Raw genomic sequence first — 55,279 nt, 5'->3', positions numbered from 1 at the left:
GCCACGCTGTTCGAGTTCGCGGGCGAGCCGCACGGGGCCGATGGTCTCGTCGGTCAGGAAGATCGTGGTCGAGATCCGCATGGGGGCACGGTAGGGGGTGCGGCGTGGATTTCCGAGGGGTGCGACCGAGATGCGGCGGTCGTCGTCCCGTCGTTCACGGCTCGCGTGGATAGTCGTGGACATGACCGACGCCATGAACCACGCCACCCGGCGCGCGCTGCTCGCGACCGGCGCCGCGACCGCGCTTACCTTAGGAACCGTGAGCTTCGCAGAGGCCGCCGAAGGACCCGGAGGCCCGGCCGCCGGACCCGGCGGACCGGAGGGCCGCGGCGGAGCCGCCGGGACCGGTGACCTCGTCCGCTCCGTGAGCGGCACCCTGCCGCCCGGCTCCCCCGACTTCGTCTACCTGCCCGTCGAGCTGCCGAAGGGTGTGCGCGAACTCCACGTCGCGTACGCCTACGACCGGCCCGCCGTGCCCGCCGGCACCCAGGGCAACGCGCTCGACATCGGCCTCTTCGACCAGCGCGGCACCGCACTCGGCGGCCGCGGCTTCCGCGGCTGGTCGGGCGGTGCCCGCAAGGAGTTCTTCGTCCGCGCCGACGAGGCCACCCCCGGCTACGTCGCCGGGCCGCTGCGGGCCGGCACCTGGTACGTCGCCCTCAGCCCCTACACGATCGCGCCGCAGGGCCTCGCCTACACGGTGACCGTCACCCTCCGGCTCGGCGCCCCCGCCCCCGCCGTACCGCCCGTGTACCCGCCCGAGCGGGCGCGCGGCCGCGGCCGCGCCTGGTACCGGGGCGACTGCCACCTCCACACCGTGCACTCCGACGGGCGCCGCACCCCCGCCGAGGTCGCGGCGCTCGCCCGCGCCGCCGGGCTCGACTTCCTGGCCGGCACCGAGCACAACACGCACGCCGGGCACGGCGCGTGGGCCGACTCCGCCGGCGACGACCTGCTGGTCCTGCTCGGCGAGGAGGTCACCACGCGCACCGGACACGTCCTCGCCCTCGGCACCGACCCGGGCACCTTCGTCGACTGGCGCTACCGGGCCCGCGAGAACCGGTTCGGGCGCTTCGCCCGCGAGATCCGCCGGGCCGGCGGGCTCGTCGTACCCGCGCACCCGCAGGCCACCTGCATCGGCTGCGCCTGGAAGTTCGGCTTCGGCGACGCGGACGCGGTCGAGGTGTGGAACGGCCCCTACACCCCCGACGACGAGGTCTCCCTGGCCGGCTGGGACGGGGCGCTCGCCCGGGGCCGCTGGACGCCGGCCATGGGCAACAGCGACGCGCACCGGGACCCCGACCTGGTCGGCACCCCGCAGACCGTCGTGCTCGCCGACGAGCTGAGCCGCGGGGCGATCCTGGACGGGCTGCGCGCCGGACGCTCGTACGTCGCCGAATCCTCTTCCGTGTCCGTGGAGTTCACGCTCACCGACGCACACGGCCGGACCACCGGGCTCGGCGAGCGCCTCACCGTCCCGCCGGACGAGCCGGTCACCGCCCGCCTCCGCGTCACCGGCGCCCCGCAGGGCGGCACGGTCCGCCTCGTGACGGACCAGGGCGTCCTGTTCACGGCACCGGCCACGGGTACGGCGGAGTGGACGACCTCGGCCGCCCGGTCCGCCTACGTACGGGCGGAGGTCCGCCACCCGGTCACGGCGCCGCCGCTCCCGGGTGCGCTGTCCGCGTTCACCAACCCCGTCTTCCTGCAGGCGCGTTAGCCGGTGGCCCGCTGCCGGGCGGCCAGGTCCCCGTAGCCGCCGCGCTCCCACACGCGCTCCCGGAACTCCTGGAGCGAGAGCGGCCGGGCGTCCTCGTGCGGAACGTCCCGCAGGTGCACGGTGCCGCACCGGTGGCAGTACCACCCGCGGGCCCACAGCTCCTCGGCCCGCAGCCGCCCCCGGGTCAGCCGGGCGAACTCGCCCCTGCGGCGGATCAGCACGACGACCACGAGGAGCGTGGCGCACAGGGCGAGGCCCGAGACCCAGCCCAGGAAGGCGAGGTCGGGGTCGGGGCCGGACGGCGGCTCCCCGAAGTACACGCCGTCCGGCACCTCCTCGAAGGCCTTCCCCGCGAGGACCCAGACCAGGAAGGAGACGACGGCCACGAACCCGGTGAAGACGCCCAGGCACCCGAGCCCGTCGGTGGGCTCCTTGGGCACCGGCGCGAGCGCCTCCGACAGCGCGGTGCTCACCCGCCGGGTCACCGTCCGCATGTCCCCGTCGCTGTTCCGCTCGCGGCTGGTGACGGAGTCCCGGCCCGCGAGGTACGCGGCGGGCACGGCCTGCACCAGGTCGTCCCGCCCGCAGCCCGGACAGGTGTGGCCCGTCGAATTCATGTTTCCCCCCGTCGTCGGTCTGCGTACGGTAACCCGCATGCTGACGCGTCTTGAGACCTACTACGACTCCGTACCCCGATCCGGTGCCCGCGCCGAGGACTTCGGGCCGCTGACCCTCTTCGTACGGGAAGGCGCGGGCTGGCCGTACTACGCACGGCCGACGCTCGGGCACACCGGCGCGGCGGACGTCGAGGCGGTCGAGAAGGTGCGGGCGCGGCAGCGGGAGCTCGGCCTCCCCGAGGCCTTCGAGTGGGTCGCGGAGACGACGCCGGGCCTGCGGGCGCCGGTCGAGGCGAGCGGCCTCGTGGTGCACGAGCACCCCCTGATGGTCCTGACCGCGGAGGCGGACGCGCTGCCGTCCCCGCCGGAGGACGTCACCGTCCGCCTGGTGGGCTCGGCCGACCCCGACCTGGAGAGCGCCGTCGCCGCCCCCTACGCCGCTTTCGGCGCCACGCCCACCCCGGGTGTCGCCGCCCAGCTCGCGGCCCGGATCGAGGCCGGCCTCACCCGCCTCGCGGCGGCCTTCGACTCCTCCGGCACCGCGCTCGCGGCGGGTCAGCACCAGCCGGTCGGTCCGGTCACCGAGGTCGTCGGCGTCGGCACCCGCCCGGAGTCCCGCCGCCGCGGCCTGGGCCTCGCGATCACGGCGGCCCTGGTCGAGGACGCCCGCGCGCTCGGCGTCGGGACGGTCTTTTTGACCGCCACGGACGCGACCGTGGCCCGCCTCTACGCCCGCCTGGGCTTCCGCACGGCCGGCACGGCGTTGATCGCCGAACCGGCGGAGGCGACCGCGTAGTCCACCCGGCGACGAGCCGGAGCCGCCCGCCGCACGGCTTCGGAGGAGCGGGGTCAGCCGGCTCGACGTGCCGGTCCGGCCGCCGGCCGGCGCGGGCCGGTGGGCGCCGGCTCCCGGACCATCAGCACGTCGACCAGGTCCTCGGCCTCGACCGTGAAGCCCTCCCGCTCGTAGAGGCGGCGGGCCGCGCTGCCCTGGACGACGACCAGGCGCACCGGGACCGACTCCGCGTCGGTCCGGGCGAGCAGCTCGCGCAGCACCGCCGTTCCGAGGCCCCGCCCCTGGACCTCGGGGGCGAGGTAGAAGTGCGCCAGGTGGAGCCCTTCGCCGCTCCCGTACGGGGCGAGGGCCACGCAGCCCGCGAAGCCGCCCGCCACCTCGACCACCGAGGTGTGCTCGGGGCGGAACTCGTCCCGCAGGCGCTGCCGGACCCGGTGGGCGTCGTAGCGGCCGAGTCGCACCAGGTCGTCCTTCATGACGACCGCCTTCAGCTCGGCGACGGCCTCGACGTCCCCGGCCGTCGCCGGCCGCAGGGTCCACGTGGTTTCCGCGTCCATGCCCGCATCCTAGGGAGGGCCCGTACCACGGCCGCTCCCGGGCGTAACCGGACCGCCCCGGTCCGCGTTGGTGCGGCATGAAGAAGATCCTCACCACCGCCGCGCTGACCGGCATCGCCCTGGCCGGCGGGCTCGGCGCCGCCGGGACCGCCGCCGCGGACACCGCGGGCGCGAACCTGCCCTCCGTCGTGCCGCTGAGCGGCGTGCTCACCCCGAAGGCGAAGCCGGCCTCCGCCTCCCAGATGCCCGCCGCCAACCAGCTGGTGGAGGGCCTGCTGCCCGGCCGGCACTGAGCCGGCGCACGGCACGGAAAAGACGAGGTGGCGGGACCCCCCACGGGCCCGCCACCTCGCCGCTGTCCATCACCGGTCGATCGATCAGTCCTCGACGACCAGCGACGGGGTCTCCTTGGTGAGCACCTCGCCCCGGAAGAACGCGGGGCTTCTGCGCTGCATCACCAGCATGATCACCACGCCGAGCAGCAGCAGCCCGACGCCGATGACGAAGACGGAGCCGACGCCGAGGACCGCGGAACCGGAGCCGTAGGCCGGGTCCCACATGTCGTACAGCGTCTTGCCGAAGACGGCGGTCAGCATCAGGCCGCCGAGGGCCGGGACCACGCCCTTGAAGGCGAGGTCGCGGGCGGAGCGGAGGAGTTCGCGGCGGAAGTACCAGACGCAGGCGAAGGCCGTCAAGGCGTAGTAGAAGCAGATCATCAGGCCGAGCGCGTAGATCGTGTCGACCAGGACGTTCTCACTGACCAGGGTCATCACCGTGTAGAAGACGCCGGTGGCGACGCCGGCCACGATCGTGGCCTTGCCGGGGACCTTGAAGACCGGGTGGACCTTGGAGAAGGACGGCGGCAGCGCCTCGTAGCTGGACATGGCGAGGACCGTGCGGGCGACCGGGATGAAGGTGGTCTGCAGGCTCGCGGCGGCGGAGGCGAGGACGGCGACGAAGAGCGCGATGCCGAGCACGGGGCCCATGACGGGGCCCGCGAGGGCGGCGAAGACGTTGTCGGAGGTCTCCGGGTTGGCGAGGCCGAGGCCCTTGTCGCCCGAGCCCACGACCATCTGGGCGGCGACACCGGTGGCCAGGTAGGAGCCGACCAGGACGACCATCGAGATGAGCGCGGCGCGTCCCGGGGTCCGGTCGCTGTCGGTGGTCTCCTCGTTGGCGGTGAGGCAGGTGTCCCAGCCCCAGTACATGAAGATCGACAGCGAGAGGCCGGCGGTGAAGGCCGCGAAGGAGTCGACGGCGAAGGGGTTCAGCCACGACCAGGAGAAGTCCGCGCCGGTCGGGAAGTCGATCGGGCCGGCCTTCTGGAAGGCCATGACGACGAAGACCGCGAGGACGGCGAGCTGGAGCCCGACGAGGGTGTACTGGACGCCCTTGGTGGCGGTCATGCCGCGGTAGCTGATCGCGGTGGCCGCGGCGATCAGGCTGAGGCAGGTGACGATGTGGACGGCCTTGTCGTCGTCCAGGGCGGCGATCGACGGGTTGCTGGTGATCTCCCCGGCGAGCAGCCAGAAGTAGGAGGTCGCGACGCCTGCCAGGTTGGAGAGCACGATGATCGTGGCGATCACCAGGCCCCAGCCGCACATCCAGCCGACCTTTGGCCCGAAGGCCTTCACGGTCCAGGTGAAGGAGGTGCCGCAGTCCGGCATGGCCTTGTTGAGCTCGCGGTACGCGAACGCGACGAGGAGCATCGGCAGGAAGCCCGCGAGGAAGACGGCGGGCATCTGGAGGCCGACCTCGCCGGCGGTGGAGCCGAGCGTGGAGGTCAGGCAGTAGACGGGGGCGACGGTGGAGATGCCGATGACGGCACTGCCGAGGAGGCCCACGGAATTGCCGCCGAGGCCCTTGCCACGCACGCCGTTGCCGTCACCCGGGGTGGGGGCGCCCCTTACCGTGTCTCCGGCCTGGGGCCGTTCGTCCACCTGAGTCATGAACAGGACGTTAAATGCTGCGGTTTCCACATCCGGAGGATCGAACTCCGCTCACTTGATCGATCATCGCCTTGCAATGCGAGGCGAAATCCGGACACTCGCCAATGATTGAAAGATCGACCATCGCTCACGATCGAGCGATGGTATGCCACACCGACGAGCGTCCGATATGCGGGAACCGCAGCCGCGCCCTGAATGTCCGTTTTCAAATTTTCCCGAAGAATTTTCGAGAGGCATCTCACCCCGGCCAGACGACCGCCTGCAGCTCGCTGTAGGCGTGCAGCGCGTACGAGCCGACGTCCCGCCCCACACCGCTCTTCTTGAAGCCGCCGAACGGCGCTTCCATGTTCCGGCCGATCGTGTTGATCCCGACCCCACCGGCCCGCAGCCGCCCGGCGATACGGAACGCGCGCGCCACGTCCCCGGACCACACGTAGTCGATCAGCCCGTAGTCGCTGTCGTTCGCGAGCGCGACGCCCTCCTCCTCGTCGTCGAAGGGCACGACCACCACCACCGGGCCGAAGATCTCCTCCCGGACCACCCGCATCTCGTTGGTGCAGTCCGCGAGCAGCGTGGGCGCCACGTAGAAGCCGCGGTCGAGGCCCGGACCGGCCGGCCGCTCACCGCCCACGACGACCCGCGCGCCCTCCTTCCGCCCCAGCTCGACGTACGACTCCACCCGGTCGCGGTGGGCCGCCGAGATCACCGGGCCGACCACCGTGCCCCGCGCCGCCGGGTCGCCGACCTTCAGGAAACCGACGTAGGCGGTCAGCTTCTCGACCAGCTGCTCGTAGATCCCGCGCTGGGCCAGGACCCGGGTGGGGGCCGTGCAGATCTGCCCGCTGTAGAAGGAGAAGGTCGTCCCGATCCCCATCATGGCCGCGTCCAGGTCGGCGTCGTCGAAGACGAGCGCCGCGCCCTTGCCGCCCAGCTCCATGAGCTGCCGCTTCAGCTGCCGCCCGCACACCGCGCCGATGGCCTGCCCCACGGCCGTGGAGCCGGTGAAGGAGACCATGTCGACCGCGGGGGCGTCCACGGCCGCCTCGCCCACCGCGGGCGCGGAGCCGGTGACCACATTGACCACCCCGGCCGGGACGCCCGCCTCCTCCAGGGCGCGGGTCATCGCGAACACGGAGAGCGGATCCTGCGGGGCGGGCTTCACCACGACCGTGTTGCCCATGGCGAGCGCCGGGGCGATCTTGCCGGCCGGGTTGGCCCAGGGGTTGTTGTACGAGGTGATGCAGGTGACCACGCCCACCGGGCGCCGTACCGCCACCGCGCCGAAGACCCCGGCCTTCCCCATCGGGCCGGCCTCGTTGATCTGCGGGGGCAGTGCCTGCTCGACCGGCTCCAGGGCGCCGCGCGCGTAGCGCCGGAAGCGGGAGGAGCCGACGGCGACCTGCATCCCGCGGGCGGTTGCGGTGGTGGCGCCCGTCTCGGCGCGGGCGAGCAGGGTGTTCCGGTCGGCGTCCCGGGCCATGAGGTCGGCGGCCCGGTCCAGGATCGCGGCCCGCTCCTCCGGCTTCGTGCGCGACCAGGTCGCGAAGGCCTCGCGGGCGGCCTCGGCCGCCTCGTACACCTGGGCACGGGAGGCCTCGGGGGCGTGCCCGACGACCTCCTCCGTGGCGGGGTCGACGACCGGGTAGTGCCCCCCGTCGGGCTCGACCCACTCCCCTCCTATGTAGAGCCGCTCCGTGATCTCGCCGGTCCCCGTGTGCGTCATCGCGTGCTCACCGTCCTCGTGTCGCGGCCCGAGCGCAGCACCCGGCCCGGGATCGCGCCCGTCACCTCGTCGTCCCGCACCGTCTCCACGCCGTTGACCCGCACCGACACGATCCCGACCGCGCGCGAGTCGAGCCGCGGACTGTCGCCCGGCAGGTCGTGGACCAGGGTCGCCGGGCCCGCGTCGATCCGCTCGGGGTCGAAGAGGACCAGGTCGGCGTGGAAGCCCTCGGCGATCCGGCCTCGCTCGCGCAGCCCGAAGAGCCGGGCCGGGTCGTCGCTGAGCATCTTCACCGCCTGCTCCAGCGGCACCAGCTTCCGGCCGCGCAGGCAGTCGCCGAGGAAGCGGGTGGTGTACGGCGCCCCGCACATCCGGTCCAGGTGGGCGCCCGCGTCGGAGCCGCCGAGCAGGACGTCCTCGTGCTGCCAGGTCTCGCGGCGCAGCGCCCAGGAGGCGGGGTCGTTGTCGGTGGGCATCGGCCACAGCACGGTGCGCAGGTCGTCGTTGGCGCAGATCTCGACGAGGCACTGGAAGGCGTCCTGGCCGCGTTCGGCGGCGATGTCCCGCACGACCCGGCCGGTCAGGCCCTCGTTCTCCCGGGAGTACGTGTCCCCGATGACGTAGCGGCCGAAGTGGGCGAGCCGCCGGAAGACCCCGGCCTCCTTGGAGTCGGCGCGGCGCAGCATCTCGGCGCGCACGTCCGGGTCGCGGAGCTTCGCGATCCGCTCGGGCACGGGCAGGCCCAGGACCTCGCCCCAGCCCGGGATGAGGTTGAGGGCGCAGAAGGTGCCGAGCGACATGTTCATGGGAGTGAGGATCGGCATGGTGAGCGCGACGATCCGGCCGCCGGACTTGCGGGCCCGCTCGGAGGCGAGGAGCTGGCGCGGGACGCGCTCGGGGACGGTGGCGTCGATGGTGAGGACGTTCCAGTTGAGGGGGCGGCCGGCGGCGGCGCTCATCTCGACGAAGAGGTCGATCTCGGCGTCGGAGAACTGGTCGAGGCAGCCGGCGAGGATGGCCTCGATCTGGGTGCCCTCGTGTTCGCCGACGGCCCGGGACAGGGCGATCAGCTCGGCGGGGGCGGCGTGCCGGGAGGCGACGGGGGCGCCGTCGCCGTCGGAGTGGGTGGACGACTGGGTGGTGGACAGTCCCCAGGCCCCGGCGCTCATGGCGTCCTTGAGGAGCGCGACCATCCGGCCCAGCTGCTCGGGGGTCGGCTGTCCGCCGACGGCGTCGGCCCCCATCACGTACCGCCGCAGGGCGCAGTGCCCCACCATGAAGCCGGCGTTGACGGCGATCCGTCCTTCGAGGGCGTCGAGGTACTCGGCGAAGGACGACCAGCTCCAGTCGACGCCCTCCTCCAGGGCGGCCAGCGCCATGCCCTCGACCTTGGACATCATGCGGCGCGTGTAGTCGGCGTCCTCCGGCCGGTCCGGGTGCAGCGGGGCCAGGGTGAAGCCGCAGTTGCCGCCGGCGACGGTGGTCACGCCGTGGTTCATCGACGGCGTCGCGTACGGGTCCCAGAACAGCTGGGCGTCGTAGTGGGTGTGCGGGTCGACGAAGCCGGGGGCGAGCACGAGCCCGGTGGCGTCCTCGCTGCCGCGGGCCCCCTCGGTGACGGTGCCGGGTGCGGCGATCACCGCGATCCGCCCGCCGCGCAGGCCGACGTCGGCGGTGAAGGCGGGGGTGCCGGAGCCGTCCACGACGGTCGCGCCCTTGATGAGGTGGTCGAGCATGACGTCCCTTTCTGCGGAGTGCGCGCGAACGGGCCCCGGCACGAAGGCCGCCGCGGAAACGGTCTCCGGCCGGGGCCGGTACGGGGCGGCGGTCCGGGAAGACACCGCCCCGTGCTCCAGGTGCGGGGCCGGTCGGGCCCCCGGGCTCAGCTCCCCGCGGACTGGCGGAAGCGGGTGGTGCGGTGGACCGGGTCCGTGTCGATCTCCGGGATCACGTGCTCGCCGATCAGCTTGATCGTGTTCATCGTGTCCTCGTAGGAGATGCCGATCGGCAGGCCGAAGGACAGCTGGTCGGCGCCCGCCTGCTCCCAGCGCTTGCACTGGGCCAGGACCTCCGAGGGGTCGCCGCAGATCATCAGCTCCTCGGCGATGAGGAGTTCGATGATCTCGGCGGAGTACTCCGGCAGGAGCTCGGGCCACTCGGGGATGCCCTCGGGGCGCGGGAAGGTGTCGTGGTAGCGGAAGAGCAGCGACTGGAGGTAGTTGAGGCCGCCGCCGACGGCGATCTCGACCGCCTTGTCGTGGGTCTCGGCGCAGATCGCGGTCGAGGTCACCATGACGTTGTCGTTGACGAAGTCGCCGACCGCCTTGGCCTCCTTGATCGCCGTCTTGTACGACTCGACGACCCACTCCATGTCGGAGACCTTCTGGACGCTGAAGCCGAGGACGCCGAGGCCCTTCTTGCCCGCCATCGCGTACGAGGACGGGGAGCCGGCCGCGTACCACATGGCCGGGTGCGACTTCCCGTACGGCTTGGGCAGGACCTTGCGGGGCGGCAGGGACCAGTGCTTGCCCTGGAAGCCCTCGTACTCCTCCTGGAGCCACATCTTGGGGAACTCGGCGATCGTCTCCTCCCAGATCTCCTTGGTGTGGTTCATGTCGGTGATGCCCGGCATGAACCCGAGGATCTCGTGGGATCCGGCGCCCCGGCCGGAGCCGAACTCGAAGCGTCCCCCGGAGAGGTGGTCGAGCATGGCGACCTTCTCGGCGACCTTCACGGGGTGGTTGACGGGCGCCAGCGGGTTGAAGATGCCGGAGCCGAGGTGGATGCGCTCGGTGGCGTGGGCGAGGTAGCCGAGGTAGACGTCGTTGGCGGAGAGGTGGGAGTACTCCTCCAGGAAGTGGTGCTCGGAGGCCCAGGCGTACTTGAAGTTCGACCGGTCCGCCTGGATGACGTACTCGGTCTCCTCCATGAGCGCCTTGTGCTCGGCTTCGGGATCGGTCTCGGCGCGCTTGCCGACGTATCCCTGCACGAAGATCCCGAATTCCAAGGAAGTTCACCGCCCCTTGTTCATTTCTGACGTACCGTCAGATTCGTTGATGTGCCCGACTGTCGCACCGCCCGGCGGTGCGGTCAATACCTGACGAGTCGTCAGAAGAGCTTGACGCCGGCCAGCCAGCCGCCGTCGATCACGAACGGCTGCCCGGTGATGTACGAGGAGTCCGCCGCCGTCAGGAAGAGCGCGAGCGCCGCCACCTCCTCGGGGCGGCCGATCCTCCCGAGCGGCACGAGACCGCGGTAGAGCTCCGCCGTGGCCGCCGGGTCCACGCCCTCCGGATTGCTCATCGCCGTGTCGATGGCGCCCGGGCAGACCGCGTTGACCCGGATCCCCTTCCCGGCCAGCTCCACGGCCGCGACCCGGGTGAGGCCCAGGACGGCGTGCTTGCTCGCCGCGTAGGCGCCGACCCCGGCCATGCCCGTGACCCCCGTGTACGAGGCGGTGTTGACGATCGTGCCGCCGCCGGCCGCCTCGATCTCCGGCGCCACGGCCTTGATGCCCAGGAAGCAGCCCACCTGGTTGACCTGGACGATCGCCTGGAACTCGTCCAGCGGCGTCGACACCAGCTCGTTGAAGCGCAGGATGCCCGCGTTGTTGACCAGGCCGTCGATCCGCCCGAAGCGCTCCTTGGCGACACCCACGCCGGCCGCCCAGTCCGCCTCGCTGGTCACGTCGAGGCGGACGTAGACCGCCCGCTCCTCCCCCAACTCCTTCGCGAGCGCCTCGCCCGGATCGTCCAGGACGTCCGCGAGGACGACCTTCGCACCCTCGGCGGCGAAGAGCCGCGCCTCCTGCTCGCCCTGTCCGCGCGCCGCGCCCGTGATGACGACGACGCGTCCGTCCAGCTTGCCCATGTCCGTACTCCTCGTGTCCGGAGGTGCGGTGCCTAGAGATGCGGGGCGACCTCGGCGGCGAAGGCACCCATCTGGTCGGTGAGTTCGGTGCGGCTGCGGGAGCGGAAGCGCACCTGGATCTGGTGCACGCCCATGTCGCCGTAGGCACGCAGGGACTCGGCGAGGGCCTGCGGCTTGCCGCTCAGGGTGCGCCGGCCGGTGTCCCAGCCGGGCTCGCCGACGTACAGCGCCTCGGTGATCGCGCCGATCGTGATCGGCGCCTCGATGCCGGCCTCCTCGCGCAGCCGCCGCAGCTTCGCGATCTGCTCCGCGAGCCGGGCGCGCGGGTCGCCCTGCGGCAGCCAGCCGTCACCCTTGAGCGCGGCCCGGCGCACGGCGGCGGGCGAGGAGCCGCCGACCCAGACGGGCACCCGCTGCTGCGCGGGCCGCGGTCGCTGACCGAGGTCCCGGAAGGAGAAGCGCTCGCCGCTGTGCTCCGGGAACTCCTCCGGCCCGAGCGCCGCCCGCAGCGCATCGATCGTCTCGTCGAGCACCCCGCCGCGCCCCGCGAAGTCCGCGCCGACCGCCTCGAACTCCTCCTGCACGTGGCCGGCGCCCACGCCGAGGACCAGCCGCCCCCCGGAGAGGTGGTCGAGGGTCGCGTACGCCTTGGCGGTGACGAGCGGGTGCCGCAGCCCCACGACGGCGACGTGCGACAGCAGCCGGACCCGCTCGGTGGCCGCGGCGAGATAGGACAGCGTGGCCACCGGGTCGTACCAGACGGTGCTCATCGCCCCCGCCAGGCGGCGCGGGATGGCCACGTGGTCGCAGCTCGCGACGTAGTCGAAGCCGTGCACGTCGGCGGCGCGGGCGACGGCGAGCAGGTCGTCGGGCCCGGCGGCGGCCTCCCAGCTCTCGGCGTAGAGGGCGCTCTGGGACTGGACGGGCAACTGCATCCCGTAGACCACCATGGGGACCTCCCTGTATCTGACGTATCGTCACATAGGCGAGCGGGCCCATGCTCACGCCTGATGGTTCATCAGACAAGGGGCGGGGCCGGATCCGCCGGGCGAGCGGCCCGGGGACGCGTCGGCACACCCGGGGGCCGGGGCGGTCGCCAGAGGTCGCCGCGGATGTGGAAGAGGTACGACTTCAGCGCCCGGAGCAGTCGCGCGTACGACGAGATCACCGAAATGTTCGTCGACCTCTGCCCCGATGTCGCGATACCCAAGAACGCGGGGCGCTGGATCGGCTCCGTCCAGCGCCGGATGGCGAAGGCGGGCGAGCACCGGAGCGCCTCGGCCGTGAAGCTGATCATCGCCGCCACCGCGGCCCATCACGGCCTGACCGTCCTCCACGACGACGTCGACCACCGCACCGTCGCCCGGCACGCGGTCGACCCGAGCGAGCACAGCGTCCGCGACGGCGGGCCGGGCGTGGGCCGGGCGAGGCCGCGACGGCGGGCCGGCCGGAGCCTCGCCGGGATCCGGTCAGGGGCGCCAGAGGCCGTCCGCCGTCAGCCCGAGCAGCTCGATCGCGTTGCCGCGCACGATCCGCTCGACGACGTCCGGCGCGAGGTGGCCCATCTGCGCCTCGCCGACCTCGCGGGACTTGGGCCAGGTGGAGTCCGAGTGCGGGTAGTCGGTCTCGTAGAGCACGTTCCCGACCCCGATGGCGTCCAGGTTCCGCAGGCCGAAGGCGTCGTCGAAGAAACAGCCGTAGACGTGCTCGGCGAACAGCTCCGACGGCGGGCGCAGCACCTTTTCGGCCACGCCGCCCCAGCCCCGGTTCTCCTCCCAGACCACGTCGGCGCGCTCCAGGATGTACGGGATCCAGCCGATCTGCCCCTCGGCGTACATGATCCGCAGGTTCGGGAACCGCTCGAACTTCCCGCTCATCAGCCAGTCGACCATCGAGAAGCAGCAGTTGGCGAAGGTGATGGTGGAGCCGACGGCCGGCGGGGCGTCGGCGGAGGTGGACGGCATCCGGCTGGACGAGCCGATGTGCATGGCGATCACGGTGCCGGTCTCGTCGCAGGCACGCAGGAACGGGTCCCAGTGGTCGGTGTGGACCGAGGGGAGCCCGAGGTGCGGCGGGATCTCGGAGAACGCGACGGCCCGGACCCCCCGGGCCGCGTTGCGCCGCACCTCGGCGGCGGCGAGCTCGGGGTCCCACAGCGGGATCAGGGTCAGGGGGATCAGCCGGCCGCCCGCCTCGGGGCCGCACCACTCCTCGACCATCCAGTCGTTGTAGGCGCGCACGCCGAGGAGACCGAGTTCACGATCGGCGGCTTCTGTGAAGGTCTGACCACAGAACCGGGGGAAGGTGGGGAAGCAGAGGGCCGACTGGACGTGGTTGACGTCCATGTCGGCGAGCCGCTCGGGCACGGAGTACGAGCCGGGCCGCATCTGCTCGTAGGTGATGACCTCCAGGCGGATCTCGTCGCGGTCGTAGCCGACGGCGGTGTCGAGCCGCGTGAGGGGGCGGTGCAGGTCCTCGTAGACCCACCAGTCGCCTATGGGGCCTTCGTCCCCCTTGGCGCCCATCACGGGGGCGAACTTTCCGCCCAGAAAGGTCATTTCCTTCAGCGGCGCGCGGACGATCCGGGGGCCAGTGTCGCGATAGCGGGACGGGAGCCGGTCCTGCCAGACGTGCGGGGGCTCCACGGTGTGGTCGTCCACCGAGATGATCTTGGGGAAGCTCTCCATGCGTTTCACGGTAGCGCCGATCTGACGATCCGTCAGCTATTGTGCTCCCCGACCGCCCCGGAACCGCCCCGGAACCGCGCGGGAACAGCCCGGGAACGGCCGACCCGATGCTGACGCACCCCCTCCGGACAAGGCAGACTGTCTTGGGCGAAACCAGCGGTACGGGCAGGGGGAGCTAATGGACCGTGAGAACGGGCCGCGCGTTCCGGAGCAGCGGAATCCGGCGACGGGCCCCGGCGGAACCGGCACCGAGCCGGCCGCCGAGCCGCGCTCGAGCACGCCCGCGACGGGCGCCGGGCAGGGCTCCGGTATGCCCGGAACGGGCACCGGGCCGCACTCCGGCGCACCCGGAGGGGCGGGCTCGACGGCACGCCCGGCGCAGGCGGGCGGGCCGTCCGGCCGCCTGCGGTTCGGCGTGCTCGGGCCCGTGCGCGCAGCGCGGGGCGGGCAGGCCCTGCCCACCGGTTCGCCGCAGCAGCGCGCCCTCCTCGCCGCACTGCTGCTCCGCGACGGCCGCACCGCCACCGCCTCCGAGCTCATCGACGCCATCTGGGGCGAGGAACCGCCCTCGCAGGCCCTGGCCGCCGTCCGCACCTACGCCTCCCGGCTGCGCAAGATCCTCGACCCCGGTGTCCTCGTCAGCGAGTCCGGCGGCTACGCCATCCGCGCCGGGGCCGGCGGCACCGACCTCGCCGAGGCCCACGAGTTCGCCGCCGAGGCCGAGAAGCTGCGCGTCGCCGGGCAGCGCGGGGCCGCCCGCGACCGCCTGAACGAGGCGCTCGCCCTCTGGGACGGCGAGGCGCTCGCCTCCGTGCCCGGGCCGTACGCCGACACCCAGCGCACCCGCCTGGAGGAGTGGCGGCTCCAGCTCCTGGAGACCCGGCTCGACCTCGACCTGGAGGTCGGCGCGCACGCCGAGGCCGTCTCCGAGCTGACCGCGCTCACCGCCGCGCACCCGCTGCGCGAGCGCCTCCGCGAGCTGCTGATGCTCGCCCTCTACCGCTCCGGCCGACAGGCGGAGGCGCTCGCCGTCTACGCGGACACCCGCCGCCTCCTCGCCGACGAGCTGGGCGTCGACCCCACGCCCGAGCTGTCCCGGCTCCAGCAGCGCATCCTCCAGGCCGACGCCGAACTCGCCCGCCCGGTCGAGGAGCAGGCCCCGGCCGCCGCACCGGTCGCCCGGCCCGCCCAACTCCCCGCGACCGTGCCCGACTTCACCGGACGCTCCGCCTTCGTGCGCGAACTCGGCGACCGGCTCGCCACGGCCGAGGGCTCCGTCATGGCGGTCTCGGCGCTCGCCGGCATCGGCGGCGTCGGCAAGACCACCCTCGCGGTGCACGTCGCCCACGAGGCCCGCCCGCACTTCCCCGACGGGCAGCTGTACGTCGACCTCCAGGGCGCCGGCTCGCGCGCGGCGGCCCCGGAGACGGTCCTCGGCGCCTTCCTGCGGGCCCTCGGCACCCCCGACTCCGCGATCCCCGACTCCCTCGACGAGCGGGCCGCGCTCTACCGGTCCACGCTCGACGGCCGCCGGGTCCTGGTGCTGCTCGACAACGCCCGGGACGCCGCCCAGATCCGCCCGCTGCTGCCCGGTACGGCCGGCTGCGCGGCCCTGGTGACCAGCCGGATCCGCATGCTGGACCTGGCGGGGGCGCACCTGGTGGACCTGGACGTGATGTCGCCGGAGGAGGCCCTGCAGCTCTTCACCCGGATCGTGGGCGAGGAGCGGGTGCGGGCGGAGCGCGAGTCGGCGCTGGACGTGGTCGCCGCGTGCGGCTTCCTGCCGCTGGCGATCCGCATCGCCGCGTCGCGCCTGGCCGCGCGCCGGACGTGGACGGTCTCCGTCCTGGCCGCCAAGCTGGCCGACGAGCGGCGCCGCCTCGACGAGCTCCAGGCCGGCGACCTCGCGGTCAAAGCCACCTTCGAACTCGGCTACGGCCAGCTGGAACCGGCCCAGGCCCGCGCCTTCCGCCTGCTCGGCCTCGCCGACGGGCCGGACATCTCGCTGGCGGCGGCCGCCGCGGTCCTCGACCTGCCGGAGTGGGAGACCGAGGACCTCCTGGAGGCGCTCGTCGACACGTCGCTCCTGGAGTCCGCGGCCCCCGGCCGCTACCGCTACCACGACCTGGTGCGCCTCTACGCGCGTGCGTGCGCGGAACGCGACGAGCACCCCCCGGCGGAACGCGACCTGGCCCTCTCCCGCCTCCTCGACTTCTACCTGTCGACGGCTTCCCGGGTCTACGCCATCGAGCGTCCCGGCGACCGCCTCGTCGACCACCTGGAGCCCACCCACTACGAAGGCCTCACCTTCACCGACCGCCACGCCGCCCAGGACTGGCTCTACGCCGAGGCCAACTGCCTCCTCGCCTGCGTGCGCCAGTCGGCCACGACGCCGGGGACGCTGCGGCGCGCGGTGGACCTGTTGTGGGCGGCGCTGGACCTCGCGGAGTCGGGGGCGAACTCGAAGGAGTACGAGGCGGTCTCCGCCGCGCTCCGGGACGCCGCCGGAGCGCTCGGCGACAGCCGCGCCGAGTGCCGCGCCTCGATCACCCTCGCCTACGGCCACCACGTGTCGGGCCGCTTCGACCAGGCGGCCGACGAGGCCCTGCTCGCCATGGGTCTCGCCGAGTCGGTGGGCGACCCGCTGCCGCTGTGCTGGGCGCGGAACATCCTCGGCGTCATGGCCTTCTACCAGAACCGGCACGACGAGGCCGAGCAGCACTTCACGCGCGCCATCGAGTACTTCCGGAGCTGCGAGGACCTGGCCGGCGAGGCCAGCGCCCTGTGCAACCTGTCCAGGATCCACCTGATCACCGACCGCACGGACAGCGCGGTGCGCCTCGCCCAGCAGGGCACCGAGATGTACGACGCCCTCGGGCACGCCCTCAAGGGCGCCAACGGACGCTACGCGCTCGGTGTCGCGCTCACCCAGAGCGGCCAGTTCCGGGCCGCCGCCGAGCGCCTGACGGAGGCGCTGGAGGTGTTCCGCGACAGCCGCCAGCGCCTCTGGGAGGGCATGACCCTGTTCCGCCTCGCGGAGGCCGAGGTCACCGAACGGCGCTACGCGCAGGCGGCGCTGGACGCCGAGATGGCACTCACGGTGCTGCGCGGCATCGGCGGCGAGTGGCGCCGGGGCAATGTCCTGACCGTGCTCGGCCGGGCGCTCAACGGGATAGGCCAGACCGGCCGCGCCGAGGTCTGCTGGCGCGAGGCGCTGGAGGTCTTCGAGGCGCTGGGGTCGCCGGAGGCCGTGGTCGTCCGCGGCCTGCTCAATCCCTCGGCGGTCGCCTGAGCTGCGTGGACTGGGCGTTCATCGTTCGTTTATCGCCACCCGGCATGCTCATGAGCAGTCGATCCGTCGCGTCGGGGGGCACGCGGGTCGCCGATGAGGCCGTCGCTCCGACGCATTAGGGTGAGCGGCCCTGAACAGAGACCCGTCCGGCCGTCCACGGGGGAACTGCCGGACGGGTCCTTCAGCCCAACCCACTCTGCAGCGACGAGAGGTTCACGAACGTGAGCGACGAGCAGCCCACCGTCCCGGGCAACATCCACATCACCGGTGGCGACGCCGGCGACATCACCACCAAGAACATCCACATCACCGACGGCGAGAACACCGCCGCGGAGATCGCCGAGAAGATCGGCATCCACGTCACCGAGGGCGACCCGCTGGCCGCATCCGCCGACTCCGGCGCCGTGACGACGGAGAACATCCACATCACGTCCGAGCCGGCCAAGCCGGCCATCTGAGCCGCACGCCACGGGGACGGTTCCGGCGACGCCATCGGGGGAGTCGCCGGGACCGAGCGGGGCGGACGGAGCGCGGGGCCCGGGGGCGCCCGAGAGGACCGGGGGGAATCCTCGGGCAAGGGCCCACGCGCACCGGACGACCCGACGAGGAGGGGCCGGGCTTCAGCCCGGCCCCTCCGTCATGCCGAGGACCACGCCATGAAGGAGGAAGCCGGGGAGCTCGTCGAAGGGTGGGGCTCCTGCGCTGACGTTCCTGTTCCCGTCCGACGACCGGCACGGCCGGAGCGTCGGGGACGTCGTGCCGCTGATCGGCTTCGGCTGCCACCTCGCCTTCGCCCTCCACCCGACCATCGGCTTCGTGATCCGGCCGGCGGATACGGCGATGCATCGACCTGACGAAGTACCCGACAGCCCCTCGCACTCGCGTTCGACCTAGGTCAGGATCGATCACGTCCGGTACGGCAGGTGGTGGGGACCGCCCGCCGACCAGGGCGAGGCACGCCAATGCGCGCGCAGGGGGGAGGGCCCGGGCCGGAGGAATCCGGTCCGGGCCCTTTGGTCCGCGGGACCGGGCGCGACGTCGCGGGCGTCCCGCGCGGCCAGGAGCCGTCGCCGGGTCAGCCGCGGGAGCGCAGGGCGCCCTTCACCACTTTCCCGCTCGCGTTGCGCGGAAGCTCCGCCACGAACTCGACCTCCCTCGGGACCTTGTAGTTGGCCATCTCGCGGCGCGACCAGGCGATCAGGTCGTCCGCCGTCACGCGCGCACCCGGTCGGCGGACGGCGAAGGCCTTGCCGACCTCGCCGAGGCGCGGGTCCGGGACGCCGATGACGGCGACGTCGGCGATGTCCGGGTGGAGGCCCAGGAGCTGTTCGATCTCCGCCGGGTACGCGTTGAAGCCGCCGACGATGAACATGTCCTTGATGCGGTCGGTGATGCGGAGGTTCCCGGAGCCGTCCAGGACTCCCACGTCGCCCGTGTGCAGCCAGCCGTCCCCGTCGATCGCCGCCGCCGTGGCCTCCGGGTCCTCGAAGTAGCCGCTCATCACGTTGAAGCCCCTGACCAGGACCTCGCCCTCGTCCGACAGGCGGACCTCCGTGTCGGGGATCGCGCGGCCCGACGTCCGCGCGACCACCTCCGGCGCGTCCCCCCGGCGGCACATCGTCACGATCCCGCTCGCCTCCGACAGGCCGTACGCCGTCAGGACGGTGGCCACCCCGAGCTCGCCCCGCAGCCGTTCGACCAACTGCAACGGCACCACGGCCGCGCCCGTGACGACCAGGCGGAGGGTGGACAGGTCGTGCGCGGCGCGGGACGGGTGGTCCAGCAGCGACTGGTGGAGGGTCGGCGGGCCGGGCAGGACCGAGACGCGTTCGGCGGCGATGTTCGCGAGGACCGTGTCCACATTGAACACGGGCTGCGGGATCATGACCGCGCCGCGCAGCAGGCAGGCGATGACGCCGGCCTTGTACCCGAAGGTGTGGAAGAACGGGTTCACGATCAGGTAGCGGTCGCCCTCGCGCAGGCCCGCCAGCTCGCTCCACACCTCGTAGCAGCGCAGGGTCTGCTCGTGGGTGATCACGGCGCCCTTCGGGCGGCCCGTCGTCCCCGAGGTGTAGATGATGTCCGAGGGGTCCCCGGGAGAGATGCCCTCGGAGCGCGCGCGGACCTCCTCCGCCCGCACCCCGTCGCCCTCCGCCAGGAAGGACTTCCACGTCACGTATCCCGGCTCGTCCGGCGCCGTGTCACCGAACACCACCACCCGTTCCAGGTCGGGCAGTTCCACGCCGGCCCGACGCAGCGAGGCCACGTACGAGGTGCCGAGGAAGGTGCCCGTCACGAAGAGCAGGCGCGACCGGGACCGCGCCAGGACGTCCGCCGCCTCCGTGCCCTTGAAGCGCGTGTTCAGCGGGACCAGCACCGCGCCCGCCGTGACCGCGCCGAGCGCCGAGACGATCCAGTCCAGGGTGTTGGGCGCCCAGACCGCGACCCGGTCCCCGGCCCGCACGCCGGTGGCGAGGCACGCGGCCGCCGCCCGTTCGACGCGGGCGCCGAGTTCGGCGTACGAGACACGGGTGCGGCCCTCCACGACCGCTTCCCCCGGCCCGTACCGCTCGGCCGCCCAGCGCACCAACTCCGGTATCGAGCCGTACTCCATCGTCCGCCCTCCCGCCGGAAACCCGTAGCTGACTATCCGTCAGATTAGCTGTAGCCTGACGCGCTGTCAGCAATGCGGACGATCGAGGGGATTGCCGTGCTCAAGGACCGCACAGCCATCGTCGGGATAGGCCAGACACCCTTCGCCAAACACCTCCCGGAGTCCGAGAAGGCACTCGCCTGCCGGGCGATCCTCGCCGCACTCGACGACGCCGGGATCGCGCCCTCCGAAGTCGACGCCTTCGCCTCGTACACGATGGAGGAGACCGACGAGGTCGAGGTCGCCAAGGCCATCGGCGCCGGCGACGTCACCTTCTTCTCCAAGGTCGGCTACGGCGGCGGCGGTTCCTGCGCCACCGTCGGACACCTCGCCGCCGCCGTCGCCACCGGGCAGGCGAGCGTGGGCGTGGCCTGGCGCTCCCGGAAGCGCGGCTCCGGGCCCCGGCCCTGGAAGAACACCCAGGTCCAGCTGCCGACCCCCGGCCAGTGGACCCGCCCCTTCGGACTCGTCCGGCCCGCCGACGAGATCGCCATGCTCGCCCGCCGCTACATGCACGAGTACGGTGCCACCCGCGACCACCTCTTCAACGTCGCCCTCGCCTGCCGCAACCGGGCCAACCAGAACCCGGCCGCGATCATGTACGAGCGCCCGCTGACCCGCGAGATGTACATGACCTCGCGCTGGATCAGCGAACCCCTCTGCCTCTTCGACAACTGCCTGGAGACCGACGGCGCGCTGGCCTGCGTCATCGTCTCCGCCGAGCGGGCCCGCGACTGCCGGCAGAAGCCCGTCTACGTCCATTCCGTCGCCCAGGGGCTGCCCGCCCAGCACCACGGCATGGTCAACTACTGGAACGACGACCCGCTCTCCGGCCCCGCCTGGACCGCCGCCCGTCACCTGTGGAAGACGGCCGACTTCGGCCCCGAGGACGTCGACGTCGCCCAGATCTACGACGCCTTCACCCCCCTCGTCCCGCTCTCCCTGGAGGGCTACGGCTTCTGCGGGCGGGGCGAGGGCGGCGCCTTCACCGAGGGCGGGGCGCTGGAGATCGGCGGCCGGCTGCCCGTCAACACCGGCGGCGGCGGGCTCTCCGAGGCGTACGTCCACGGCTTCAACCTCATCAACGAGGGCGTGAAACAGCTCCGCGGCGTCTCCACCGCCCAGGTCCCCGACGCCGCCACCTGCCTCGTCACCGCCGGCGAGGGCGTCCCCACCTCCGCGATCCTGCTCCGAGCCTGAGAAGGAGGGCCCCATGGGCCTGCTCACACCCGTCATCGACGAGGACGGCGCCCCCTTCTGGGAGTACGCCGCCCGGGGCGAACTGCGCGTCCAGGCCTGCGCCGCCCCCGACTGCGGCGAGCTCCGCTTCCCGCCCCGGCCCTGCTGCCCGCACTGCGGGTCCTTCGACAGCGCGTGGCGCCCGATGTCCGGGCGCGGCCGGATCTGGTCCTTCGTCGTCCCGCACCCGCCGCTGCTGCCCGACTACGCCGCCCAGGCCCCGTACAACGCGGTCCTCGTCGAACTCGCGGACGCCCCGCGCATCCGCCTCGCCGGCAACGTCGTCGCCGCCCCCGACGCGCCCCTGAACTCCGTCGACCCGGCCCGGCTGCGCATCGGCGCCGCCGTGAAGGTCGCCTTCGCCGAGATCGGCGGCGTCACCGTGCCCCGATGGCTCCTGGAGCGCGCATGAGCACCCCCGGCATCACCGTCGAGCGGGACAAGGAGCACGGGACCGCCGTCGTCACCCTCGACCGGGCCGACAGGCACAACGCCCTCACCCTCGACATGGCCCGTCGGCTCGGTGAGGTCTGGCGCGGCTTCCGCTACGAGGACGAGGTCCGGGCGATCGTCGTCACCGGCGCCGGCGGGCGGGCCTTCTGCACCGGCATCGACCGCACCGCCGCCGCGGACGTGCCCCAGCCCTCCTCCCCGTACACGATCGACGACCCCCTCGTCGCCATCGGACCCAAGGCCAACGACCTGTGGAAGCCGGTCGTCGCCGCCGTCGAGGGCATGGCCTGCGGAGGCGCCTTCTACCTGCTCGGCGAGGCCGAGTTCCTCGTCGCCGGCGAAGGCGCCGAGTTCTTCGACCCGCACACCACGTACGGCATGGTCAGCGCCTTCGAGACCATCCACATGGCGCAGAGGATGCCCTTCGGCGAGGTCGCCCGGATGGCCCTGATGGGCACCGCCGAGCGGATCTCCGCGCGCCGGGCCTACGAGACCGGGCTCGTCAGCGAACTCACCCCGACGGGTGAGGCGCTGGCGGCCGCCCGCCACGCCGCCGCGGTCATCGCCGGCTACCCGACGGAGGCCGTCCAGGGCACCGTACGGGCCCTGTGGTCGGCCAAGGAGGCCGCCCGCGCCCAGGCACTCGCCCACGCGCCGCACCTGGTGACGCTCGGCAATCTGCCGCCGGAACGGCAGGCGGAGCTGTTCACCCGAAGGGGCGGCGGGCACCGGATCCGTTAGCAGCGCGAAGGTCTGGCCGGTCAGCTGCTCGGGGAGGCGGTCGCGGAGGCGGTCGGAGTGGCGGTCGGGGAGGCGGTCGTCTCGGCGCGCACGTCGTACACGTAGCACTTCGTCACCCGGCCGACGACGCCCGGCGCCGTCATCGCGATCTCGAAGTTCTTCGACTCCTTGCTCGCGATCGTGACCCGGGTCTCGGCCCGGTCCACCGCCGTGCCGGTCCTGTCCTTGAACTCCAGGGTCACCAGATAGGTGCCCGACTCCCAGTTCCGCGAGACGATCCGCAGCGTGGCGGTGGTGTCGGCCTTCCGGGCCGGCTTGCCCTTGCGCTTCTTCTGCGCGGGCTTCACGCAGTCCACGACGACGACCTCGACACCCCGCTTCGGGTACGTGCTCGGATCGGACGTGGGGGTGGACGTCGAGCCGCCCACGCTGCCCGAGCCGTCGTAGTCGTCGTAGTCGTCGTTCTTCTTCTTGGAGCTGGAGCAGCCGCCGCCGCTGCTCTTGCTCTTCCCCGACCTGCTGCTGCTCTTCCCGCTGCCGTGGCCGCCGCTGCTGCTCGTCTGGAATCCGGTCAGCGCGAGCACGACCACCGTCAGCGTGGCCGCAAGCTTCAGCCTGGTGCGGACCATGACCGCGCCTCCTCGTTCGTCCCGGCGTGTGCGCGTCACCCTAGACGGTGCCGTTCCGCCACCTGGCAGGCACCCCGCACCCGGCGTAGCGTCGTGATCGAGACCCGGACCGAAGGAGGCCGCTCGGTGATCCGCAACATCGTCGGCTCGGTCCTGGCACTCGCCGGAGCGACGGCCGCCGTATGGAGCCCCTTCCGTGCCTGGTACGACGGCCGTCACGGTAGCGCCTACCGCATCGAGGACCTGTTCGCCGGTATCACCGACGTCAGGGCCGAGGTGATCGGCTCGATCCTGCTGCCCTTCGCCTTCGCCGCCCTGGTCACGGTCGTCGGCGTCGTCCTGCGCTCCCGCGCGCTCGTCGCCCTGGCCGGGGCCGTCGTGCTCGGTTTCACCATCCTGTGGATGGTGCGGGTCGGGCAGGCCGAGGGCAGCCTCGGCGTCGGCTCCTCCGGCGACGGCCTCGGCGACGGCGTCGCCCTGGCCTTCGGGGGCGGGCTGCTGCTGGTCCTCGGCGCGGTCGTCATGTCCGGCCGGGCCCACGCGCACGCCACCCGGGTGGGCCGGGGCCCCGCGCACGCCCGGACCACGCCCGCCGCACCGCCGCCGGAGCAGGCAGCGCCGCCGTCCTCGGACGTGCCGTGGGACCCGGGGCGCGACGAGACACCGCCCGCCCCGGAGCACCGGGCGTAGCCGCTACGCGCCCCGGTTGGTCGCCGTGCCCTTCACCGCGTCCAGCGCGTAGACGCAGCGGTCCTTGCTGCACGCGTACACCACACCGTTCCTGGCCACCGGCGAACCGGTGATCTCGCCACCGGTCGCCAGCTTCCAGCGCAGCTGCCCGCCGCTCGCGTCCAGGGTGTACAGCACGTGGTCGGCCGAACCGAAGTGCACCCGGCCGTCGGCGACCACCGGGGAACCGATCAGCTCGCCCCCCGCCGCGAACCGCCACTTCGGCGTGCCGGTCACCGCGTCCAGGGTGTACAGGGCACTGCCGCTGCCCACGTGGACGTTGCCCGATGCGACGAGCACCGGCTCGGTGGACTGACGCGGCTCGGTCGCGATCCGCCAGCGGTCCTTGCCGGTCGTCGCGTCCAGCGCGTACACCGTTCCCAGGTGGTCGGCGAGATAGACCCCGCCGCCCGTGACGGCCGGACCCGGCGCGTAGGCCGGCGGCGAGACGAACACCGCCGGCGCCTCGAAGTGCCAGCGCACGTGCCCGCTCGCGACGTCCACGGACAGCACCCGGGTGCCGGCCGCCACGTACACGCAGCCGTCCTCGGCGGGCGCGACCCGCACCGGCACGTGGGCGCAGGAGGCCGCGTCGCCGATCGGGTACGACCAGCGCTCCACGCCCGTCCGCGCGTCCAGGGCCTGCAGCCGGGCGTCCCGCCACACGTACACGGTGTCCCCGTGCACGGACGGCCCGCCCTCGACCGTCTCGAAGTCGGTCTGCGCGCCGGTGACCTCCCACAGCTTGGCGCCGTTGGAGGCCTCCCAGGCCTGCACGCCGCCGCCGCGGGTGCCGGTGACGACGGTGCCCCGGTCCACCTGGAGGGAGTACACCCAGGAGTCCGTGTGCAGCCGCCAGCGCTCACCGCCGTCGTGGGCGTCGAGCGCGTAGAGGGTGGGCCCGTCGGAGGCGTGGATACGGCCCTGCGCCACCACCATCGACCAGGCCACGTCCCGCGTCTTGAACTGGCGCCGGCCGCTCGCCGTGTCCAGGGCGTGCACCTCGAAGGACGTCACGTAGAGCAGGTCGCCGTCCACGACCGGAGTGCCCCACACATCGTTCGACATGCGGAAACGCCACGGCCGCCAGTGCCCCGGCGCCTCGGGCGCCCGGCCCGTGGCCTGCGAGGTGTGCTGCGCCTCCGGCGCCTGGGAGGGGCCGGGCAGCGGGCGGGAGCCGGGCGGCGGTCCGGGCTCGGCCCCGAACGCCCCGCCGCCGGGCGGGCGCACCCAGCCGGTCGCGCCGTCGGCCGCGGCCCCCGCGCCGACGGCGACGGCCGCACGGGTGTCGGCGACCCGGGGGCCGGGGCCGATCGGCACCGCGGCGCCGGCCAGCCGTACGGGGCCGGAGGAGCTCGGCTCCGCCTGCCCGGCGTGACGTCCGCCGCCGCGCGGGTCGCCGCTCCGGTCGGCGGGCTCGCGCGGCGGGCGCGGCGGCATCGGCGGGGCGGGCGGGGGCGGCGGCGTGGGGCGGCCGCCACGGCGGGTCTCGATCATGGCGACGGCGCTCTGCGGCAGCCAGGCCGCCGCCGTGCCGCTGTCGTCCTCGCCGGAGCCGAAGAGGTGCGGGGCGAGCATGGCCTGCAGGTCAGCGGGGGTGGGGCGCCGGCTGACGTCCATCTGCATGCACGCGTCGATCAGCGGCCGCAGCTCGTCCGGCAGCCCCTCCAGGTCCGGGCCCTCGCGCAGCAGCATGAACACCGTCTCCACCGGATTGGCCCCGTGGAAGGGCGCGTGCCCGGTCGCGGCGAACACCAGCATCGACCCCAGCGAGAAGACGTCGCTGGCGCCGGTGACGCTGCGCGAGTCGCGGGCCTGCTCGGGAGACATGTAGGCCGGGGTGCCGACGGCGACGTTGGTCATGGTCAGGCGCGTGTTGGACACGCCGGACGCGATGCCGAAGTCGATCACCCGGGGACCGTCCTCGACGACGAGGACGTTGGAGGGCTTGAGGTCGCGGTGCACGAGGCCGGCGCCGTGGATCGACTGCAGGGCCTCGGCGACGCCGGCCGCGAGCCAGCGCACCGCCTGGGCCGGGAGCGGCCCGCACTCGTTCACTATCTCCTCGAGGGAGGGCGCGGGCACGTACGCGGTCGCGAGCCACGGCACGGCGGCCCGCGGGTCGGCGTCCACGACGGCCGCGGTGTAGAAGCCGGAAACCGCCCGGGCGGCCTCCACCTCACGGGTGAAGCGGACGCGGAACAGCTGGTCCTCGGCGAGCTCCGTCCGCACGGTCTTGATCGCCACGCGCCGCCCGGACGCCGAGCGCGCGAGATACACGAGGCCCATGCCGCCCGCACCGAGCCGGCCCAGCACCTCGAAGGGCCCGATCCTTCTCGGGTCGTGCTGCGTCAGCTGCTCCACTTGCCTGCCACCTCCCCGTAGGGCCATGAGATTACGGCCCCGTGGACCCTGATTGTTCCTGTCCGGGGCGGTGGTTGCGAACCCGGGGGCGGATCGGGGTGTTGCCACGAAAACGCACCCTTGTGAGTGATCGTACGTTTGCGTGCGCAGAAATACGGTCGCTGACATGAATGTCAGGGCGTGCCCGCGGCCGCCGCGAGGCCGGGCGGGGCGGGTTCAGCCCTCGTCGGCGGGCTCGGGCGGCTCCGCCAGGACCGCGAAACGGGCGCTCTGGTTGTCGTGGAGGACCGCGATGCGGCCGTGCGGGGTGTCGAAGGGCTCGGTGGCGACGCGGCCGCCGAGACGTACCGCGGTGGCGCAGGTCTCGTCGCAGTCGCCCACGGCGAAGTAGACGAGGACGTGGCCGGGCATCTCGGCGGGGAAGCGGTCGGTGATCACGGCGCGTCCGCCGAAGGCGGTGTCGTCGCCGGGGCGCGAGCCCGGTGGGGACCAGACGCGGTAGTCGAAGCCGCCCTCGCGGCCCTCCGCGCCGGGGTCGACCTGGCTGCCGAGCCAGCCGAAGACGGTGGCGTAGAAGGTGTCCACGGCCTCGGGCTCGCGGGTGTAGACCTCCATCCAGCAGAAGGCCCCGGGCCGGTTCGTCACCTCGAAGCCGTCCTCGTCACCGGACTGGCGCAGTCCGAAGACGGCGCCGCCGGGGTCGGCCGCGAGGGCCATGACGCCGAAGGGGCCGACGGGATACGGCTCCATGACCATCTGGCCGCCCGCCGCCTTGATCCGCTCGGCCACGGTGCCTGCATCGGAGGCGGCGAGGTAGACGGTCCACGTCGTGGGCATCCGCCCGTCCCGCTTGGGCAGCAGCCCGGCGACCCGGCGCCCCCGGAGCAGGGCCTCGTCGCGGTCGGGGTCGAAGCTCCACCCGAAGAGCTCACCGTAGAAGCGCTTGCCCGCCTCGAGGTCGGGAAGCTGCGCGTCCACCCAGCACGGGGTGCCCTGTGCGAATACGCCCATGGCTCCAGGATGGAGGGGCGCCCCGGGCACCGCACCCACGCAGATCACGCCGAAAGCGAACATTTGCCCTTGAACGACCGGCAGAGCCCTTGCCCTGCTTGGTTTGTCCACCGAAGTTGTCCACAGGCTGTTAATAAGCCCAACGAGGAGCGGGCGGGGTTCCGGGAAGCCCGATGGCCCCGGCCGGCGGCCCTGCCCGAGGCCCCGGACAGGCCCCGGACAGGGGCCCCGGACAGGCCTCGACAAGGGCCTCGGGCGGGCTTCGGGCAGAGCTCGGGCGGAGCTAGGGCAGAGCTGGGGCGGGCCCAGGACGGGCCTGGGACGGGCCCAGGACGGGCCTGGGGCGGGCCTGGCAGGCACTGGGGAGGCTCTGGTGAGGGCTCCGGACAGGCCCTGGTGAGGCGCCTGCGAGGGGGGTGCACCCCATTTGCAGTCGGCCGAATCGCGCGCCGATCACCCCTCGGTAAGCTGACGGCATGACAGGACAAGTACGCACCGTTGACGGCCGCGTGGCCGGACGACGCGGCCAGGCGACGCGGCAGAAGCTGCTCGACTGCCTCGGCGAGATGCTCAGCTCCTCGCCCTACCGGGACGTCAAGGTCATCGACGTGGCCCGGAAGGCGGGTACTTCACCCGCGACGTTCTACCAGTACTTCCCTGACGTCGAGGGCGCCGTGCTCGAGATCGCGGAGGAAATGGCCAAGGAGGGAGCGGGGTTGACGGAGCTGGTCTCCGGTCGCTCCTGGGTCGGCAAGGCCGGCTGGCAGACCTCCGAGGAACTGGTCGAGGGATTCCTGGACTTCTGGCGCAAGCACGACGCGATCCTGCGGGTGGTGGACCTCGGGGCCGCGGAGGGCGACAAGCGGTTCTACAAGATCCGCATGAAGATCCTGAACTCGGTCACCAACTCCCTGACGGACGCGGTGAAGGAGCTCCAGTCGAAGGGCAAGGTCGACAAGGACATCAGCCCCGCGGCGATGGCGGGCTCGCTGGTGGCCATGCTGGCGGCGGTCGCCGGCCACCAGAAGGGCTTCCAGACCTGGGGCGTGAAGCAGGCCGAACTCAAGCCGAACCTCGCCCTGTTGGTGCATCTGGGGATCACGGGCAAGAAGCCGACGAAGTAGTCCCCGCGAGCACCTGGCTCACTTCACCCGTCCTGTCGCGCCGGCGGCGGTCCGTTTCCGTACACCCGGGGTACCGAAGTACCCCAGGAACGGAAACGTGACCGCCGCCGGTGTCTTTGCCGCCCTTCCTCGCGCCGCCTTCTTCGCGCCGCCTTCTTCGCGGCCCCTCCGCCATGCCGCCTCTTCGCCCAGGCCCTCCTCACTCGCCGCCCGGACCGCCCGGACCGCGCGTCAGCCGGAAGAGCCGGATCTCCCGCTCGATCCGCGCCTGGTAGGTCGCGTACGGCGGCCAGAAGGCGAGCACCGCGCGCCAGGCCTCGGCCCGCTCCTCCCCCGCGAGCAGCCGCGCCCGTACGGGGAAGCTCTCGCCTCGCCAGCTCACCTCGGCGTCCGGGTGGGCGAGCAGGTTGGCCGTCCAGGCCGGGTGCCCCGGACGGCCGAAGTTGGAGCCGATGAGCAGCCAGGTGCCCTCCGGCTCCGGCATGCAGGCGAGCGGGGTCACGCGCGGCTGCCCGGACTTGGCGCCCTTGGCCGTGAGGATGACGCCCGGCAGCATCTGGGCGCTGAGCATGACCTTGCCGCGGGTGATCCGGTGCACGGCCCGGTCCATGGCCGGGATGACGTGCGGGGCGACCTTCGCGAAGGTGCGGGTGGAGGAGAGCTTCTGCATCATGCGCAGTCCGACGGGCATCTAGGCCACCTCCCCGGCCGCCGCCGCACCCGCTCCGGTCCGGGATCCGGCACCGACGCCGTCGCCATCACGATCACCGCCACCGCCACCGCCACCGCCACCGCCACCGCCACCGAACAGCCCCTCGCACTCCGCGGCGCGGGCGCGCAAGCGGTGGGCCGGGCCGAAGAGGAGTTCGTCGGCGGCGGCGCGCTTGAAGGAGAGCTGGGCGTCGTGCTCCCAGGTGATGCCGAGCCCGCCGTGCAGCTGGACGGTCTCGGCGGCAGCGGCGCGCTGCGCCTCCAGCGCCTGCGCGAGGGCGAGCGCCCCCGGAACGCCCTGGTCCCCCCGCGCCGCGCACACGGTGAGGGAGCGGGCGGACTCGATCTGGACGATGAGGTCGGCCAGGCGGTGCTTGACCGCCTGGAAGGAGCCGATCGGACGCCCGAACTGTTCGCGGGTGGTGACGTGCTCGACGGTCCGGTCGAGTGCGCCGCGCGCGGCGCCGACCGCCTCGGCGGCGAGCATGACGGCCGCGGTCCGCCCGGTCGAGGCGAGCGCGCCGAGCGTGTCGGTCGGCTCCTCGCCGAGCAACTCGGATGCCACGTCGCGCAGTTCGACGAGCGCCTGGGAGCGGGTGACGTCCAGGGTGGGCTGCCGGCGGCGTGCGAGGCCGACCGCATCCGCGCGCACGAGGAAGAGCAGGGTGCGGCTGCGCGGGAAGCCGCCGGTGTGCGCGGCGACGAGGAGCAGCCCGGCGCTGTGCCCGTCGATGACGTGACCGGCCTCGCCGTACAGCGACCAGTGCGTGCCGTCGGGCCGGGCGGCCTGGACGCCGCCGGCGCGTCCGCCGCCGGCCCAGGATTCGGCGGCGTTGTCGCCGGTGAGGCCGAGGGCGAGCGGGAGGGAGCCGCCGGGGAGGACGAGGGCGCAGGTCAGGGTGCCGTCGGCGATCCGGGGCAGCAGCTCGGCGCGCTGCCGTTCGGTGCCGAGGGCGACGATCAGCGGGGCGGCGAGGACGCTGGTGGCGAGCAGCGGGGAGGGGGCGAGGACGCGGCCGGTCTCCTCGCAGGCGAGGGCGAGTTCGACGGGGCCGCAGCCGACTCCTCCGTACCGCTCGGGCAGGGCGAGTCCGGGCAGGCCGAGGGTGCCGGCGAGGGCGGCCCAGAGCTCGGTGTCGTAGCCCTCGGGGGTGGTGACGGCGGCGCGGGTCTCGGCCGGTCCGGCGCGTTTGGCGAGGAGTTCGCGCAGGGTGCGGCGGATCTCCTGCTGTTCTTCGGTGACGGCGGCGGTACGCATGGGTCTCCCCTCCGTATCTGACGGTGCGTCATGCTAGGACCGCCCGGAGCAGATGCACAGCCCCGATGCCCTCCCGGACCAATAAATCTGATGTACCGTCAGATTTATGCCCACCACCTCACGGGACCGCCGCCGCGTCGCCGTCGTCGGCATATCCCTCTCCGACTGCGGCCGCGTCGACGAGGCCACTCCCTACGCCCTGCACGCCCAGGCCGCCCGCCGCGCCCTCGCGGACAGCGGCCTCGACCGCTCGGTGATCGACGGCCTCGCCTCGGCGGGCCTCGGCACGCTCGCGCCGGTCGAGGTCGCCGAGTACCTGGGGCTCCGTCCCCGCTGGGTGGACTCCACCACCGTCGGCGGCGCCACCTGGGAGGTCATGGCGGCGCACGCCGCCGACGCCATCGCGGCGGGCCACGCCAACGCCGTCCTGCTCGTCTACGGCTCCACCGCCCGCGCCGACATCAGGGCCCGGCGGCGCACCGGCAACCTCTCCTTCGGGTCGCGCGGTCCGCTGCAGTTCGAGGTGCCGTACGGCCACAGCCTGATCGCCAAGTACGCGATGGCCGCCCGCCGGCACATGCACGAGTACGGCACGACCCTGGAGCAGCTCGCCGAGGTCGCCGTCCGGGCGCGGGCGAACGCGGCACTCAACCCGGAGGCGATGTTCCGCGACCCGATCACGGTCGACGACGTGCTCGACGGCCCGATGATCGCCGACCCGTTCACCAAGCTGCACTGCTGCATCCGCAGCGACGGCGGCTGCGCGGTGCTGCTCGTGGCCGAGGAATACGTGCCGGACACGGCGAAGGCGCCGGTCTGGATCCTCGGCACCGGCGAACACGTCTCGCACACCACGATGTCGGAGTGGGCGGACTTCACCGTCTCCCCGGCGGCGGTGAGCGGCCGGCTCGCCTTCGAGCGGGCGGGGGTGCGCCCCGAGGACGTCGAAGTGGCGGAGATCTACGACGCGTTCACCTACATGACCCTCGTGACGTTGGAGGACCTGGGGTTCTGCGCCAAGGGCGAGGGCGGGGCGTTCTTCGCGGAGAAGGACCGCGTGCCGGTGAACACGGACGGCGGCGGCCTCTCGGCCTGCCATCCGGGCATGCGGGGCCTGTTCCTCCTGGTCGAGGCGGTACGCCAGCTGCGCGGCGAGGCCCCCGGCCTCCAGGTGCGCCGCCCGGACGGCTCCCTGCCGGAGCTCGCGGTGGCATCGGGGACGGGCGGCTGGTTCTGCTCGTCGGGGACGGTGGTGCTGGGCAGGGACTGACGCACCCCGACCGGCGCGCCCCGACCGGACCCGCCCCGCCCCGCCCCGGGTCGGCCCGGTTCGGGCCGAAGCCGACACGGCCCGGACCAAGATCTATACATGTGTCATAGACAATCGTGTAGGACATCCGTATAGTCATATGTGCGGGGCCGGACCGGCCCCGCACCACCCGACGAGGAGTCCTGCCATGCCCGCCAAGCCCCGCACCGCTCGCCCGTCCAGGACCGTCCTGATCTCCGGCGCCTCCGTCGCCGGCCCGGCCCTGGCCCTCTGGCTGCACCGCTACGGCTTCGTCCCCACCGTCGTCGAGAAGGCCCCCGCCGTGCGCACCGGCGGCTACAAGGTCGACCTGCGCGGCGGCGCCATCGAGGTCTGCGACCGGATGGGCGTCCTCGACGAGGTCCGCGCCCACTCCACCGACATGGACGGCGGCTCCTACGTCGACTCCGCGGGCCGCACCGTCGGCGAACTGCCGGCCGAGATCTTCGGCGGCCGGGAGGCGCAGGACGACGAGATCATGCGCGGCGACCTCGCCCGCATCCTGTACGAGCGCACCCGCGAGAACGTCGAGTACGTCTTCGGCGACTCCGTCGCCTCCCTGCACGACGACGGCGCGGGCGTGGACGTCGTCTTCGACAGCGGCACGCGGCGCCGCTTCGACCTCGTGGTCGGCGCGGACGGCATGCACTCGAACACCCGGCGCCTGGTCTTCGGCGACGAGCGGCACTACAAGCGTCACCTCGGCGCGTACATCTCGATCTTCACGGGCCCCAACCGCCTGGACCTGACCCGCTGGGAGACGTACCACGCCCGCCCGAACAAGCTGATCTCCGTCTACAGCACCTCCGGCGAGACCGCGGGCACCGCCAAGAACTGCTTCGTGTTCGCCGCCCCCACCGAACTCGCCTGTGCGCACCGCGACACGGCGGCCCAGAAGCGCCTGCTCGCCGACGCGTTCGCGGGCGACGACTGGGAGATCCCGAGGCTGATCGCCGACGCGGCGGACGCGGACGACTTCTTCTTCGACTCCATCGCCACCATCCACATGGACCGCTGGTCGAGGGGCCGCGTCGTCCTGCTCGGCGACGCCGCCCACTGCACCTCCCCCGCCTCGGGCCAGGGCACCGGCCTCGCCCTCACCGGCGCCTACGTCCTGGCCGGCGAACTCGCCGCGGCCGGCGGCGACCACGTGGCGGGCTTCGCCGCGTACGAGGAGGTCATGCGACCCGGCGTCGAGCTCAACCGGCGCTTCGCGGAGAAGTTCGCCAAGGAGATGACCCTCTCCTCGCGCCGCAAGATCGCCATGCGCATGTTCATGGTGCGGACCCTCCCCAAGACCCCCTTCAAGAACCTGATCGCGAAGAAGATCCGCCAGGAGATCCAGCAGGCGGCGAACGCGGTCCCGCTGAAGGAGTACGCCGCGTACGAGCCGCTCGGCACCGCCGCCTGAGCGGGCCCGGACGCACCGGATGCCCGACCAGCCGCACGTACGAGCCGTCTGAACGGGTTCGAAATCTCCTGACGGCGTGTACGGGGCCGCTGTTACGATCTCGATCAAGGACAGGCAGTGCGGGACGAGGAAGTGCCGGAGGGGGCCGCGCGGAGCACGCGCGAACTACGGCCACCCGTCCCCGCCTGATCAGGCTTCCGGAGGGGACTTCTTGAACACGCACGCCCGCAGAGCGTCGCTGGCCGCAGCCACCGCCCTCGGCATCACAGCCGGCCTGACCGCCGCGATCGCGGCACCCGCGACCGCAGCCCCGACGGCCCCGACGGCCCCGACCGCCACGACCGGATCCACCGACGAGGTGGTGGTCCCGAACCCGGGTCGGTACAAGCCGCGCGTCGACTCCCTCAAGCAGGCGGGCTCGGCCGGCTACGCGCACGCTCTCGAAGGCACCGGAACGGTCTGGACGGACCACGCGACGGGCACCGACACCCCGATCACCGACGCCCAGGCCGCGGGGCACTCGGGCCTCTACGCGACGATCAGCCCCGAGCCGCTCGACCAGCCGCGCACCGTCACCATCCACGCGATCGGCTCCGACGCGAAGAAGACGGTCACCCTCCCCGCCGGCAACATATGGGCCAAGACCTACAACGCCGACCTGACTCTCGCCTACGCCCGCGACGAGTTCGGCATGATCAGGTCGCTCACCCTCTACCGGGCGGAAGAGGACGGCACGACCGGCACCTTGCGGGTCACCGGCGCCCCGGTGGAGGGCGTGGGCCCGATCGTCGCGATCAAGCAGGACCTGCGGGGCGCGCTCCTCACGATGCGGCCCGTCTCCGGCGGCCCGCTCGCCACCTACCTGCTCGACTACTCGACCGCGACGGTGCAGCCGCTCCCTGAGGCCATCGTGCCCACCGGCTGGTTCGCCCTCGGCGAGCGCCACGTCGTCCGCTACGCCGGCGACGGCAAGCCGCTGCTCTCGGTCCCCCGCGACAACCCGGCGGCCACGCCCGTGGAGACCGTCCTCCCGGCGCCCGTCGGCAACGAAGGACCCGGCCTGTACTTCTCCGTCGCCGGCGACACCGTCGTCTACCAGCGGAACCTGCTCTACCCCGAGAACGGCTACCTCGCCGGCCACGCCCTGCGCTCCGTCCCCGTCGGCGGCGGCCCCTCCACCGAGCTCCTGAAGCACGCCCAGCAGGGCAGCTTCGCCCTCGCACCCGACGGCAGCGTCCTCGTCCCCGGCGGCACCAGCGCCTCCGACTGGGCCCTCCGGCGGATCTCGGCCGACGCCGACGGAACGCTCCAGGTGACCCGGGTCCGCGAGATCCCGCAGGTCCCCCGGCAGATTCCCCATCTCGCCCTGGGCGGCGGCCGGCTGAGCTTCCTCAGCCCCACCGGCCAGTACGACTTCACCGAACTCACCGACGTCGACACGAACATCGGCGGCACCCCGGCCGCGAGCGCGCCGAAGACCCGTTTCCGTTTCCTCCGCACCGAACCGTCCGGTCTCGCCTCGCTCGGCGACGGCGACTCGGCGGTCGCCGAGCGGAACAGCGTGATGCACCCCATCACCTCGTCCTCCTTCTGGCCGGTGGAAGGCGTCCCCGAGGGCGCGTCCGTCGTGGACGGCGCGGGACGGTTCTTCCTGGCGAAGGCCGGCGACACCACGTACGTCGGTGACTTCGAGCACCGCTACGCGGGCGAGTCGGGCATCCTGCTCACCGTGCAGAACACCGCCGCGGCCCTGTGGGACACCAAGCTGTGGAAGAACGCGGCGGCTTCGGGCAACCTGGTCAACTCCTACGACCTGAAGACCAAGGCCACCTCGGCGGCGATCGACCTCAAGTCCGGCTGCCGTCCCACCGAGCTCCAGGCCTCCGCCGGCCGCTGGCTGTACTGGGCCTGCGGGGCCACCAAGGCCGGGGTCTACGACCTCACCCTGAAGACGAGCGTCCCGGTCCCGACCGGCGAGGCCCTGCTCGGTGACGGCTTCGTCGTCCGGCACGAGGGCGACAAGCTCAAGCTGACGGACGCGGCCACCGGACAGACCTCCGACTTCGCGGACCTGCCCGCCTCGGCCACCGGCTCCGGGCGCAGGACGTCCTGGACCGTGGACAAGTTCGGCGGCGACGTGGCCTTCCTCGACGCCGCCCGGGACATCCACGTCAAGCGGGTCGGCCTCGCCCACCAGCCCCTGGCCATGCTCGACTCCGCCGTACCCGGCCTGTCCTACGCCGACCTGTCCGGCGTCGAGCCGGAGACCACCTGGGATCCGGTGTGGCGCTTCTCGCGGCCGGTCTCCTGGGAGCTCAAGGTCGCGAAGGGCGACGGCCAGGTGATCCGCACCTTCACCGGGACGCGCAGCGCCGGCGCCGCCGTCCGCGTCGAGTGGGACGGCAGGGACTCCCTCGGCCGCGGCATCGAATCCGGCCAGTACCGCTGGGAGCTGGTCGCCCGTCCGCTGGACGGCGTCGGGCCCGCGCAGGCCAAGTGGGGGGCCTTCGACGTCTACGGCAGCTCGCTGACCACGCTGCCCGGCACCTACACGCCGGTCACACCGGCCCGTCTCCTGAACACCATCGGCGGCGTCGGCGCGCCGCAGGCGAAGGTCGGCCCGAACGGCACCGTGCGCCTCAAGGTGGCCGGACAGGGCGGGGTGCCCGCCGAGGGCCTCACGGCCGTGGTCCTCAACGTGACCGCGACGAACCCGACGGCCCCGAGCTACGTCTCCGTCTACCCGCACGGCACGCAGCGCACCGCCTCCTCGAACCTCAACTTCGTCGCCGGGCAGTCCGTCGCCAACCTGGTGACCGTGCCCGTCGTCGACGGCTGGGTCGAGTTCTACAACCGCAGTGGCTCGGTCGACCTGCTCGCCGACATCGCCGGCTACTACACCGAGGGCACCGCGGGCGCGAAGTACCAGCCCGTCACGCCGAACCGGATCCTCAACACCATCGGCGGCGTCGGCGCGCCGAAGGCGAAGGTCGGCCCCAAGGGGACCGTCGAGCTGGCCATCGACGAGCCCGGGGTCACCGCCGTCGCGATGAACGTGACGGCGACGAACCCGACGGCGACCAGCTACGTCTCGGTCTACCCGTACGGCACGCCCCGACCGCCGGTCTCCAACCTCAACTTCACCGCCGGCAAGAGCGTCCCCAACCTGGTCATCGTCCCCGTCAAGGACGGCAAGGTCACCCTCTACAACCACGCCGGCACCGTCGACCTCCTCGCCGACGTCACCGGCTACTTCAAGGACGCGAGCGGCGCCGTCTTCACCGGCATGCAGCCCAAGCGCATCATGAACACGATCGCGGGCGTCGGCGTGCCGCAGGGCAAGGTCGGCGCGGGCAAGACGGTCACCCTGGAGGTCGGCACGAAGTACTCGGCCGTCGTCCTGAACGTCACCGCCACGAACCCCACGGCCACCGGCTACGTCTCGGTCTACCCGTACGGCACCACGCGCCCGGCCGTGTCCAACCTCAACTTCACCGCCGGACAGTCCGTCCCGAACCTCGTCATCGTGCCCGTCAAGGACGGCAGGATCACCTTCTACAACCACTCCGGCACCGTCGATCTCCTGGCCGACATCGCCGGGTACTACACCAGCTGATCCACGGGGTGGACGCTCCGCCCCACCCCCACCGCAGGGCCTCATGATGGACGCCATGGACGACGAACGGCGTTTTCAGGAGGCCCTGCGCTCGTCGCGGGTCTGGGACACCGAGCTGCCCTCCTTCGACCCGGCGGACGTGCCGGAGGAGCCGGTGGCGCTCTTCCACACCTGGTTCACCGGGGCGGTGGAGGCGGGGGCCGTGGAACCGCACACCCCGTCGCTCGCCACGGTGGACGCGGACGGGCGGCCCGACGTGCGGACCGTGATGCTGCACGGGGCGGACGCGCGCGGCTGGCACTTCGCCTCCCACGCGGGCAGCGCGAAGGGCCGCCAGCTGGCCGCCCGGCCCGAGGCGGCCCTCGGCTTCTACTGGCCGGTGCAGGGGCGGCAGGTGCGGGTGCGCGGCCGGGTCGTCACCGGCACCCCCGAGGAGGCGTACGCCGACCTCCACGCCCGCACCACCGGTGCCCTCGCCTCCGCCCTCGTCGGCCACCAGAGCGAGCTCCTGGACGACCTCGGCACGCTCGCGCGGGCGAGTGCGGCCGCCTGGGACCGGGCACAGGCCGAGCCCGGGGCGCACGCGGACAGCTGGACGCTGTACGTCGTCGAGCCGGCCGAGGTCGAGTTCTTCCAGGGCGACGAGCGCCGGCGACACGTACGGCTGCGCTACCGGAAGGCCCCCGACGGCTCCTGGGCCCGCGAGCTGCTCTGGCCCTAGGGATGTCCCGTCGATCTGGCCGAACAGGCCGAACGGGGAACGGTGCCGGGGGCCGCGAGCCCGGCGTGATCGGCGTGACCTGCGTGATCGGCTCGACTCCCAGGGACGGAGGAGGGCCAGGGCGACGGCGACCGCCTCGGCGAACGCCGAGGGCGGTGGCCTGACCGTCCGGGTCCGGTTCCAGGCCCTGCCGTCGAACTCCCGCGTGCACCGCGGGCCCGGCACGCTCGGCAGGACACCGGCCCACGCCGCGGGCCCGGCACGATCCGCCGGACGTTCCCTAGTCCGCGCGGGGCGGCGCGCCGTACATCTCGTCGATCTCCCGTGCGAAGTCGCGCAGCACCGCCCTGCGCTTGAGCTTCAGGGAGGGCGTGAGGTGGCCGCCGGTCTCGGTCCACTCCGTGGTCAGGATCCGGAAGGCGCGGATCGACTCGGCGCGGGAGACGAGCCGGTTGGCGTCGTCGACGGCGCGTTGGACCACGGCGAGGAGCTCCTCGTCGCGGGCGAGTTCCCACAGGGCCAGGTGGTCCTTGTGCCGCATCCTGCGCCAGTGGAGCAGGCCCTCGTGGTCCAGGGTGACGAGGGCGGTGACGTACGGGCGGTTGTCGCCGAGGACCATGCACTGGGCGACGAGCGGGTGGGCGCGCAGCCAGTCCTCCAGGGGGGCCGGGGCGACGTTCTTGCCGGCCGAGGTGACGATCATGTCCTTCTTGCGGCCGGTGATCCGCAGATGGCCCTCGTCGTCGAGGGCGCCGAGGTCGCCGGTGGGGAACCAGCCCTCGTCGGTGTACGGCAGGGCGAGCCCGCGCTGGGCGTCCCAGTAGCCGGCGAAGACGTGGCCGCCCTTGAGCCAGACCTCCCCGTCGCGGGCGATGCGTACGGCGGTGCCGGGCAGCGGGCGGCCGACGGTGCCCGGGCGCGGGCCGGTCAGCGGCGTGACGGTGGCCGCGGCGGTGGTCTCCGTGAGGCCGTAACCCTCGTACACCTCGACGCCGGCGCCCGCGAAGAACTCGGCGAGCCGTGCGCCCAGGGGCGATCCGCCGCAGATGACGTGCCGGACCCTGCCGCCGAGCGCGGCCCGGATGCGCTTGTAGACGAGCGGTTCGTAGAGGGCGTGGGCGGCGCGCAGGCCGAGGGAGGGGCCACCGGTGTCCTTCGCCTGCTCGCGGCCGTAGCGCTCGGCGACCCGGGCGGCCCGGTCGAAGGCGGCGGCGCGGCCCGCGCGTTCGGCGGTGGCGCGGGCGGTGTGGAAGACCTTCTCCAGGACGTACGGGATGGCGAGCAGGAAGGTGGGCCGGAAGCTCGCGAGGTCGGCGAGGAGTTCGTCGCTCTCGACGGAGGGCGCGTGCCCGACCCGTACCCGGGCGCGGACGCAGCCGATGGCGACCATGCGCCCGAAGACGTGGGAGAGGGGCAGGAAGAGCAGCGTCGAGGCGGGTTCCCTGCTCGCCGAGCGGAAGACGGGGTGGAGGAGGGCGACGGCGTTGTCGACCTCGGCGAAGAAGTTGGCGTGGGTGAGGGCGCAGCCCTTGGGGCGGCCGGTGGTGCCCGAGGTGTAGATGAGCGTGGCGAGGGTTTCCGGGGTGAGCAGCCCGCGCCGGGCGGTGACGGCCTCGTCGGCGACGCGTGCGCCGGCCTTGCGCAGGTGCTCGACGGCTCCGGTGTCGAGCACCCACAGCTGTCCGAGGGACGGCAGCTGGCGCCGCTCGCTGGAGACGAGGCGGGCCTGGGCGGCGTCCTCGACGACGCAGGCGGCGGCGCCGGAGTCCTGGAGGATCCAGCGGGTCTGGTACGCGGAGGAGGTGGGGTAGAGCGGGACGGTGATCAGCCCGGCCGCCCAGGCGGCGAAGTCGAGCAGGGTCCACTCGTAGCGGGTGCGGGCCATCAGTGCGAGCCGGTCGCCGGGCCGCAGCCCTTGGGCGATGAGCCCCTTGGCGACGGAGTGCACCTCGGCTGCGAAGGCCGAGGCGGTGACGTCGGCCCAACCGCCGTCCGGTTGCCTGCGGGAGAACAGCACCGCCGTCGGTTCCTCGCGGGCGGTGTCGTACGGCAGGTCGGCGAGCGAGCCGCGCCGTACGGGCGGCACGAGCGGAGGTACGGACACCTCGCGGACGGTCCCGTCGACACGGACCAGCTCGGGCGGGAACTCGGAGACGGGCACGTGCGGCTCCTCGGGGCGTCGAGAACCGGACAGTAACCTTACTTCCGAGTAAATCTAAGGCTCCGCAGGCTATTTGGACAGATCCCCGCCATGAGCGGTCAGACTTCCGAGCCCGGCCCAGACGAGGCTCATCAGCGTGGCCGCGGCCTGCCGCGGCAGCATCCCGGCCGGCCCGTTCGCCCAGTTGGCCAGCGACTCCGCCGCCCCCACCAGCGCCTGCGCCAGCCCCTCGGCATCGCAGGGCCCCTGCGCCGCGGCCCCGATCAACTCCGCGACGTACCCGGCGATCTCGGCCCGCATCCGCTCCGCCTCCGTGGCGAACGGCTCCCCCTGCGCCCGCGCCTGCCGGCTCAGCACCGCCCACGCGTCCGGATGCTCCGCGGTGTGCGTGAAGAACGCGAGCAGCCCCGCCGAGAGACGCTCCTCCGCCGCCCCCTCCCCCTCCACGGCGGCGGCCACCACGGCGAGCAGCGCCCGGGACTCACGCCGGATGCACGAGGTGAACAGCTCCTCCTTGGAGTGCAGATAGAGGTAGACCAACGGCTTGGAGACCCCCGCCAGTTCGGCGATCTCGTCCATCGACGCCGCCTGGTACCCGCGCCGCCCGAAGGTCCGCACCGCCGCGTCCATCATCTGCCGCTCGCGCACCTCGCGCGGCAGCCTCCTCGTCCCCGCCACGACACCTCACCCTAGTGGGATGCCGACGACCGATGAGTTCCTCCAGGATCATCGGTCTTAGATCACGTAAGGCAGGGAGCAGGACACCACCGAGCCGCCGAGACCGGCACCGAGAGACCGAGGAATACCCATGCGCACTCTGATCAGCACCGCCTTCATCTCGCTCGACGGCGTCGTGGAGGCCCCCGGCGGCGAGCCCGGCTACCGCAACTCCGGCTGGACCTTCAAGCACACCGAGTTCCTCCCCGAGTCCTTCGAGATCAAGGGCCGCGAGCAGAAGGAGGCCTCCGCCATGCTCATGGGCCGGGTCAGCTACGAGGCCTTCAGCCCCGTGTGGCCCGGCATGGCGGAGTTCGCCGACTACAAGGTCATGCCGAAGTACGTCGTCTCCACCACCCTCACCGAGGACGACCTGGTGACCGACTGGGGCGACACCACGATCCTGCGCTCGCTCGACGAGGTCGCCGCGCTGAAGGAGACCGAGGGCGGCCCGATCATCGTCCACGGCAGCGCCTCCCTCAACCAGGCCCTGTCGGACGCGGGCCTCATCGACCGCTACCACCTGCTCGTCTTCCCCCTCCTGCTCGGCGCCGGCAAGCGCCTCTTCAGCACCACGGACAAGGACGTCCAGAAGCTGGAGCTCGTCGAGCACGAGGCCTACCCGAACGGCCTGCAGAAGCAGGTCTTCGACGTCGTCCGCTGAAGCCACGGCCGCCCGCCGGCCGGACGGAGCACCCCGTCGAACGCCCGAGGCCCCTCCCCCCTTCACGGGGGCAGGGGCCTCGGGCGTCGGCAGGACGGCGACGCGCGACGGGCGACGCGCGACGGCTCAGGCAGCGGCCGGGACCGTCACCTTCGACTCGGCGCCACGCGCGTCCACCAGGTCGTCGACCGGGGAGGCCGAGGCGGACTCGTACGCGGCGTGGTCGAGGATCTTCTCGCGCGCGGAGACGATGACCGGCACCAGGGCCTGGCCCGCGACGTTGGTCGCGGTGCGGATCATGTCGAGGATCGGGTCGATCGCCATCAGCAGGCCGACGCCCTCCAGCGGGAGGCCGAGCGTCGAGAGGGTGAGGGTCAGCATGACCGTCGCGCCGGTGAGGCCGGCGGTGGCCGCCGAGCCGATGACCGAGACGAAGGCGATCAGCAGGTACTCCTTGACGCCCAGCTGCACGTCGAAGATCTGCGCGATGAAGATCGCGGCGAGCGCCGGGTAGATCGCGGCGCAGCCGTCCATCTTCGTGGTGGCGCCGAACGGCACGGAGAAGGAGGCGTACTCCTTCGGGACGCCGAGGCGCTCGGTGACCCGCTGGGTGACCGGCATGGTGCCGACCGAGGAGCGGGAGACGAAGGCGAGCTGGATGGCGGGCCAGGCGCCCTTGAAGAACTGCAGCGGGTTCAGCTTCGCGACCGTCGCGAGGAGCAGCGGGTAGACGCCGAAGAGGACCAGGGCGCAGCCGATGTAGACGTCGGCGGTGAAGGTGGCGTACTTGCCGATCAGGTCCCAGCCGTAGTTGACGATGGCGCGGCCGATGAGGCCGGCGGTGCCGATCGGAGCCAGGCGGATGACCCACCACAGGGCCTTCTGGAGCAGCTCCAGGGCGGACTCGGAGAGGGAGAGGATCGGCTGGGCCCTGTCGCCGAGCTTGAGGGCGGCGATGCCGGCGACGGCGGCCATGAAGACGATCTGCAGGACGTTCAGTTCGGTGAACGGCGTGATGACGTCGGTGGGGACGATGCCGGTGAGGAAGTCGATCCAGCTGCCCTGGTGCTCGGGGAGCTTGCCGTCCTTCGGCGTGAGGCCGGTGCCGGCGCCCGGGTTGGTGATCAGGCCGATGGCGAGGCCGATGGCGACCGCGATCAGCGAAGTGATCATGAACCAGACGAGGGTCTGCGCGGCGAGGCGGGCCGCGTTGTTGACCTTACGGAGGTTGGTGATCGAGACGAGGATGGCGAAGAAGACGAGCGGGGCGACGGCCAGCTTGAGCAGCTGGACGAAGATGCCGCCGACCTGGGACAGGGTCTCCTGCAGCCAGCCGATGTCCTGGCTGCGGGCGAGCCAGCCGAGCAGGACGCCGATGACGAGGCCGGCGACGATCTGGGCCCAGAACGGGACCTTGGGTATGCGGGACTTCGTCACGGACGCGGACGAGGACGCGGACACGGACACACTCCACTGGTGCGTATCGGGGGAATACGGGGACGGGGGTGCGGCGCACACGCGCTCCACGCGCGGGCCGCTGCATGATGCCGGGTCAGAGCGACGGGCAACAGACCGCGGACGTACAGCGGCACAGATCGACGTGCAGGCGCGCCACGAGCGGGGTGCTCGCGGCATCGGGGAGGCGCGCTGCGGTCTTCATGGGCGACACGTTAACACTTGAACTTTGAGAACCTCAAAGCCCTTCTTTGAGACAGAATCGCGCGCGTGCCCCCTTCTCGGCCTTCGAAACGCAGAACACCCCAGGCGGGAGCCTTGGAAGCTCCCACTCTGGGGTGTTCTGCGTGTGAGGTACCTTACGGCGCCTTTATGTCGTTCAGGCCGCGTCCTCGGCCGAGCGGTTCGCCTCCAGGCGGCCCTTCGCCCGGTCGACCTTCGCGACGATGTCGACGCTCATCGCGTCCCGTTCCTTGCGCAGCAGCACGAAGCTGAGCGGGGCGGAGACGACCACGGCGAGCAGGAGGACCCAGAGCAGGTTGGAGTCGCCGAGGCCGCGCGGCAGCACACCGACGTAGACCAGGCCCCACAGCGCGAGGAAGCTCCCGGCGAAGATGCCGAGGCGCATCAAGGTGTAGCGGAGCATGTCTGTCCCTCCCATACCGGACGAGCGTCCCTCCAGTGAAGCACGGAGCGGCCCGCCACCCGGGAGCGGGGCCCGGAAACGGCTTGAGCGCCACACTTGTAATAGGTACTCTCGCGATATGCCTCTTACTTTTCAGCTGGACCCGCCGGTCGACCGCGCCTTGCGCGACGGAGTCCTCAGCCTCTGGGCGGACGTCTCCAACGCGGGTGGCGCCGTCGGTTTCGTCCCGCCCGTGACCCCCGAGGAGATCCGGCCCGCCCTGCTCAGGCACCTCGTGGGCATGGCGGAGGGCGGCACGCGACTGCTGGTCGGCCGGGACGGGCACGGCGAGGTCGCCGCCACCGCCTTCTTCACGCACAACAGCCACCCCCTGATGACGCACTGGGTGTGGCTGTACACGGTGATGGTGCACCCCCGGCACCAGGGCAAGGGGTACGGGCGCGACCTGATGGCCGCGGCCGAGCAGGCGGCCCGTACCGCCGAGGGCTTCGAGCACATCGAGGCCATCCGGCTGACCTGCCGCGGCGGCACCGGCGTCGACGCCTTCTACGCGCGCGCCGGCTACAAGGAGGTCGGACGCGTCCCGGCCGCCATCCGGGTGGCCCCCGGCGACGACCGCGACGACATCGTCATGCTGCTGCAGCTGGCCTAGCGGCGGGTCAGACGCGCATCGGCTGCGGCGACTCGCGCAGCCCGGCGTCCGGGCCCGGGTACTCGCGGATGACCTCGTAGCGCGTGTTGCGCTCCACGGGCCGGAAGCCGGCGTCCCGGATGAGGTCCAGGAGGTCGTCGCGGGTGAGCTTGTTCGGGGTGCCGTAGTTGTCGGCGTCGTGGGTGATCTTGTACTCGACGACCGAGCCGTCCATGTCGTCCGCTCCGTGCTGGAGCGCCAGCTGCGCGGTCTGGACGCCGTGCATCACCCAGAACACCTTGACGTGCGGGACGTTGTCGAAGAGCAGCCGGGAGACCGCGAAGGTCTTCAGCGCCTCGGCGCCGGTCGCCATCTGGGTCCGCGCCTGCAGGGTGTTGCGGACCTTGCCGTCCTGCATGTCGACGAAGTCGTGCTGGTAGCGCAGCGGGATGAAGACCTGGAAGCCGCCGGTCTCGTCCTGGAGCTCGCGCAGCCGCAGGACGTGGTCCACGCGGTGGCGCGGCTCCTCGATGTGGCCGTAGAGCATCGTGCACGGGGTCTTCAGACCCTTCTCGTGCGCGAGGCGGTGGATCCGGGACCAGTCCTCCCAGTGCGTCCGGTGGTCCACGATGTGCTGCCGGACCTCCCAGTCGAAGATCTCGGCGCCGCCGCCGGTCAGCGACTCCAGGCCCGCCTCGATCAGCTCGTCGAGGATCTCGGAGGCGGAGAGGCCGGAGATGGTCTCGAAGTGATGGATCTCGGTGGCGGTGAAGGCCTTCAGGGAGACGTTGGGCAGCGCCTTCTTCAGCTCGGAGAGCGAGCGCGGGTAGTAGCGCCACGGCAGGTTGGGGTGGAGCCCGTTGACGATGTGGAGCTCGGTGAGGTTCTCGTTCTCCATCGCCTTCGCGAGGCGCACGGCCTCCTCGATGCGCATGGTGTACGCGTCCTTCTCGCCCGGCTTGCGCTGGAAGGAGCAGTAGGCGCAGGAGGCGGTGCAGACGTTGGTCATGTTCAGATGCCGGTTGACATTGAAGTGCACCACGTCGCCGTTCTTGCGGGTCCGGACCTCGTGGGCCAGACCGCCGAGCCAGGCGAGGTCGTCCGACTCGTACAGGGCGATGCCGTCCTCGCGGCTCAGCCGCTCGCCGGCGAGGACCTTCTGCTCCAGCTCCCGCTTGAGCCCCGCGTCCATACGGTCGCCTCCCACTCTCATCTGCTGCATTCAGGCGCCAAACGGCTCCACCGTACTCTCAGGCCTCCTCCGGCAGATCTCCGACCCGGTTCTCCCACTTGGTGGAGAGCACGATCGTGGTACGGGTCCGCGACACGCCCTTGGTCCCGCTGAGCCGGCGGATCGTCTTCTCCAGGCCGTCCACGTCGTTGGCGCGGACCTTGAGCATGAAGGAGTCGTCGCCGGCGATGAACCAGCAGTCCTCGATCTCGGCCAGGTCCTTCAGCCGGCGGGCCACGTCCTCGTGGTCGGCGGCGTCGGAGAGGGAGATGCCGATGAGGGCGGTGACGCCGAGGCCGAGGGAGGCGGCGTCGACGGTGGCGCGGTAGCCGGTGATCACGCCGGCGGCCTCAAGGCGGTTGATGCGGTCGGTGACGGAGGGGCCGGAGAGCCCGACGAGCCGGCCGAGCTCGGCATACGAGGCCCTGCCGTTCTCGCGCAGAGCCTGGATGAGCTGCCTGTCCACGGCGTCCATAGGTATGAAGCCTTCCATTGTCCAGCGATACCGCGAGTTTAGGTATAGAATCTAAGGTACACAGGGTCCGACGCCCTGTGAATCGTTCATTCAGATCAAAGACGATCTTCAGGAGTGGTGTTCACCGTGTACACGATCGAGATGGCCTACGCCCGTATGCGCGAGCTGCAGGACCTGGCCAACCGCTCGCGTGCCCACCAGCCGACCGCCTCCAAGCGCGCCCCGAAGAAGCGCGCCGAGAAGCGCTAATCCGACAGGAGGGCTCCACCGAGCTCTCCCTCCCAACGGCGGTACAGCTCGTGCGGCACCCCTGCCGCGTCGAGCACCCGCCCGGCGACGAAGTCCACGAGGTCCTGGATGTGCGTCGCCCCCGCGTAGAACGCCGGAGAGGCGGGCAGCACCACGGCGCCCGCCTCGTCCAGCGCCACCATGTGCTTGAGCGTCTGCCCGTTCAGCGGGGTCTCCCGCACGGCGACGACCAGCGGACGCCGCTCCTTGAGCGTCACGCTCGCGACCCGCTGCAACAGGTCCTTCGAGAGCCCGAGCGCGACCCCGGCCACAGCGGCCGTGGACGCCGGCACGATGAGCATCCCCTTGACCGCGTACGACCCGGAGGACGGCCCGGCGGCCAGGTCCCCGGCCGCCCAGTACCGCACGTCGTCGATGTCCACGTCGAAGGTGTCCGGCTTCCCGTCGGCGCCCCGCGCCAGCCAGGCCGCCAGGTCCTCGCGCCAGTGCGCGTCCCGGAAGGCGATGCCCGTCTCGTCGAGCAGCGTCAGCCGCGAGGCCCGCGACACGACCAGGTCTACACTCTCCCCCGCGGCGAGCAGCCCTCGCAGCACGGCGGCGGCATACGGCGTCCCGGACGCCCCTGACACCCCGACCACCCAGGGACGACGCTGCTGCTTCTTCTCCGGCTCCACGCCGACGAGCCTATCCGGAGGGGTGCACCGGGCACCGGGTAAGGTGCCCCGGACGTTGACCCGGGACGGAGGGAAACGTCCAGGAGGGGGCGGGAAATGAGCGGAACCGCGATCGACGGATGGAGCCGGTCCGACCGGGCGATGGCAGCGGCCAAGCTGATGACGGGCTGGGTCGCCCTGCTGTGGCTGCTCGAGGTCGTCGACCTCGTGACCGGGCACGCCCTCGACGCGTACGGCGTCACCCCGCGCGAGCCCGGCGAGCTGGCCCACATCGTGCCGTCGGCCTTCCTGCACTTCGGCTTCGGCCACGTCGCCGCGAACAGCGTGCCCCTGCTGGTCCTCGGCTTCCTCGCCGCGCTCGGCGGCATCCGGCGCCTCCTGGCCGTCGTCGCGCTGGTCGTGCTCTTCGGCGGCCTCGGCGTCTGGCTGTTCTCGCCGTCCGGCACCGTCACCGCCGGCGCGTCCGGCGTGGTCTTCGGTCTCTTCGGCTACGTGCTGGTCCGCGGCTTCGTGGACCGCAGACCGTGGGAGGCGGTCGTGGGCCTGCTCGTCGCCGCGGTGTGGGGCGGCTCGATGCTGACCGGCATCGTCCCCACCGACGGGATCAGCTGGCAGGGCCACCTGTTCGGCCTGCTCACGGGAGTGACGGCGGCCTTCGTCCTGCGCCGCGGCCCCCGCCCCGCGGCCCTGACCGGCTGACGCTTCCCGGAGGACCCGTCAGGCTCGGACGCTTCAGGCTCCGACGCCCGGGTCGACGGGGAGCGTGCTCGTGTCGACGGTCAGCTGCCCGATGCCGGTCTCCACGGTGACGGTCTTGCCGTAGGGGATGGTGTCCCGGCCGAGGTAGCCGTCGGGGCCGGGGTTCGCGTTGTCCTGGTCCAGCGGGATGGCCACATCGCTGAGGAAGCCCCACTCATCCGACAGCTGGGCCTCCAGCGCGTTCCACACCCGCCGAATCGTCTGGGCGTGGTGCGGCTTCAGCGGACTCATCACGATGTTGCCCTCGACAATCTCCATCCGGTACCCGCGGAACATGTCCTCGAACCGGGCGAGCTGTGAGTGCAGGCGATCAGTCTCCGAGACGGTCACGTCGGCCTCCCTGTCCATGCACTCGATGGTAGGCCGCAACGTAGCGATCGGGTCGGGACACGAACGCGGAGACCGAAGGCAGCACGCACGATCGAGCTACACGGACAGCCCGCGCACCAGCAGGTCGAGCAGCGCACACAGGAACAGGGCGATCCCGATGAACCCGTTGACCGTGAAGAACGCCCGGTTCAGGCGGGACAGGTCGTGCGGCTTCACGATCGAGTGCTCGTAGCAGAACGCCGCCACCACGATCACCAGGCCCACCCAGAAGAACGCGCCCGCCTGCGTCGCCAGCGCGTACCAGACCAACAGACCGGTGGTCACGACCGCCGAGGCCCGCGCACCCCACAGGGCTGCCGGAACCCCGAAGCGGGCCGGGACTGACATGACGCCTTCCGCGCGGTCCGCCTGGACGTCCTGGCAGGCGAAGATCAGGTCGAAGCCGCCGATCCAGATGCCCACCGCGAGGCCCAGGATCACCGCGTCCCAGGACCACTCGCCGGTCACGGCGAGCCAGGCGCCGATGGGGCCGATGGACTGGGCGAGGCCGAGGATCGCGTGCGGGAAGTTCGTGAACCGCTTGCCGTACGGATAGACCACCATCGGGATGACGGCGAGCGGCGCGAGCGCCAGGCAGAGCGGGTTGAGCAGGGCCGCCGCGCCGAGGAAGACGACGACGGCGACGCCCGCGCCGGTCCACGCCGACCGCACCGACACCGCGCCCGTCACCAGCTCCCGGTTCGCGGTGCGCGGGTTGCGGGCGTCGATCTCGCGGTCGATGATCCGGTTGCAGGCCATGGCGAAGGTCCGCAGACCCACCATGCACACGGTCACCAGGAACAGCGTCCACCAGTGGATCTTCTTGTCCAGCTGGTACATCGCGGTGAGCGAGGCGATGTACGCGAAGGGCAGCGCGAAGACCGAGTGCTCGATCATCACGAGGCGGAGGAAGGCTTTCGTGCGGCCCGGCTGCGCGCCGGGCACCGCTGCCGTGGTCACAGGCCGTACTCCTTCCAGCGGCGGTCCACCAGGGCCGCCGTCGCCGGGTCCGACTCGACCATGTCCGGCCAGCCGCCGTCCCGGGTGTAGCCCTCCTCGGGCAGCTTCTTCGTCGCGTCGATGCCGGCCTTGCCGCCCCAGAACTGCTGGTACGAGGCGTGGTCCAGGTGGTCCACCGGGCCCTCGACGACCGTGAGGTCGCGGGCGTAGTCGGTGTTGCCGAGGGCGCGCCAGGACACCTCGTGGAGGTCGTGGACGTCGCAGTCCTTGTCCACCACGATGATCAGCTTGGTCAGCGACATCATGTGCGCGCCCCAGATGGCGTGCATGACCTTCTGGGCGTGCTTCGGGTACTTCTTGTCGATCGAGACGATCGCGCAGTTGTGGAAGCCGCCCGACTCCGGCAGGTGGTAGTCCACGATGTCCGGCACGATGATCTTGAGGAGTGGCAGGAAGAAGCGCTCCGTGGCGCGGCCCAGCGGTCCGTCCTCGGTCGGCGGGCGGCCGACCACGATCGACTGGAGCAGCGGGCGTCGCCGCATGGTGATGCAGTCGATCTTCAGGGCGGGGAACGGCTCCTGCGGCGTGTAGAAGCCGGTGTGGTCACCGAAGGGCCCCTCGGGCAGCATCTCGCCCGGCTCCAGCCAGCCCTCGATCACGACCTCCGCCTGGGCCGGGACCTGGAGCGGGACCGTCTTGCAGTCGACCATCTCGATCCGCTTGCCCTGCACGAAGCCGGCGAAGAGGTACTCGTCGATGTCGCCCGGCAGCGGCGCCGTCGAGGCGTAGGTGACGGCCGGCGGACAGCCGAAGGCGATGGCGACGGGCAGCCGCTCCCCGCGCTCCGCGGCCACCGCGTAGTGGTTGCGGCTGTCCTTGTGGATCTGCCAGTGCATGCCGATGGTGCGCTTGTCGTGGCGCTGGAGCCGGTAGAGGCCGAGGTTGCGGACCCCGGTCTCCGGGTGCTTGGTGTGGGTCAGGCCCAGGTTGAAGAAGGAACCGCCGTCCTTCGGCCACGTGAAGAGCGCGGGCAGCTCGTCCAGGTCGACGTCGTCGCCGGTGAGCACGACCTCCTGGACCGGGGCGTCCCCGGACTTCACCTTCTTCGGCGGCACGTGGACCATCGAGCCCAGCTTGCCGAAGGCCTCCCGGACCCCGACGAAGCCGTGCGGCAGCTCCGGCCTGAGCAGCCCGCCGATCTTCTCGCTGATCTCCTCGTAGGACTTCAGGCCCAGCGCCTTGAGGAGCCGCCGGTCCGTCCCGAAGACGTTCATGGCGAGCGGCATGGCGGAGCCCTTGACGTTCTCGAAGAGCAGCGCCGGGCCTCCCGCCTTGTTCACGCGGTCGACGATCTCCCCGACCTCCAGGTACGGGTCGACTTCGGCCTTGATGCGCTTGAGGTCGCCTTCGCGCTCGAGGGCCCTGAGCAGCGAGCGGAGATCGTCGTAAGCCATAGGGGTCAGTATCGGTCACCGGCTAGGCTGGGGCCGTCACCGGGGCCGCCGAAACGCGCTCCCGCCACCGCTTCCAGGGGGCTGTCCCACATGCTCAGGGCACTGATGTACATCCTGCCGCTGGCGCTGACGATCTACGCGTTCATCGACTGCCTGAACACCCCCGAGGACGAGGCCAAGCACCTGCCCAAGGTGGTCTGGGTCATCATCATCCTGCTCTTCTGGATCGTCGGCCCGATCGTGTGGTTCGCGGCCGGCAAGATGCGCCGGGCGCCGGCCGGCGGCCGCACGCCCAGCGAGTGGCACCGCAACCACCGGCACGAGTGGGTCGCCCCGGACGACAACCCCGAGTTCCTCAAGTCGCTCCGTGAGGAGAACAAGAAGGACGAGTCCCTCCTCAAGGACTGGGAGGCCGACCTCCGCCGCCGCGAGGAGGAGCTGAAGCGCCGCGAGCAGGAGCGGGGCGAGGAGAAGGACGGCTGATGGAGCTGCGGCTCCTCGTCACCTTCGAGAAGGTCGCCACGGTCCTCTCCTTCACCCGGGCCGCCGCCGAGCTCGCGTACGCGCAGTCCAGCGTCACCGCGCAGATCCGCGCCCTGGAGGCCTCGCTGGGCACCGAGCTCTTCGAACGGCTCGGCTCCCGCATCCGGCTCACCGAGGCCGGCGAGCGCCTCCTGCCGTACGCCCGGCAGATCATCGCGCTCACCGAGGAGGCCAGGACCGCGGTCACGGCCGGCGGTGAGCCGACCGGCACGATCGCCGTCGGCACCATGGAGTCGCTGACCTCCTACCGGCTGCCGCCGCTCCTGGAGCTCTTCCACCACCGCTATCCCGGGGTGCGGCTCGCGCTGCGCCCGACGCTCGGCGACGCGACCCGGCAGGCCCTGCGCCAGGGGACGTACGACCTGGGCCTGCTGATGGAGCGGGAGACCGAGCACGAGGGCCTGGAGAGCGAGGTCCTGGCGGAGGAGCCGCTGGTCCTGGTGGCCGCGCCGCGGCACCCGCTGGCGGGACGGACCGGCCTGACGGCCGCGGACCTGGCGGCCACCGGCCTGGTGGGCACGGAGCCGGGCTGCGCCTACCGCGACCTCTTCGAGGCGGAACTGGCGCCGTACGGGCCGGTCTTCACCGAGTACGGCACGATCGAGGCGAGCAAGCGGGGCGTGGCCGCCGGGCTCGGCATCGCGCTGCTGCCCCGGATCACCGTCGCTGCGGAACTGGCGTCCGGGGCACTGGTGGCGCTGGACTGGGAGCCGCCGTTCACTCTGTTCACGCAGATCGCGTGGCGGCGGGGGAAGCGGCTTCCGGCGCATGTGCGCCTGTTCGTGGAGCAGACGCGACGACTCGTCCGCGAGGAGCCCCCGCCAGGGTCACCCTGAGGCTCGCCAGCACGATCAGCGGGACGCCGAGGGCCTGCACGAGGCCGATGTGGTGTCCGTACACGGCCCAGTCGGCGAGCATCGCGACGGCCGGGTAGGTGAAGGCGAGCACGGCGATCCGGGCGGTGGGCAGCTTGGCGTAGGCCGCGTACATCAGCACGTACATGACCCCGGTGTGGATGATCCCGAGACCGGCCAGCCAGCCCCACCCGGCCCCGAGCCGCCCGGCGGCGCCGAAGTCGGCGAAGGGCAGCAGGAGCGGGATGCCGACGGTGACCTGGACGAGCGCGACGAGATGGGGCCTGACGCCGCTGATCCGCTTGGTGACGATCGTCGACAGCGCGTAGAGCACGGCGGCGCCGAGGGCGAGCCCGAGCCCCTGGAGGGAGGCGGTGTCCCCCGGCCGTACGCCGGACACGAGCACGAGCCCGGCGAAGGCGACACCGAGCCATCCCAGCTTCGCGGCGCTGATCCGCTCCCGCAGGACGACCGCTCCGAGCAGCACGAGGAAGAACGGCTGCGTGTGGTAGACGACGGTGGCGAAGGAGATCGAGGTGGCCTCGTACGCTTCGAAGAGCAGCGCCCAGTTGAAGACGATGAACACCCCGCCGAGCACGGCGAGTCCCAGCTTCCGCGGGGTGAAACCGTGCCCGGTGAAGAAGCCGCGGGCCAGGCTGTACGCCCCGAGCGCGACGGCTCCGAAGAGGCACCGGAAGAAGACGACGTCGAACGGCGAGGCGCCCGACTCGACGACGAAGATGCCGAGGGTGCCGGAGAGCACCATGGCGAGGGTGAGTTCGACGGTTCCCCTGGTCTCGTTTCTCATGCCCCTGACGCTACGAACGGGCCCGGGGTGCGGTCCACGAGCCAGCGGGGCGTCCTGCCGATGGGCCCATCGGCCGGGCCGATGGGGCGGGGCGTCCCTCAGGAACGGGCGCCCTGCCCCTTGGCCCGCCGGGCGAGGCTGTCCTGGGAGGCGACGTACTTGATCATGAGACGGGCGAGCTCCAGGCGCTCGTGCTCGGTCCAGTCCGCGGTGATGAAGTCGTAGGCCGCACGCTGGTGGCGGCCGAAGCGGGCCATCAGCTCCCGTCCCTCGGGGCTGAGGTGAAGGACCGTGCGGCGGCCGTCCTGCTGGGAGGCGGCCCGGACGAGGTAGCCGGCCGAGATGCAGTCGGAGACCATGCGGCTGGCCACCGAAGGGTCCACTCCCAGGTGCCTGCCGACCGCGCCGACGGTGATCTCGCCGGTGTCCTCCTGCTCGGCGTCCAGGACGATCCTGAGCACCAGCGTGCGGCTCAGGTCCTTCTCGGAGATCGGGTCCTCGACCTCCAGGAGCGAGGAGCGCCGCAGCTTCCCGAAGGCCGGGCCCACGGCGTTCAGCAGTTCCTCCGCCGTCTCCGGCTCTCGCTTCGTCATGCCCTCCATCGTACAGACATAGATGACTTCATGAAGGCATGTGTTGACCAGCAAATGTGTGCATGCAAGCATGCATACGTCGAACGGCAGCCAACTGTGTCGGGCGGCGGAACACCCACGCACGTCGAACGAAGGAGCCTTCCCATGACCACTCTCGTCACCGGCGCCCGCGGCAAGGTCGGCCAGGGCCTCATCGCCCGCCTGCACGCCGCCGGTCACACCGTCCGCGCCGCCAGCGCGAACCCGGCCGAACTGACCGTCCCCGACGGCGTCGGGACCGTCGAGCTCGCCCTCGACCACCCCGAGGGCCTCGACGCCGCACTCCGCGGCGTCCGCCAGGTCTTCCTCTACCCCGAGCCCGTCGGCGTCCACGAGCTGATCAAGGCTGCCGAGACCGCCGGCGTCGAGCACGTCGTCCTGCTCTCCTCGGCCTCCGTCCTCGGCCCCGACGCCGAGACCGACCCGCTGGCGAGCCACAGCCTCACGGTCGAGCGCGCCCTCGCCGCTTCCGACCTCACCTGCACCTTCCTGCGGCCCGACGCCTTCGCCAGCAACTCCTTCGGCTGGGCGTACTTCATCGGCCGGTCGATGCCGGTCCAGCTCGCCTACCCCGACGCGCACATCGCGCCCATCCACCCCGAGGACATCGCCGACATCGCCTTCGAGGCCCTGACCGGCGAATCCCTCACCGGCCGCGCGATCACCCTCACCGGCCCCGAGTCGCTCACCTTCCGCGAGCAGCTCGCCGTCCTCGCCGACGCCGTCGGCCGCGCCGTCCCGGTCGAGCAGATCACCCGCGCCGAGGCCGAACGGCAGATGGGCCGCTTCATGCCCCCGGCCATGGTCGGCTCGCTGCTCGACCTGTGGGCCGCCGCCTCCCACGGCCCCGCCACCGTCGCCGACACCACCGAGACCCTGCTCGGCCGCCCCGCCCGCACCTACCGCCAGTGGGCCCGCGACAACGCCGGAGCCTTCGCCGCGCAGCACTGACCGCCCGGCACCGACCACGTCCGGTCAGCCGACCGCCCCCCGCACCTCCCCTTCCCGGAGACAGACAACCGCCCATGTCCCTCACCCGCGCCGCCGCCGAGGCCGCCGCCCCGCCCGACACCGACCGCCGCCGGTGGGCCGTGCTCGCCGTCGTCCTGTTCGCCGCGGTCCTCGACCTCCTCGACGCCACCATCACCAACATCGCCGCCCCGACCATCGCCGCCGACCTGCGCGGCGGGGAGTCCCTCGTCCAGTGGCTGGGCGCCTCCTACGCCCTGTCCATGGGCGTCCTGCTGGTGGTCGGCGGCCGGCTCGGCGACAGGTACGGCCGCCGCCGGCTGTTCCTGACCGGCCTCACCGGCTTCACGCTCGCGTCCGTCGCCTGCGGACTCGCCTTCGACCCCGCCTCGGTCATCTGCTTCCGCCTGCTCCAGGGAGCCTTCGGCGCCCTGGTCATCCCGCAGGGCTTCGGCATCCTCGGCGCCGTCTTCCCGCCGAAGGAGATCGGCAAGGCGTTCGGCGTCTTCGCCCCCTGCCTCGGACTGTCGGCGATCAGCGGCCCGGTCCTCGCCGGCCTCCTCATCGACTCCTTCGGCTGGCGCTCCATGTTCCTGATCAACATCGCGCTCGGCGGCCTCGCGATCGTCCTCGCCGCCCGGCTCCTGCCCCGCGACACCGGCGACCGGACGGTGACCCTCGACGGTCCCGGCTCCGCCCTGCTCGCCGCCACGATGCTCGGACTGCTGCACGGACTGATCGACGGCGCCGCGCACGGCTGGACCCGCGGCCCGGTCCTCTCCCTCGCCGCCGGCGCCGCCTTCTTCGGCCTGTTCTGCCTGCGGCAGCGCCGCGCCGCCGCCCCGCTCGTCGAGCCGTCGCTGCTGCGCAACCGCGGCTTCACCTCCGGGCTGATCCTCGGCCTCGTCTTCTACGCCGCGGTCGCCGGCCTCCTCTTCGTCCTGTCCCTGTACCTCCAGGACGGACTGCACCGCTCGCCGACCGGCGCCTCTCTCGGTCTCGCCCCCGTCGCCGCCGGCATCGTCGTCGCCTCGATCGCCGCGCACCGCCTCAAGGCCCGCCTCGGCCGCACCCTGATCCTCGTCGGCCTGCTGCTCACGCTCGCCGGCACGCTGGCCCTGCTCGCCCTGGTGCAGGCCACCACCCCGACGGCCTGGACGCTGCTCGTCCCGGTGTTCGTCACCGGCCTCGGCCTCGGCACCTGCTTCGGCACGATCTACGAGATCACGCTGGGCGACATCGCCCCCGGGGAGTCCGGCAGCGCCTCCGGTGCGCTGTCCGCCGTCTCCCAGCTCGCCAACAGCATCGGCGCCGCCGCCGTCACCACCGTGTACTTCCGCACCTCCAGCGCCACCGCGGACGCCGTCGGCCGCAGTCTCGCCCTGGTCGCCGCCGCCGTCCTCGTCTGCTGCGCCCTGGTCCGCCTGCTGCCCCGCGCGGCGCAGCCCCGCCACCACCAGGCGTGACACCGCCCCCCGCCGGGGAAGAGTCCAGGACATGGACGAGAAAGAGGCGCGCCGCCGGCTCGCCACCGCGCTCGACGAGGCGCGGGCCGGGCTCGCCGAGGGCGGCATCCCGATCGGGGCGGCGCTGTACGGGTCCGACGGTGCGCTGCTCGGACGCGGGCGCAACCGGCGGGTGCAGGACGGGGACCCGTCGGCGCACGCGGAGACGGACGCCTTCCGGGCAGCGGGGCGGCAGCGCTCGTACCGGGGGACGACGATGGTGACGACCCTCTCGCCGTGCTGGTACTGCTCCGGGCTCGTCCGGCAGTTCGGGATCTCGCGGGTGGTGGTCGGGGAGGCACGGACCTTCCACGGCGGCCACGACTGGCTCGCGGAGCACGGC

At 72.3% G+C, this 55,279-nt stretch carries 52 protein-coding genes (2 of these 52 only partly in view); 23 read left to right on the top strand and 29 right to left on the bottom strand.

Annotated features, from left to right (window positions below):
• Positions 1–81: the 5' end (the start) of an LLM class F420-dependent oxidoreductase gene (locus tag AB0M16_RS30595; protein WP_365348677.1), read on the bottom strand. It extends 750 nt beyond the left edge of the window; the window shows 81 of its 831 coding nt (coding positions 1–81); its start codon is at positions 79–81; the stop codon falls past the left edge of the window.
• Positions 82–181: 100 nt separating this feature from the next.
• Here AB0M16_RS30595 and AB0M16_RS30590 point away from each other — a divergent pair, with 100 nt between their 5' ends.
• Positions 182–1,720, top strand: coding sequence for a CehA/McbA family metallohydrolase (locus AB0M16_RS30590; protein WP_365348675.1), 1,539 nt, complete (start codon positions 182–184; stop codon positions 1,718–1,720).
• Here AB0M16_RS30590 and AB0M16_RS30585 read toward each other — a convergent pair.
• Positions 1,717–2,337, bottom strand: coding sequence for a hypothetical protein (locus tag AB0M16_RS30585; protein ID WP_365348673.1), 621 nt, complete (start codon positions 2,335–2,337; stop codon positions 1,717–1,719). The two genes, AB0M16_RS30590 and AB0M16_RS30585, sit on opposite strands and share 4 nt — an antisense overlap.
• A 37-nt stretch (positions 2,338–2,374) precedes the next feature.
• Here AB0M16_RS30585 and AB0M16_RS30580 point away from each other — a divergent pair, with 37 nt between their 5' ends.
• Positions 2,375–3,133, top strand: a complete 759-nt coding sequence (locus AB0M16_RS30580; protein WP_365348671.1) for a GNAT family N-acetyltransferase — start codon at positions 2,375–2,377, stop codon at positions 3,131–3,133.
• Positions 3,134–3,186: 53 nt separating this feature from the next.
• Here the strand turns inward: AB0M16_RS30580 and AB0M16_RS30575 are convergent, their stop codons facing one another.
• Positions 3,187–3,690, bottom strand: a complete 504-nt coding sequence (locus AB0M16_RS30575; protein ID WP_365348669.1) for a GNAT family N-acetyltransferase — start codon at positions 3,688–3,690, stop codon at positions 3,187–3,189.
• A 77-nt stretch (positions 3,691–3,767) separates the two neighbouring features.
• Here AB0M16_RS30575 and AB0M16_RS30570 point away from each other — a divergent pair, with 77 nt between their 5' ends.
• Positions 3,768–3,983, top strand: a complete 216-nt coding sequence (locus AB0M16_RS30570; protein WP_365348667.1) for a hypothetical protein — start codon at positions 3,768–3,770, stop codon at positions 3,981–3,983.
• Between the two features lie 84 nt (positions 3,984–4,067).
• Here the strand turns inward: AB0M16_RS30570 and AB0M16_RS30565 are convergent, their stop codons facing one another.
• The 7 genes from AB0M16_RS30565 to AB0M16_RS30535 form a co-directional block, all read right to left on the bottom strand.
• Positions 4,068–5,639: an APC family permease gene (locus AB0M16_RS30565; RefSeq protein ID WP_365348665.1), complete on the bottom strand. Its 1,572-nt coding sequence runs from the start codon at positions 5,637–5,639 to the stop codon at positions 4,068–4,070.
• A gap of 238 nt (positions 5,640–5,877) precedes the next feature.
• Positions 5,878–7,362, bottom strand: coding sequence for an aldehyde dehydrogenase family protein (locus tag AB0M16_RS30560; protein ID WP_365348663.1), 1,485 nt, complete (start codon positions 7,360–7,362; stop codon positions 5,878–5,880).
• Positions 7,359–9,098, bottom strand: a complete 1,740-nt coding sequence (locus tag AB0M16_RS30555) for a D-aminoacylase (RefSeq protein ID WP_365348661.1) — start codon at positions 9,096–9,098, stop codon at positions 7,359–7,361. Before AB0M16_RS30555 ends, AB0M16_RS30560 begins: the two co-directional genes overlap by 4 nt.
• A 146-nt stretch (positions 9,099–9,244) precedes the next feature.
• Positions 9,245–10,369, bottom strand: coding sequence for an LLM class flavin-dependent oxidoreductase (locus AB0M16_RS30550; RefSeq protein WP_365348659.1), 1,125 nt, complete (start codon positions 10,367–10,369; stop codon positions 9,245–9,247).
• Between the two features lie 101 nt (positions 10,370–10,470).
• On the bottom strand, positions 10,471–11,232 hold the full coding sequence (locus tag AB0M16_RS30545; protein ID WP_365348657.1) for a glucose 1-dehydrogenase: 762 nt from the start codon (positions 11,230–11,232) through the stop codon (positions 10,471–10,473).
• 32 nt (positions 11,233–11,264) lie between these two features.
• Positions 11,265–12,182, bottom strand: coding sequence for an LLM class F420-dependent oxidoreductase (locus AB0M16_RS30540; RefSeq protein WP_365348655.1), 918 nt, complete (start codon positions 12,180–12,182; stop codon positions 11,265–11,267).
• A 519-nt stretch (positions 12,183–12,701) separates the two neighbouring features.
• Positions 12,702–13,919, bottom strand: a complete 1,218-nt coding sequence (locus tag AB0M16_RS30535) for an amidohydrolase family protein (protein WP_365348653.1) — start codon at positions 13,917–13,919, stop codon at positions 12,702–12,704.
• A 178-nt stretch (positions 13,920–14,097) separates the two neighbouring features.
• On the opposite strand from AB0M16_RS30535, the gene AB0M16_RS30530 reads away from it, so the two are divergent.
• A complete protein-coding gene (locus AB0M16_RS30530) occupies positions 14,098–17,211 on the top strand; it encodes a BTAD domain-containing putative transcriptional regulator (RefSeq protein ID WP_365348651.1) in 3,114 nt (1,037 codons plus the stop codon).
• A gap of 221 nt (positions 17,212–17,432) precedes the next feature.
• Positions 17,433–17,669, top strand: coding sequence for a hypothetical protein (locus AB0M16_RS30525; protein ID WP_365348649.1), 237 nt, complete (start codon positions 17,433–17,435; stop codon positions 17,667–17,669).
• 617 nt (positions 17,670–18,286) lie between these two features.
• On the opposite strand, the gene AB0M16_RS30520 is transcribed toward AB0M16_RS30525, so the two are convergent.
• The gene (locus tag AB0M16_RS30520; RefSeq protein ID WP_365348647.1) at positions 18,287–19,825 is read right to left on the bottom strand and encodes a FadD3 family acyl-CoA ligase; all 1,539 of its coding nucleotides are present in this window, start codon (positions 19,823–19,825) and stop codon (positions 18,287–18,289) included.
• 72 nt (positions 19,826–19,897) lie between these two features.
• On the opposite strand from AB0M16_RS30520, the gene AB0M16_RS30515 reads away from it, so the two are divergent.
• Genes AB0M16_RS30515 through AB0M16_RS30505 form a run of 3 tightly spaced genes read left to right on the top strand, consistent with a single transcriptional unit; the run spans position 19,898 to position 22,297 of the window.
• Positions 19,898–21,064, top strand: coding sequence for a lipid-transfer protein (locus AB0M16_RS30515; protein WP_365348645.1), 1,167 nt, complete (start codon positions 19,898–19,900; stop codon positions 21,062–21,064).
• A gap of 13 nt (positions 21,065–21,077) precedes the next feature.
• Positions 21,078–21,515: an OB-fold domain-containing protein gene (locus AB0M16_RS30510; protein ID WP_365348643.1), complete on the top strand. Its 438-nt coding sequence runs from the start codon at positions 21,078–21,080 to the stop codon at positions 21,513–21,515.
• Complete coding sequence (locus AB0M16_RS30505; RefSeq protein WP_365348641.1) at positions 21,512–22,297, top strand: enoyl-CoA hydratase/isomerase family protein; 786 nt, start codon at positions 21,512–21,514, stop codon at positions 22,295–22,297. The genes AB0M16_RS30510 and AB0M16_RS30505 overlap by 4 nt, the downstream gene beginning before the upstream one ends.
• Before the next feature lie 20 nt (positions 22,298–22,317).
• Here the strand turns inward: AB0M16_RS30505 and AB0M16_RS30500 are convergent, their stop codons facing one another.
• Complete coding sequence (locus AB0M16_RS30500) at positions 22,318–22,926, bottom strand: hypothetical protein (RefSeq protein WP_365348639.1); 609 nt, start codon at positions 22,924–22,926, stop codon at positions 22,318–22,320.
• Positions 22,927–23,052: 126 nt separating this feature from the next.
• On the opposite strand from AB0M16_RS30500, the gene AB0M16_RS30495 reads away from it, so the two are divergent.
• Positions 23,053–23,616, top strand: a complete 564-nt coding sequence (locus AB0M16_RS30495; protein WP_365348637.1) for a hypothetical protein — start codon at positions 23,053–23,055, stop codon at positions 23,614–23,616.
• A gap of 3 nt (positions 23,617–23,619) precedes the next feature.
• Here AB0M16_RS30495 and AB0M16_RS30490 read toward each other — a convergent pair whose 3' ends face one another.
• Positions 23,620–26,019 (bottom strand): PQQ-binding-like beta-propeller repeat protein, encoded by a 2,400-nt coding sequence (locus tag AB0M16_RS30490; protein WP_365348635.1) that lies wholly within the window; start codon positions 26,017–26,019, stop codon positions 23,620–23,622.
• Positions 26,020–26,235: 216 nt separating this feature from the next.
• Positions 26,236–27,030, bottom strand: coding sequence for a VOC family protein (locus AB0M16_RS30485; RefSeq protein WP_365348633.1), 795 nt, complete (start codon positions 27,028–27,030; stop codon positions 26,236–26,238).
• A 476-nt stretch (positions 27,031–27,506) separates the two neighbouring features.
• Here AB0M16_RS30485 and AB0M16_RS30480 point away from each other — a divergent pair, with 476 nt between their 5' ends.
• Complete coding sequence (locus AB0M16_RS30480) at positions 27,507–28,154, top strand: TetR family transcriptional regulator (RefSeq protein ID WP_365348631.1); 648 nt, start codon at positions 27,507–27,509, stop codon at positions 28,152–28,154.
• 199 nt (positions 28,155–28,353) lie between these two features.
• On the opposite strand, the gene AB0M16_RS30475 is transcribed toward AB0M16_RS30480, so the two are convergent.
• Entirely contained in the window at positions 28,354–28,845 is a 492-nt protein-coding gene (locus AB0M16_RS30475; protein ID WP_365348629.1) for a nitroreductase family deazaflavin-dependent oxidoreductase, read from the bottom strand.
• Entirely contained in the window at positions 28,846–30,123 is a 1,278-nt protein-coding gene (locus tag AB0M16_RS30470; protein WP_365348627.1) for an acyl-CoA dehydrogenase family protein, read from the bottom strand.
• Between the two features lie 106 nt (positions 30,124–30,229).
• Between AB0M16_RS30470 and AB0M16_RS30465 the strand changes: the two genes are divergently transcribed.
• The 4 genes from AB0M16_RS30465 to AB0M16_RS30450 all read left to right on the top strand — a co-directional run bounded on the left by AB0M16_RS30465 (position 30,230) and on the right by AB0M16_RS30450 (position 37,180).
• Positions 30,230–31,393: an acetyl-CoA acetyltransferase gene (locus tag AB0M16_RS30465; protein ID WP_365348625.1), complete on the top strand. Its 1,164-nt coding sequence runs from the start codon at positions 30,230–30,232 to the stop codon at positions 31,391–31,393.
• 187 nt (positions 31,394–31,580) lie between these two features.
• On the top strand, positions 31,581–32,843 hold the full coding sequence (locus AB0M16_RS30460) for an FAD-dependent monooxygenase (RefSeq protein WP_365348623.1): 1,263 nt from the start codon (positions 31,581–31,583) through the stop codon (positions 32,841–32,843).
• A 211-nt stretch (positions 32,844–33,054) separates the two neighbouring features.
• Positions 33,055–36,459 (top strand): hypothetical protein, encoded by a 3,405-nt coding sequence (locus AB0M16_RS30455; RefSeq protein ID WP_365348621.1) that lies wholly within the window; start codon positions 33,055–33,057, stop codon positions 36,457–36,459.
• Between the two features lie 43 nt (positions 36,460–36,502).
• Positions 36,503–37,180 carry a pyridoxal 5'-phosphate synthase gene (locus AB0M16_RS30450; RefSeq protein WP_365348619.1) on the top strand — a complete coding sequence of 226 codons (678 nt, stop codon included), beginning with the start codon at positions 36,503–36,505 and terminating at the stop codon, positions 37,178–37,180.
• Positions 37,181–37,460: 280 nt separating this feature from the next.
• On the opposite strand, the gene AB0M16_RS30445 is transcribed toward AB0M16_RS30450, so the two are convergent.
• Positions 37,461–39,341, bottom strand: coding sequence for an AMP-dependent synthetase/ligase (locus AB0M16_RS30445; protein ID WP_365348617.1), 1,881 nt, complete (start codon positions 39,339–39,341; stop codon positions 37,461–37,463).
• 69 nt (positions 39,342–39,410) lie between these two features.
• On the bottom strand, positions 39,411–40,001 hold the full coding sequence (locus AB0M16_RS30440; RefSeq protein ID WP_365348709.1) for a TetR/AcrR family transcriptional regulator: 591 nt from the start codon (positions 39,999–40,001) through the stop codon (positions 39,411–39,413).
• 148 nt (positions 40,002–40,149) lie between these two features.
• On the opposite strand from AB0M16_RS30440, the gene AB0M16_RS30435 reads away from it, so the two are divergent.
• Positions 40,150–40,722: a dihydrofolate reductase family protein gene (locus tag AB0M16_RS30435; protein WP_365348615.1), complete on the top strand. Its 573-nt coding sequence runs from the start codon at positions 40,150–40,152 to the stop codon at positions 40,720–40,722.
• A 126-nt stretch (positions 40,723–40,848) separates the two neighbouring features.
• Here the strand turns inward: AB0M16_RS30435 and AB0M16_RS30430 are convergent, their stop codons facing one another.
• The 3 genes from AB0M16_RS30430 to AB0M16_RS30420 form a co-directional block, all read right to left on the bottom strand.
• Positions 40,849–42,189 carry a dicarboxylate/amino acid:cation symporter gene (locus AB0M16_RS30430; RefSeq protein ID WP_365348613.1) on the bottom strand — a complete coding sequence of 447 codons (1,341 nt, stop codon included), beginning with the start codon at positions 42,187–42,189 and terminating at the stop codon, positions 40,849–40,851.
• An 85-nt stretch (positions 42,190–42,274) separates the two neighbouring features.
• A complete protein-coding gene (locus AB0M16_RS30425; protein WP_365348611.1) occupies positions 42,275–42,382 on the bottom strand; it encodes a putative leader peptide in 108 nt (35 codons plus the stop codon).
• 174 nt (positions 42,383–42,556) lie between these two features.
• On the bottom strand, positions 42,557–42,823 hold the full coding sequence (locus tag AB0M16_RS30420) for a DUF4229 domain-containing protein (protein WP_365348609.1): 267 nt from the start codon (positions 42,821–42,823) through the stop codon (positions 42,557–42,559).
• 118 nt (positions 42,824–42,941) lie between these two features.
• Here AB0M16_RS30420 and AB0M16_RS30415 point away from each other — a divergent pair, with 118 nt between their 5' ends.
• Positions 42,942–43,475, top strand: a complete 534-nt coding sequence (locus AB0M16_RS30415) for a GNAT family N-acetyltransferase (protein WP_365348607.1) — start codon at positions 42,942–42,944, stop codon at positions 43,473–43,475.
• Between the two features lie 7 nt (positions 43,476–43,482).
• On the opposite strand, the gene mqnE is transcribed toward AB0M16_RS30415, so the two are convergent.
• Positions 43,483–44,646 (bottom strand): aminofutalosine synthase MqnE, encoded by a 1,164-nt coding sequence (gene mqnE / locus AB0M16_RS30410; RefSeq protein WP_365348605.1) that lies wholly within the window; start codon positions 44,644–44,646, stop codon positions 43,483–43,485.
• A 58-nt stretch (positions 44,647–44,704) separates the two neighbouring features.
• A complete protein-coding gene (locus AB0M16_RS30405) occupies positions 44,705–45,160 on the bottom strand; it encodes an Lrp/AsnC family transcriptional regulator (protein WP_128976305.1) in 456 nt (151 codons plus the stop codon).
• 114 nt (positions 45,161–45,274) lie between these two features.
• Here AB0M16_RS30405 and AB0M16_RS30400 point away from each other — a divergent pair, with 114 nt between their 5' ends.
• The gene (locus tag AB0M16_RS30400) at positions 45,275–45,409 is read left to right on the top strand and encodes a hypothetical protein (protein WP_365348603.1); all 135 of its coding nucleotides are present in this window, start codon (positions 45,275–45,277) and stop codon (positions 45,407–45,409) included.
• Here the strand turns inward: AB0M16_RS30400 and AB0M16_RS30395 are convergent.
• Positions 45,406–46,083 (bottom strand): UbiX family flavin prenyltransferase, encoded by a 678-nt coding sequence (locus AB0M16_RS30395; protein ID WP_365348601.1) that lies wholly within the window; start codon positions 46,081–46,083, stop codon positions 45,406–45,408. The two genes, AB0M16_RS30400 and AB0M16_RS30395, sit on opposite strands and share 4 nt — an antisense overlap.
• Before the next feature lie 96 nt (positions 46,084–46,179).
• On the opposite strand from AB0M16_RS30395, the gene AB0M16_RS30390 reads away from it, so the two are divergent.
• Positions 46,180–46,782, top strand: coding sequence for a rhomboid family intramembrane serine protease (locus tag AB0M16_RS30390; RefSeq protein ID WP_365348599.1), 603 nt, complete (start codon positions 46,180–46,182; stop codon positions 46,780–46,782).
• A 33-nt stretch (positions 46,783–46,815) separates the two neighbouring features.
• Here the strand turns inward: AB0M16_RS30390 and AB0M16_RS30385 are convergent, their stop codons facing one another.
• From AB0M16_RS30385 to AB0M16_RS30375, 3 genes are all read right to left on the bottom strand, one after another.
• Positions 46,816–47,190 (bottom strand): hypothetical protein, encoded by a 375-nt coding sequence (locus AB0M16_RS30385; RefSeq protein WP_365348597.1) that lies wholly within the window; start codon positions 47,188–47,190, stop codon positions 46,816–46,818.
• A gap of 78 nt (positions 47,191–47,268) precedes the next feature.
• Positions 47,269–48,171, bottom strand: coding sequence for a menaquinone biosynthesis prenyltransferase MqnP (gene mqnP, locus AB0M16_RS30380; protein WP_365348595.1), 903 nt, complete (start codon positions 48,169–48,171; stop codon positions 47,269–47,271).
• A complete protein-coding gene (locus tag AB0M16_RS30375; protein WP_365348593.1) occupies positions 48,168–49,625 on the bottom strand; it encodes a menaquinone biosynthesis decarboxylase in 1,458 nt (485 codons plus the stop codon). Before AB0M16_RS30375 ends, mqnP begins: the two co-directional genes overlap by 4 nt.
• A 90-nt stretch (positions 49,626–49,715) precedes the next feature.
• On the opposite strand from AB0M16_RS30375, the gene AB0M16_RS30370 reads away from it, so the two are divergent.
• Both AB0M16_RS30370 and AB0M16_RS30365 read left to right on the top strand, forming a co-directional pair.
• Entirely contained in the window at positions 49,716–50,108 is a 393-nt protein-coding gene (locus AB0M16_RS30370) for a PLD nuclease N-terminal domain-containing protein (RefSeq protein WP_365348591.1), read from the top strand.
• Positions 50,108–51,004, top strand: a complete 897-nt coding sequence (locus AB0M16_RS30365; protein WP_365348589.1) for a LysR family transcriptional regulator — start codon at positions 50,108–50,110, stop codon at positions 51,002–51,004. Before AB0M16_RS30370 ends, AB0M16_RS30365 begins: the two co-directional genes overlap by 1 nt.
• Here AB0M16_RS30365 and AB0M16_RS30360 read toward each other — a convergent pair.
• Positions 50,895–51,830: a DMT family transporter gene (locus AB0M16_RS30360; RefSeq protein WP_365348587.1), complete on the bottom strand. Its 936-nt coding sequence runs from the start codon at positions 51,828–51,830 to the stop codon at positions 50,895–50,897. The two genes, AB0M16_RS30365 and AB0M16_RS30360, sit on opposite strands and share 110 nt — an antisense overlap.
• A gap of 98 nt (positions 51,831–51,928) precedes the next feature.
• Complete coding sequence (locus AB0M16_RS30355; RefSeq protein WP_365348585.1) at positions 51,929–52,423, bottom strand: MarR family winged helix-turn-helix transcriptional regulator; 495 nt, start codon at positions 52,421–52,423, stop codon at positions 51,929–51,931.
• Positions 52,424–52,567: 144 nt separating this feature from the next.
• On the opposite strand from AB0M16_RS30355, the gene AB0M16_RS30350 reads away from it, so the two are divergent.
• The 3 genes from AB0M16_RS30350 to AB0M16_RS30340 all read left to right on the top strand — a co-directional run.
• Positions 52,568–53,413: an NAD(P)H-binding protein gene (locus AB0M16_RS30350; protein WP_365348583.1), complete on the top strand. Its 846-nt coding sequence runs from the start codon at positions 52,568–52,570 to the stop codon at positions 53,411–53,413.
• 74 nt (positions 53,414–53,487) lie between these two features.
• Entirely contained in the window at positions 53,488–54,897 is a 1,410-nt protein-coding gene (locus AB0M16_RS30345; protein ID WP_365348581.1) for a DHA2 family efflux MFS transporter permease subunit, read from the top strand.
• A gap of 31 nt (positions 54,898–54,928) precedes the next feature.
• Positions 54,929–55,279 carry the 5' portion of a nucleoside deaminase gene (locus tag AB0M16_RS30340; RefSeq protein ID WP_365348579.1) on the top strand. Its footprint extends 102 nt past the window's final position, so only the first 351 of its 453 coding nucleotides appear in the window; its start codon is at positions 54,929–54,931; the stop codon falls past the right edge of the window.

This window comes from Streptomyces sp. NPDC051921, assembly GCF_040680975.1.
GTDB lineage: Bacteria > Actinomycetota > Actinomycetes > Streptomycetales > Streptomycetaceae > Streptomyces.
The sequence above is the reverse complement of the archived record's forward strand: the minus strand, read 5'-3'. Positions and strand labels throughout refer to the sequence as shown.

What these genes read in the sequence shown, in the direction of transcription:
- AB0M16_RS30590 (WP_365348675.1), top strand. Translation starts at nt 182, where the DNA reads ATGACCGACGCCATGAACCACGCCACCCGGCGCGCGCTGCTCGCGACC.
- AB0M16_RS30585 (WP_365348673.1), bottom strand. Translation starts at nt 2,337, where the DNA reads ATGAATTCGACGGGCCACACCTGTCCGGGCTGCGGGCGGGACGACCTG.
- AB0M16_RS30580 (WP_365348671.1), top strand. Translation starts at nt 2,375, where the DNA reads ATGCTGACGCGTCTTGAGACCTACTACGACTCCGTACCCCGATCCGGT.
- AB0M16_RS30575 (WP_365348669.1), bottom strand. Translation starts at nt 3,690, where the DNA reads ATGGACGCGGAAACCACGTGGACCCTGCGGCCGGCGACGGCCGGGGAC.
- AB0M16_RS30570 (WP_365348667.1), top strand. Translation starts at nt 3,768, where the DNA reads ATGAAGAAGATCCTCACCACCGCCGCGCTGACCGGCATCGCCCTGGCC.
- AB0M16_RS30565 (WP_365348665.1), bottom strand. Translation starts at nt 5,639, where the DNA reads ATGACTCAGGTGGACGAACGGCCCCAGGCCGGAGACACGGTAAGGGGC.
- AB0M16_RS30560 (WP_365348663.1), bottom strand. Translation starts at nt 7,362, where the DNA reads ATGACGCACACGGGGACCGGCGAGATCACGGAGCGGCTCTACATAGGA.
- AB0M16_RS30555 (WP_365348661.1), bottom strand. Translation starts at nt 9,098, where the DNA reads ATGCTCGACCACCTCATCAAGGGCGCGACCGTCGTGGACGGCTCCGGC.
- AB0M16_RS30545 (WP_365348657.1), bottom strand. Translation starts at nt 11,232, where the DNA reads ATGGGCAAGCTGGACGGACGCGTCGTCGTCATCACGGGCGCGGCGCGC.
- AB0M16_RS30540 (WP_365348655.1), bottom strand. Translation starts at nt 12,182, where the DNA reads ATGGTGGTCTACGGGATGCAGTTGCCCGTCCAGTCCCAGAGCGCCCTC.
- AB0M16_RS30535 (WP_365348653.1), bottom strand. Translation starts at nt 13,919, where the DNA reads ATGGAGAGCTTCCCCAAGATCATCTCGGTGGACGACCACACCGTGGAG.
- AB0M16_RS30530 (WP_365348651.1), top strand. Translation starts at nt 14,098, where the DNA reads ATGGACCGTGAGAACGGGCCGCGCGTTCCGGAGCAGCGGAATCCGGCG.
- AB0M16_RS30520 (WP_365348647.1), bottom strand. Translation starts at nt 19,825, where the DNA reads ATGGAGTACGGCTCGATACCGGAGTTGGTGCGCTGGGCGGCCGAGCGG.
- AB0M16_RS30515 (WP_365348645.1), top strand. Translation starts at nt 19,898, where the DNA reads ATGCGGACGATCGAGGGGATTGCCGTGCTCAAGGACCGCACAGCCATC.
- AB0M16_RS30510 (WP_365348643.1), top strand. Translation starts at nt 21,078, where the DNA reads ATGGGCCTGCTCACACCCGTCATCGACGAGGACGGCGCCCCCTTCTGG.
- AB0M16_RS30505 (WP_365348641.1), top strand. Translation starts at nt 21,512, where the DNA reads ATGAGCACCCCCGGCATCACCGTCGAGCGGGACAAGGAGCACGGGACC.
- AB0M16_RS30500 (WP_365348639.1), bottom strand. Translation starts at nt 22,926, where the DNA reads ATGGTCCGCACCAGGCTGAAGCTTGCGGCCACGCTGACGGTGGTCGTG.
- AB0M16_RS30485 (WP_365348633.1), bottom strand. Translation starts at nt 27,030, where the DNA reads ATGGGCGTATTCGCACAGGGCACCCCGTGCTGGGTGGACGCGCAGCTT.
- AB0M16_RS30480 (WP_365348631.1), top strand. Translation starts at nt 27,507, where the DNA reads ATGACAGGACAAGTACGCACCGTTGACGGCCGCGTGGCCGGACGACGC.
- AB0M16_RS30475 (WP_365348629.1), bottom strand. Translation starts at nt 28,845, where the DNA reads ATGCCCGTCGGACTGCGCATGATGCAGAAGCTCTCCTCCACCCGCACC.
- AB0M16_RS30470 (WP_365348627.1), bottom strand. Translation starts at nt 30,123, where the DNA reads ATGCGTACCGCCGCCGTCACCGAAGAACAGCAGGAGATCCGCCGCACC.
- AB0M16_RS30465 (WP_365348625.1), top strand. Translation starts at nt 30,230, where the DNA reads ATGCCCACCACCTCACGGGACCGCCGCCGCGTCGCCGTCGTCGGCATA.
- AB0M16_RS30460 (WP_365348623.1), top strand. Translation starts at nt 31,581, where the DNA reads ATGCCCGCCAAGCCCCGCACCGCTCGCCCGTCCAGGACCGTCCTGATC.
- AB0M16_RS30450 (WP_365348619.1), top strand. Translation starts at nt 36,503, where the DNA reads ATGATGGACGCCATGGACGACGAACGGCGTTTTCAGGAGGCCCTGCGC.
- AB0M16_RS30435 (WP_365348615.1), top strand. Translation starts at nt 40,150, where the DNA reads ATGCGCACTCTGATCAGCACCGCCTTCATCTCGCTCGACGGCGTCGTG.
- AB0M16_RS30425 (WP_365348611.1), bottom strand. Translation starts at nt 42,382, where the DNA reads ATGAAGACCGCAGCGCGCCTCCCCGATGCCGCGAGCACCCCGCTCGTG.
- AB0M16_RS30420 (WP_365348609.1), bottom strand. Translation starts at nt 42,823, where the DNA reads ATGCTCCGCTACACCTTGATGCGCCTCGGCATCTTCGCCGGGAGCTTC.
- AB0M16_RS30415 (WP_365348607.1), top strand. Translation starts at nt 42,942, where the DNA reads ATGCCTCTTACTTTTCAGCTGGACCCGCCGGTCGACCGCGCCTTGCGC.
- mqnE (WP_365348605.1), bottom strand. Translation starts at nt 44,646, where the DNA reads ATGGACGCGGGGCTCAAGCGGGAGCTGGAGCAGAAGGTCCTCGCCGGC.
- AB0M16_RS30405 (WP_128976305.1), bottom strand. Translation starts at nt 45,160, where the DNA reads ATGGACGCCGTGGACAGGCAGCTCATCCAGGCTCTGCGCGAGAACGGC.
- AB0M16_RS30390 (WP_365348599.1), top strand. Translation starts at nt 46,180, where the DNA reads ATGAGCGGAACCGCGATCGACGGATGGAGCCGGTCCGACCGGGCGATG.
- AB0M16_RS30385 (WP_365348597.1), bottom strand. Translation starts at nt 47,190, where the DNA reads ATGGACAGGGAGGCCGACGTGACCGTCTCGGAGACTGATCGCCTGCAC.
- AB0M16_RS30375 (WP_365348593.1), bottom strand. Translation starts at nt 49,625, where the DNA reads ATGGCTTACGACGATCTCCGCTCGCTGCTCAGGGCCCTCGAGCGCGAA.
- AB0M16_RS30370 (WP_365348591.1), top strand. Translation starts at nt 49,716, where the DNA reads ATGCTCAGGGCACTGATGTACATCCTGCCGCTGGCGCTGACGATCTAC.
- AB0M16_RS30365 (WP_365348589.1), top strand. Translation starts at nt 50,108, where the DNA reads ATGGAGCTGCGGCTCCTCGTCACCTTCGAGAAGGTCGCCACGGTCCTC.
- AB0M16_RS30360 (WP_365348587.1), bottom strand. Translation starts at nt 51,830, where the DNA reads ATGAGAAACGAGACCAGGGGAACCGTCGAACTCACCCTCGCCATGGTG.
- AB0M16_RS30355 (WP_365348585.1), bottom strand. Translation starts at nt 52,423, where the DNA reads ATGACGAAGCGAGAGCCGGAGACGGCGGAGGAACTGCTGAACGCCGTG.
- AB0M16_RS30350 (WP_365348583.1), top strand. Translation starts at nt 52,568, where the DNA reads ATGACCACTCTCGTCACCGGCGCCCGCGGCAAGGTCGGCCAGGGCCTC.
- AB0M16_RS30345 (WP_365348581.1), top strand. Translation starts at nt 53,488, where the DNA reads ATGTCCCTCACCCGCGCCGCCGCCGAGGCCGCCGCCCCGCCCGACACC.